This window comes from Rhodococcus sp. 15-725-2-2b (assembly GCF_002259075.1).
Lineage (GTDB): Bacteria > Actinomycetota > Actinomycetes > Mycobacteriales > Mycobacteriaceae > Rhodococcoides.
Genome location: NZ_NPFL01000017.1, coordinates 1 through 57671, shown reverse-complemented (window position 1 = coordinate 57671; position 57671 = coordinate 1). Strand labels below are relative to the sequence as shown.

Below are 57671 nucleotides of genomic sequence, written 5' to 3'. Positions count from 1 at the left end.
TGACGACAAGACGCCTGCCCTTTACGGCACTCACGAACGCTGCGTCGTTGAATCGGCGTTCGCGCGCTGCGTCGGCCGCCGCAGGCAGCACGCCTGTCGTGTCGCGATGGCTGGTGACCGGCAGGTAGATAGGAACCGAGCCGGGAAGCCGTAGGGCGTCCGCCACACGGAGGTCAGGGTCGATCCTCTTCATCTTGGCGTAGATGCATTGATTGACGTCGCCGAGCAGGATCCGGCGCGACGTCGGCGCGATGGCCTGCATGAACTGCCACTCTTCGTTGCTGGTGTCCTGAAACTCGTCGCAGATCACCAAGGCATAGCGACGGCGGTAGTAGTCGGATACCGCGTCATTATTGAGGATGTCGAGTGCCATCGGGATTAGTTCCGCGTAGCGCAGACTGTCGGGAACGGAGCCCTGCACTCGGTGTTCTGCCTCCGACTGGATCCGTATCGGCGGAGGATGGCCGTATGCCGGGCCCCAGTCGTTCACGATGCGCCAAGCGAAACCGTGGAAGGTGACCATGTCCATGCGGTTGAGCAACGGCCCCACCACGAGCCCTGCGCGCTCGACGACCTGAGCCACTGCGGTCCGCGAGAAGGAGATGAGGAGCACCCGGGCCCGGGACGGCAACGGCGTCGCTACTTTCTCGGTCAACATTCTGTGGCGCTGCGCGTCGTGCGACGCGTCGTTTGAACGGATGAAATCCGCGGCCGCCGCAGCCGCCGTCGTCGTCTTGCCTGTGCCGGCTCCCCCGAGCACGACGGTTACCGTGGCCACCGACTTGATTACGTCGATCTGCGTTCCGACTGGGGTGAAAGTCACTTCGCTGCTCATGCCACCGTCGCGGTGGGGGTCAACAAATCGATACGGCGAGGACCGGCGTACGCGGCGGACGCTACAAGGCCTACGGTCGCGAGAGCTTCCTCGATGACAGGGGGCAGCGCGCCCGCACTTTCGACGACGGCGTCCAGGAACTGCTCATGTAAGCCTTTTTTGTGCAGGACTGTCGATACAACGCCAGGCACATCGTCATCAGACGTGCCCACGGACGGATCGGGGATTCCATACGCAGGCAGCACCCCTGAGGCGGCACGGAGGTGGACGACATTGACGCCCGACTGCAACGCCTGCTCGATCGCGGTCTTGAGAGGAAGCCGGACCACCGCGTCACACGCGGCCTCGATGTCTGCCAGCACCGTCGCCGAAGTCTTGTCCGGATCGCGATCGATGAGCGCGATGACGCGAAACCCGAGTAAACGCGCAAGATTCGCTACGCGCGGGATCTGACCGGTTCCGCCGCCGGAGCCGTTGTCCGCCGATATAAGGCGCACGCCCATCGCCGCGAGAGGCGAGCGGGCGGTTCCCGGGTAGCGGTCAGCCGCGCTGAAGGTTGTCAGGTCGTGTGGGCCCTCCACGATCGCAACTACCGGCGCCGTGAGAGCGGGTAGCAGCTGAGTGTGCACTAGGCGCCGCACCGCAATTTCCTTCCGGTCGCTCGGCACCGCAAGCTGGTGGTGGCTTCGAATGCCTCGGAGGCGCGCGAGCCGCACCAGCTCGGCAGGAGCGAACGCTCGTGCCACCTCAGGCCGCCGCGTGGACACCCACACCTGCGCGGCGGCGGCGCGCAACGACGCGGCCAAATGTTCGGAGGTGGCCGCGTCCAGTCCATCGCCGAAGTCGTCGCCGAGCACAATTGGGCGGTCAGTAGTGGTGGCGAGCAGCAGCGCCTCGGCCGCAGCCAAGACCGCCGACGTCGTTGATCCGTGGTTTGACAGGCCTAGCAAGCCCGCGTCGTCGAGTTCCAGCGCTGGTTGCACGGTGCGCAGCAAGGCTGACAATGAGCCGTCCTCCGGTTGAAACCGCACAGCGTCGGCCGTAATCGGCGTCCCAGTTAGATGGTGAGAGAGTTCCCCGACCTTCAATACGTCGTCTACGGTCGCCGAGATGGTGGGGTGCCGCGCGAGTGCTGCTGTCGCGGTGGCTACCGACTTCTCAAGCGTTCGGAACGCTTCGGACGCCCCTTCGGCGTTCCTTTCGATAACAAGCCGTCGCAGCGCACCTTCAGCTCTCAATTGAAGCGGGCGCTGCATTGACAGGACGATGACAGGAAGGACCCGCCGGGTCGCAACAGGGACCTTCGCGTACTGCGCTACTGCGGGGTTGCTACGTGCCGGAAAGTACACAACGTGCTCAAGAGAGTCGGCTTTCGGATCGTAGGTGACCCGATAGCTGAGCCGCACCCCAAGCTTTGCGTCGAACGCCGCGTTTCCGGTGTTGTCGATCTGGTCGCCGTCGAGCGGTTCAAGGAACCCATCGCACAACTGTTCTAGCTCTGGATCGAGGTCCACCAGGGTCACCTCGACTTCGGCGTAGGGAGCCAGGGTTGGTTCATCCACACTAGTCCCGCCGGCCGGTCCAGCTGCCAGCACGTCGACGGGCTGATTCTCGGGTGGCGGGGTCGGCGCACTAGAGCCGTCCGTCGTGCACGCGTCTTCGGCGGGCTGGTCCTCGCACGGCGAGTTCGGTGCACCAGAGTCATCCAACGTGGATGCGTCACTTACATTCGTCGAGGTGCCATTCCTATGCCGTCGGATGTCGGTGAGCGACGGCTGCACGCGGATGTACGCGGGATCTAGAAGTCTCGCTAGTGCGGCGATCACATCGGTACGGCCCGATCGAGGCACGCCTGCAAGCACCACATGTTTCTCGGGTCGAAGATCCAGCTCTGCCCAACCGCGGAAGTCTTTCAGCCGCAGGCGCGAGACGCGCACATTGCCCTCCTGGTCTGCCGTGTCGACGCAAGTGCTCTTTGACCCCCACGCCGATAAGACGGTAACAACCCCGAGCAAGCCGTGGTGGTGGACGTGCGTTTTTCTTTAACTACAGAAGTGTGCAGTGTAGGCAGCAACGTGCCCAACGCAGCTACGCGTTGGGGTGAATTTTTACCTATCACAGAGTTGGGATGACACGCCCCAGGCGGACTTCAAAGTCGAACGCGACCTCCGTACGATCTGCGCCACGCTCGCGGTCTCGGACATCAGTAACTCTAAGCAGTAGAAATCCGCCTTGGGATCTCACGGCAGCAATGTTTCCGACTGCAACTTTACGCGAGTAGTGGCTCCAATCATACGCACCTGGATCATCAATCTCATTGAATTCCTTTGCGAATCGCATATCAGCAACGTAACTGGTGTGATCGAGGGCGTACACGCTGTCATGACCGCATCGCGTCAACCTAAATCTAAATTTTAGATTCCCGTGTTCGACGCTGAAGCTGCCGTCTCCAATTGAATAGTCGAACGAAGCGCTACCGCGCTGACCAATAGCGATCTTGTACTGATCGATGAAACTGCTGTTGTCTTTTGCAATCTGCTCACGGAAGTCCTCGTCGAAATCCTTCATCGAGATTTCCGCATCGCGTAACATTTTCCAACCCTCACGATAAATCTTTGGGTTCGGATCGTAGATCCCTACGTAGACTGCACTCACGCCATGATTAATCAGGTGAGTCGCGCATGGCTTCTTCGGGTCGTTGCGACGTGAGCACGGTTCCAACGTGGTGTAGACGGTTGACCCGCTCAAGTCAACGCCCTCTCCGCTGAGCCGCTCGAGCAAACCGTACTCGGCGTGGCGACCCTCGCCGGTCTCACCTCGAAACGATTCACCCAGCACCCGACCGTCTCGGACTACCACAACACCTACTGCGGGCTTGTTGCCGGCTTCTGACTTGCTCTGCTTGCCCATCTCAACGGCTCGTCGCATAAACTTTCGCCGTTCAAGATGCTCGTCCACCCGGATACTCCTCAAATCGTTGGACGTTCAGCTTACCGACGAAGCCGATACGATGCCCCCTCACAACTGCTGTTCCGAACCACTTGAGGGCCATCGTCGGCCGCATGTACAGGTGCTACACGTGACGTGATGCGGTTGATCTTCATGGCAGCGCCGGCGATCGACCTTTGTAAGTGCGGCCGATCACTCCGGTTCACGTTCGTTCCGTCGTGCGATCAGGATCTCCCCGGGAAGTTGATAGAAACTAAGTCGCCGACGCGTTCAAGCGCCGCCTTCGCCGAGGACGATATGACGAGAGATGCCTGCTCGCTAAGAGTGAATACACCACCTTTCTGATGCCGTCTCCGGAATTTCTTCCACTTCTTCCAGATAGAAGCGTCGGCGACCATTACAACATCGACAAATGTCACCCACCCGGGCTCCTTCAGCGCATCCGTCAAAGCGCCGACGACGTCTTCCGATACGCCGGTCGAGGGCTTCTTCGCCGAAAGTCCGAATTCCTGCCGTGTGTAGAAGTCATTGATTTCTTCGCAGGAGTAACCAATGAGAATTCTCGTGTTGACGTCCGCGGAGTCCAATATGCTCAAGCGTGAGAGCAGGTATGCGCCGACGGCGTCAGCCTCAGTCGACGAAGAAGCCTGCGCCGCGTACATGCCTGCTCGAATGCGAGCGTAGTGGTGGAACGCCGCGGGATTGTCGAGCAAATCCACCACCATCAAAAGGTCGGTGAGTGAGACGACCCAGGTCGGGCGTCTGGTGCCACCCGCGACAGCAAGACCACTGAAGGAGAACGGATCGATCCGTTCGAAGGTCACGATGATCGCTGTGCCGCCCGAGAGCTCCTCTGGAAGTAGCTGGACCGGCTGCCCGTTCTCCGTTGGCGCGAACGATCGACCTCCCTCATCCAGGATGTAGGTAAGGGCGCGGTCAGTCTGCTCGAGCGCTTTACCAAGGATGGTCTTGATCTTTGCGTCTACCCGGCGCGGAGCCCCGCGCCGTCCAGGTTCGGTCAGTGCAATAGCCTTGGCCTCCACCACCAGCGGCCACTCTGTACAGACGAGGGCATCGATCTCGCCGTGAGTACCGGCGGCCAGGTCGTAGTGTCGCCCTGAGTGGACGTTGGCAGCACCAAATATTTTCTCCAGCGCGCCAGCAACCATGCGCTCATGCCCGTCCTGTCGATGTTTATAGTACTTCGCCGGGTCGTAGCCGTCACGCTTCGGTTCCACAGCAAGCCGGTGGTGGATGACGGCCGAGAGCGCCCACGGATCTGGAACGAGGTAGGTGCCCTCGTCGATCGCTATACAGGGGTGGGTGCGTGCTTGGTTTAAGTCACTGGGCGAACGGAACTCAGGTTGACAACCGTACTTCGTCGAGAAGAAGTCCAGCATGGCGGCAACCTGCTCCACAGCGATACCAGTTTTCTCCGCCACATCGGCTGGATTCCAAAGTGTAATCGCGTCGAACGCTGTACGGATCGCTTCTCCCGCCTCAACTTTCGAACCGCCGCCGTTCAAAGCGTCAGCGACAGTGTTGAGCCCGTCCGAGAATGTTTGGTTCGCAGATCGGGCGACACGTCGCGTACAACGAATGACGTCAGCTGGGTCGAAACCGAGCCCGTTCAAATAATAGTCGCGGTGTCGCCCAGACACTTCGGCGTCCACATGTTCGAGGTGCGCCGCATAACCGGGCATCCGATCAGCTTGATAATCCAACCGCATCTGATGAAGTAGGAATCCACGCTCTTCTTCGCCGTCGGCGGCGTCCTCAATGGCCTTCGAGGCCATGCGAACTTCATCGGCTTCGAAGATGTCACTGATCAGTTGAGTCACGCGGCGCGTGACCTCAGTGGGAGTGCCCTCTTCCCCTGCGGGATCTATGGATAGCGCAACGCCGACTAAGTACTCGATCTTCGCAGCCCACGTAGACGTGGTGTCACCGTCAGCGACACTCTGGCTGCTGTAAATAACGGTCATTGCTGGTACCACTACCGAATTGATGAGCTGGGTGAGATTTCGACCGGCCATGAGTGCGCGGAGCTCGTCAATCATCGCAGTCATGTCACCTGATTGTTCTTGCAAGGCGCCCAGTAGCTCGTTCAACAGAGCTTCACGTTTAGGCCCAGGAGGGATCGAAGACCGTATCACCTCGGCCCCCGACGTAGGAGTCGTGGACTCGAATAACGCGTCGAGATCGGAGGGGCGGTGTTCTGGGAATCCTCCGAGTCGAGTCATGTTCTGATCGTAAATGAGTCATACGACAAGCACATTGGGATACCTGCAGCCCGGAGCCCACTTCCCGGGCCAGAATCGCTGCGCGCGGTTGGCAGGTACATGCTGTGGGCGTACATGCCACAATGCCGTCGAACCTCATCGACGGGTCTTGGGTGATTTGGCCCTCCAATCGCACACTGAACAGATTCGGCTGCCACAGTTTTCGTCGTCGGCGTTCTTGTTGATGCGCCTTACCGAAACTAGTGGCGCCCGCGTATCATCATCCGCTTGTGCTGGCGACGGGCGGACTCCAGTTGTGGTGCGAATATTTCAATGCCTGCTCGTCCGACGGAGGAGACCGACGGATCGGGCGACTGTGCGTAATCTTTCATCTGCTCGAGATGACCGGCGATACGTTCGTGGCGTTCGCCCCAGTGAGTGCCAAGCTCTATCAAGGTGGCTATCTGACCGGGGTCCACTCCCCGCGGGACTAGAATTCGGGCCAGGTCGTGGATTGGTATTGCTGGCCCAATGCTGTTGGCCGAGTGTAGAACGAACTCGGTGTCTACGACGTGCGTGTCAAGGAGGTGAGCTACCCATTTGCTGTCCCCACCGTTCAATGCCCAGAACACTCTGCGTCGAGCTGAGTCAACAGGACACGCTTCGAGGATCCTGGTCTTGGCGTCGATGTCCAGCTTGTAACCGGAATGATCGAAAGCGTCTAGAACGTGAAAAATGTCGCTCGTAGAGGACCTTCTCATCGCACCGATGAACACCTCCTCATACACATGAGGAGTCCTGACGAGCAGCTTGTCAAAGAACTCGTGATCCCCGTACAGATGGAATTTCATCGGCAGTTCGAGTTGCGCTATTGCCGAAACCCACAACGGCTCGAGCCCTGGAGTTAGAAACGCGCCTTGATCGTCGCTGGCAGCGAGCAATGCTGCTGCGGTGGCTGCTCGGAGATCCTTCCTGTCGGACGTTAGAAGTCTCCTGATCGCACTTTCCGCGTGTTCGTTCCTACGGACTACCAGTTCGAGCTCAGCGATGTCCTGCGGGGTGACTCTCGGTTCGACGAGGTTGAAGTAGCGATCGACATGCCGCTCTGACAAGGCAGTATTCACCAGAGCGCCGCGGACGGCAGGCTCGTCCAACAACTCGATGAAGAGGTCGTCTTCGAGTGCGTAATCATCGAGTACACGACTGAGCACAGGGTGCGCTTCGCGTAAAAGCCCGTGGGTTCGTGCGGCCTCTAGCCAGGGCACTAACCGGACGTCAGAGCGAGCGATCGCCGCGAATACCGTGTACGAACGGTTCGCGACACCCCAGTCGGTTCCGTCGAACTCGGGCTTGAGTAGTGCCAATCGCTCGCACAAGACTTTTGGGTCTTGGACAAGGTACGCGGCGACGTGCGTACGAGCTTCCTCTTCTATGTGTTCGCGCCACTGCCTCCAGTTCGATCCGGGTGGCCGTGCCTCGAACAGGAACGCGAGCAGTGGGTCCGTCTCGGGGTAGTCCTTACCCAACGGCTCAGCAAGGGCGCGTACTTGAGCGCGAAGGCCGGGGTAGTCAGCGCTTGCGTCCACGACGTAATCCGCAATGGAGATCGCTACTTTGGTTGCAGTAGATGCTTCTTCTGCGGAGACGCGAGCGCCGGGATGCGATTCGAGCCCGCGCGCGACACGCGACCACTCGCTGGCCAGGTCGACGAGCGACTTGAGGTCAGAGCGCGTGAGGTTGCTCGGTTCGGCTCCGAATGGCTCCCATACTCGGTCCATGAGCGTCGACATCGCGTGTGCAGGCAAAGTCGCACTGACCATTCGAGCTACATTGAGGTCTTCGGCGCTCATCCAACTCGCATCCAACGTCGGACGAAGCAACTGGCGTAGAGCCGATACCGCGACCGAGGTGCGTTCAGACACTCTGCCGTCGTCTTCTGTCCATCTCTGGATCCGCAACCACATCTCTGCGAGTAGACCTATCTGAATGGTGCCCTCGGGACCGAATCCACGCACATTGTCGACGACGCTCGTCCAGAAGGACTTCGGATCTCCACCTGACTGGCGAATCTGACAGGCGACATCGGCGGCCACAACCGCGACCTCGAATACGTGCAGATGCGCTATCGCCGCGCCTAGTGACCTGGTCACTACGTCGAGGGCGGCGCTTGTGACGTATGCCGAATCGCCCACACTAGCGCGCCAGTTCGCAACGGCCCGATCCACGACTAGTTTTGCTTCCGCCGGGCCAAGGTGCAAGAACTGTTGCAGCAAAGGTTCACGTGCGCCAGCGACCTCGACATCGTCGATAACCAGGTCGAAGAGTCTGTGCGCGGTCAGGTTTGCGTTGGGTGCCTCCGCTACCGCGCACCTTGCGACCGCGTGGGCGATCTCGAGTCGTTTGTGGGGCCATGATTCGAAGAGTTCGCTCACTGGAATCACGGGGGTGATGCCAGAGAAGAAATACTCCACGGTAATGGGAACAGCGAGTATTTCCGGGGCAACCTTGTAAACGTTCTCGTACTCGCCTCCTGAGCCAAAGTGGTGGTCCACGTCCAGCAACCCTCCGACAGCGACTTCGTTGATTGCCTGTGTCACTACTGCCCTCGAGTGCCCCAGCTGTCCGGCAAGCTCTGAAATTTCCGAGTCCCGCAGTGTGCCGAGTAGAGCGATCAGCGCGAGAATGTCACGGGCCGCGGTTCGTAGACCCGCGCGCTCCAGGTAGGTGAGGACGCGGGCATGAAGCGCAGTACCTCTGTACACGTCCGGCAACCCGACGTCTGTGCGTGTCAGATCCGCGAGGTAGACAGCCCATCCCGGACGACCTTGCGCTTGGTCCAAGATCCGCGCCAGTTCGATCTCGCCTTCGATTCCACGGTTGCGAACGATCCTCGCGATGTCCGGTCGAACCAACGGCTCGACTTCGAACTCCACCCGATCCGGAAGCGCCGCACCGACCTCATCTCGTTCGTGAGGCCAGCAGACGCCGATTAGCGCGAAGGCGAGCTGCTCCTGCCTGCGGATCACGGTGAGCTGCTCGAGCACAGCCAACCTCCGCCTGGCATCGTCGACCACTACGTAGGACGGCTGCGTCTCCAGTATGTCTGCCATCAGTTGCTCGTCGTTGGGTATGCCTTCGACGAAGTACAGTTCGTCTATATTGCTCAGCAGAGCGGACTTTCCCACTCCTGGCAGACCCCACACGACAATGTCACTCGTCAGCGATTGAAGCTGTTCCAGCACACCATCCCGTCCGATGAGGCTCGGCGCAGACGCGCCAAACGTGATCGACGCGGGTACTCGGGAAAGGGAGAATGGACCACCACGCAGGCGGAGTAGTTTCTTCCGCCACTCACCGTTTGCGAGAAGTCTGTCGGCGAAGAAGCTCCGATCCACGATCGCGTGCAAGCGGTATCCGAGGTCCTCCGCGAGTTCGTAGAGTTTGCGACGTTTCGACTCGTTGAGCTCTGCCAAACTGACAGATACCAGCCACTCCCCGGGAAGACCATGCTCGGTGAGTGAATTCATCGCGGTCCGAAGGTTAGACCTAGCGCCATTCTCTGTTCGTGATGACGTGATTGCCATCCGTACCGGGTCCACACCAGGCGACTGGATTAGATCAGCGTCACGACCAGAATCGGATCCCCCACGCACCGGAACCATGTTCGGGTACGTCACACTCAACAGGCTAGTAGCGCATTCCTCGAAGACAGTGGCATTGATCCGCACAGACGTGTCTGCCAAAGATGAGGCGATGCGCTCGTACAGGTTCACAGACACTTCCTTATATTCGACGTTCATGACTGTGCATTGGTCACACCAGCGACGACAGCAGACCCCGCCCGCCTACTCCGTACCTACTGCACGATGCAGTCGCTTGAGCCGTCAACCAGCTGCGCCAAGTATTGCACCCTGAGCAGTGCGTCGGGCTTTAGTCAACGAACTCACGCGAACACAACCGACCATAGCCATCAAATACGTTGCACTGATGAGTAACTCGTATCCAAGCCACCACACAACGCACACGTGTGGCACAGGCCGGGCAGTAGTCATGGTTCGCATCCGGTAGTGCAACGTCAAGGTTGGTCGCTCGTAGCGTTTCAAGTGCAACGCGGTATGAAAAGATGATCGGGTGCGCATCAGCAAAGACGAGGAGATCGCCGAACTGCCTGCCACGACAGCCCGTACCTTGGCACGCTGGTACCGGATTCCCCACGTCATCGGGGTCGCTGCCGAGGTCTTAGGCATCACCGACGCAGAAGCCATGTCCGCCCTCCACGCCCTGGCCGCTGCCGGCTATCTTGAACGATCCGGCGCGACCACCGACGGAGAGGACTTCTGGGTCACTACAACTCAAGGCAACGCCCTGGCGCAGGCTTCTTTCTCCCGACCAATCACCCGCGGGACAGCGGACAAATACGTGAACGAAATCGTGGACCGCGCCGGTCAATACAACGCCGACCCGACCAAGCTGCTAACTGTGAATCGGCTTTACGTATTCGGCAGCTATCTTGACCCGGGTCGCACCCACGTCGGTGACGTGGATGTCGCCATCGACATGCTTCGCCGCAACGACGTCGATTGGCCTTCACAGGCACGCGAGTACGTTATTCGGAGCGGAAAATCCTTCGAGAGCTTCTACGAGGAATTACATTGGCCGACAACGGAGCTGGTCCGCCATCTCCGCGCAAGACGCCCCGCGATCAGTATCACGAACGACGAGATGGGGTCGCTCATCAAAGATTTTCGCTTAATTTATGACGTGTCTGCCGATCCGACAGCCATTCAGCCATCACCGAGTGCCGGAAAACACGTCATGTGAGTCGGCAGCCGCCTACGTTTCGGCCGAAAGTAACCACCACAGATTTTCTCTGCACGATAGACTCGCTCCGTGCCAGACAAGGACGGCTACGTTCTCATAGATGAACTACCCGACGACGACGCCCGTGTGAAAGAAGTGTTCGCACGGTTCGGCCTCACTGCTTACAAGGCTCAAGTGTTCGACCATGGGCTCGTCAATCTTGTGGCCTTTGCGCGAGGATCGGAGATTATTCACAGGGCAACCGAAATCGACGCTCTGTTCGTCGAGCTGTTCCGCAAGACAACCGGCGCGCTTGTCAACACCATCTCCAAAGAGAACCGTCTGGGTCCCGCCGACCTGGAGACCTGTCGCCGCGCGGTGTCGGAGAGGAATCGACTAATCCATCATTTCTTTCGTGATCACGCCGAAGACTTCATAAGCGCCGCTGGGCAGCAAATAATGATCAACGATCTCGCAGATATCGCGCTATTACTTGACGCTGCCGAAACGGCCTGCAGTCGCGTAACGCTCGAAGTGGGCAAGGCGCGTGGGTTGACCGCGGAGCTCGTCAACCAAGAGTTCAATCGCCTTATGGAGCGCGCTGCGGACTAAACCCATTACGTACTTCTTAACGGAACTAACGGAGATCTGCGGCCCGGTCCTCGCTATACCGTCGCGACACTCGGGGGGGTCGAGCCACAGGTGAAGGCCGTCGGCTGCGGGCTTGAGCAGAGCGTTGTCGACATCTTCGTCGACGGCAGTCGTCTCGATGTCCTCGGCGACGCAGTCTGTGTTTGTACGCGGGAGACGTCAGCTGTGCTTCGACACCGCTTCTGACAGCGTGCACGAGCCTCACCCAGGATTCGCGTCCGACAGACGCCCAAGCAATCCTCAGCACGCATCCGGGTGACGCCGGCAATCACCTCCCCGCCAGTGCTCGGAGTCCCTCGATCAGAGGGGCACTCACAGCCGGCACACATCTGAAGCATGCCGCCAGGCTCAGACCGGATGATCCATCGGTGAGCCTGACGACTGGCACATGCGGCCAGCTTGTCCAACAGATCCGGTAAGAACCACCGCCGTTCAGGTGAGGCCGCGTTTCCAAAAAGATGAGTAAGTGATGAGTTGGGGGGGACGGCGATCCCCTGAGCCAATCCCGCTGTCCGGAGATCGGATTCAGCGCCAGCTCAGAGGCAGTTCTTAAGTCGTTAGACATGCACTTGACTCCCGGTAAAAGCGATTGAGGTTCAAGTCCTCGAAACTCCCTACGCCGCTTGAGAACCCGCAGGTCACAGAGTTGGCCATTATTGCGAAGCTTGCAGGTCCCCATAAGTATCCGGACAACAAAAAGTGCCCCTGACCAGCATAAATGCTATTCAGGGGCACTTGGTGTGCGCCATCAGGGATTCGTACCCCGGACCCGCTGTATCTGGCTCGGACATCCGGTTTGTCCGTTGGGACGCCCCCGATGGTCGTGGCTGGGCGCGCGAGCTCTGGGCAACGTTGGGACGGCGATCTGGGTTCTGACTCGGGAGCGAGATGGCGTAGCCGTCTCCAAGGCTGACCTGTTCAGCGCGTTTCTGGTTCTTGCCGCGGTCGTCGATGCGAGAGTTGCGCGCTTGATCTCGGGTTCGACAGTCGATTCGTCATCGGATTCGGGCCCCGGCGATGCAATCCACGAGCACCACAGCCACCGCCGCCTAACGGGTCGCGGTGATGCCACCGTCCACCGGGATCGTCGCCCCGTGCAGGTAGGCCGCCTCGTCCGACACCACCCAGGCGATGGCCGACGCTATCTCCTCGGGTGTACCCGGCCGGCCGGCCGGTATGCCGGCGGTCATCGTCGCAATGACGTCACCGTCCGAATCGTTGATCGGAGTGCGGGTGGCGCCGGGCGCGACGGTGTTCACTCGAACCCCCCGTGGTCCGAACTCGGCTGCCCAGCTTCGAGCGAGCTGAGCTTCGGCCGCCTTGGTGGCGGAGTACAGGCCGACGAATGCGTGGCCGACCGTGGCCATCCACGACCCGACGACAACGATTGCCCCGCTCCCCCGTTCGGCCATCGCCGGGGCAAGTGCGGCGGTGAGAACATGCGGTGCCCGGATGTTGACGGCAAGTGCCGCGTCCAGATCGTCATCGGTGAGGGAGACGGTGTCGACGGCCGGGCAGATCGCCGCGTTGTGCACCAGGATGTCGACCCTCCCGCCGAGAGCGCTGGTCCACTGCTCTGCGAGGTGGCGCAGGTCGGTCGGTTGAGCGGTGAGGTCGCCGCTGACGAACACGGCGGATCCGCCGTCGCGTTCGATCTCAGCGACCAGATGTGCGCCGCGCTCGGCGTCGCGCCCGGTGATCACGACGCGAGCTCCGCGGGCCGCGAGTGTGCGGGCGGTGGCTGCGCCTATTCCGCTCGTCGAACCGGTGACGACGGCGGTGCGGTTGGACAAATGCAATAGGTTGCTCATGACCACCATTTCACCGTCCAGCCCGGTATCGCACCAGGGCGAGCGCTGCCTGGTCACGGCGTGACCAGGCGCACCCAGTGTAATCTCCGTACTCTGAGCAGCGTGCCAGCAGACAGATCCGCACTCGGAGCATTCCTCCGCTCACGACGCGACGCACTCACCCCGGCGACGGCGGGGATTGCGCCGTTCCCTGGACCGAGGCGAGTTCCGGGCCTCCGCAAGGAGGAGCTCGCGGTGCTCGCCGGACTGAGCACCGATCACTACAGTCGACTCGAGCAGGGCCGCCAGCACACGGTCACCGACGACATCGTCCATGCCCTGAGCCGGGCATTGCGCCTCGACGAGATCGAGGATGCGCACCTGCGGAACCTTGCCGCTCCGATCCGCCGGGGACGGCCCAGTACGTGGGAGTACGCGCAGCGTCCCGATCCCGGTCTGATGCGGGTGCTGACCACCTTGGATCACGTTCCCGCGCTTGTCCTCGGGCGCCGATCGGAGATCCTGGCGTGCAACATGCTGGCGCGGGCAGTCCTCGGCGAGGAGATCGCTGGGGGCGCGGTGTTGGTGCGCTGGCTCTTCCTGGACCCGCGTGCGCGCGAGCGCATCGTCAACTGGTCCGATTACGCGTCGGCCGCAGTGGGGGCGATGCGCTACGAGGTCGGTCGCCATGTCGCCGACGCTCGATTGATCGCTCTGGTCGACGAATTGCGTTCGGAAAGTGTGGACTTCGCCCGCTGGTGGGACGATCATGGTGTAGCGGATCGCACGTCCGTCGACAAGAAGATCGCTCACCCCGTGGTCGGCCGACTCGCATTCGGCATCGAATCCCTTGTGTCGCCGCACGACCCGGAGCAACGCTTGATCATCTATACCGTCGAGCCCGAGTCGTCTACTGCTCGAGCACTCCCTATGTTGGCGTCGTGGGGGCCGGCATCTGCCGAGTCAACGGGCTGACGCGTGGACGATCAATCGATCTACCCTCTTGGTCGGTCTTCGACTTCCGCAGTCGGATGTGCAATCCGTGGTGCCGGTGCACGGTGACGTCACCGCACACCATCTCGGACAGTTCGCTTCGGCGGTAGGCACCGGCGAACCCGAAGAGCAGGATAGCCGAGTCGCGGCATTCGAGGACTTCGTCTGCCCACCCGCGGCACCGCGCCCGAGCGGTCCCGACGAGGAATTTGATGTCGTCGACCAGTAACGGGTCAGCGGCGACGCCGATCGGGTGCGCCGGCATCCTCACGTGACCATTCGACTCGCACCAGTTGTGGCGCGTCTCCACGCGGCCGCGTACGTCTTACGGGTTCCCTCGGAGCGGGAGGACTGCACGGCGGCCGCGATCCGGTTCGCGACAGCGGCCGGGATCTCTTGCTCCGCAGCGACCGACCTGACAGTCTCTGGGATGCCCACGACCGTGCCCCGCAGCCAACATCTGTGTCAACGAACTCCGCCGCCTGTCCTCGAATATGGCACGGACTCGAAGGCGACTTCTAAAACTTGCGTGACACTGAACGAGGCATACCTTGTCGGCCTCAGGCGAGCCTGAACGAATGTGGACTGCCGTGGTGTGTGGTGGACCAACAAATGACTGGCCGTGGATGTTTCTGTACTCACGAAGGATCTGGCTCTTGGTGGAGACGCAACCACAGCCCAGGGAGGCAGCGGCCTGGCCATTACCCACCCACCGTTGACCCGTTATCGCGTCAGTCCCCGAGTGGTCCTGATTTTTCGCCGTTGTCTGGTAGCGCGGCGTACACCTCATCGGTAACAGGTTCGAGCCACTCATTGCTGACGTTCTCGCCAGGCGTTATGAAGGCGAGGTGGGAAAACCACGAGCCTGCCTTTGCGCCGTGCCAGTGCTTCGTGCCTGCCGGCACCCGGACCACCGATCCAGGCGCCAAGCTGACTGGATCTTGGTGCTCGGCTTGGTACCAGCCACTGCCTGCCGTACACAGCAGAATCTGGTCGCCTCCGCCCGCAGATCCGTGGTGTATGTGCCAGTTGTTGCGGCAACCAGGCTCGAAACTGACGTTGCTGACGGGGACGCTGCCATCGGACAACGGAGCTAGGTAGCTCTGGCCGGAGAAATACTGCGCATAGGCCTCGTTGGGCTCCCCGAGCGGGAAAATTTGATCGAATTCGCTAGCGGTCATGTCGTCTCTTTCAGCTCGTTCTCAACAGACTGTGGGCCGGCTCGATTTTGATCGCGTTTGTCTGACGCATCGCCAGTCGACTACGAAGCCCTCGACCCGAATGGCGTGTCGATCGAGGCTCGCCTGCGCCGGTCGATCAGTAGTTACACCTAGCCGTTGACCAAGGCAATGTGCTCGGCGTCGTACCGGTCCCCGCGCACTCCAACGGACTTTGCCAGCAGGTTCAGGCCGTTCAGCTCGTCAGCGGACAACCCGACCTCGGTGGCCGCCGCGTTCTCGCGGATACGTGCGGTACGGCGGGTCCCCGGGATCGGAACGATCCATGGTTGCTGCGCCAGCAGCCAGGCCAGGGCGATCTGACCTGGTGACACGCGCTTTGTATCGGCAAGGCCTCGCACGTGGTCGACGAGCGACTGGTTGGCAGCAAGGTTCTCCGCCTCGAACCGCGGGACGCGGTGGCGGATGTCGCCGTCGGCGAAACTTGTGGACGCATCGACAGCGCCGGTCAGGAATCCCTTGCCGAGCGGACTGAAGGGGACGAAACCGATTCCGAGCTCGGCCAGAGTGGGTAGCACCTGCGGTTCGGGATCCCGAGTCCACAGCGAATACTCGCTCTGAACCGCAGTAACCGGATGAACCTTGTGCGCGCGGCGAATCGTCGTAGCCGAAGCCTCGGAGAGCCCGAAGTGCCGGACCTTGCCCTCGCGGACCAATTCACCGACGGTGCCGGCGACATCCTCGATCGGGACATTCGGATCTACACGGTGCTGATACAGCAGGTCGATGACGTCCGTACGAAGCCGCGTCAGTGACGCCTCGGCCACACGCCGGATCTGCTCGGGACGACTGTTCAATCCGGCGACCCGGCCGTTCTCGATATCCCAGCCGAACTTCGTTGCTATCACCACCTGCTCGCGGATAGGTTCGAGAGCCTCGCCAACAAGCTCTTCGTTGACGTAAGGGCCGTAGACCTCGGCGCTATCGAAGAACGTCACTCCTTCATCGGCTGCCGAACGCAACACTGTGATCATGTCGTCGCGGCTGCCGGGGTTCGGGCCGTAGCTCTGCGACATGCCCATCGCCCCGAATCCGATCGCGGATACCTCGAGATCACGCCCAAGTGTTCTGGTGTGCATCCTCATCCTTTCGTTTCAGTGGTGCCGTCGAGTCTGGAGGCGGAAACCTCACGGCGCGCGTAATCCCCGAACATCGATCGCCCACCTTCTACTTGCTCGGCTTGATCGGTCACGCCAGACTTCCTCTTCCGGAGAAGCTAATCGGGTCAGCCCTTCCGAGGGAGTCACTACTGTTGAGCGCACCAGCAGGGCACCACTCGGTGCCGAATGTCTCGCGGCCTGATGTCAGAGCGCTGCGTACAGCGCCTTCTCGAAGTCGCCGTACATTTTCCACGCATCGTCGCGTGCGATGAACGGCAGTGAATTGGTGTAGATAGAGGCACAGATTCCGGTGGTGCGGTCGATGAAGAAGTGCGTGTTGAACAAGCCTGCCCATGCTCCGGTTCCTGCGCGGCGACCGCCGGGCACGTCGTGAGTGTTCAGCATCAAACCGTAGCCCCACTTGTTTCCGGGACCGGCGTACATCGTGTCTGTCGTCGCTGGGTCTGCGGTCGGGATCTCGGCGGGAAAGTCTAGTTCGCCGATCTGATTGCGGAACGCCGCATCGACCGTTTCGGGTGCCAAGATCCGGACGCCGTCGAGTTCACCGCCGCGCAGCAGTGCCCGTTCGAACCGGATGTAGTCCTGCGGTGTCGAATACAAGCCATGCCCGCCCGCGTACCAGTCGGGTTCCTGGTTGAGAATCTCACCCGCCGACGTCCACGCTCCGTCCTCACCCTTCACGTGAACGGTCACTGCATTAGCCGTTCTCTCGGAGTCCAGAACAAACATGGTGTCGTCCATACCCAGAGGTCCCGTGACACCGTCCTTGATCACGCTGTCGAGGCCCGTGCCTGCCACCGACTCCACCACTCTGCCGAGCCAATCGGTGTTGATGCCGTAGACGAACTCGGTGCCCGGATCGGTTACAAGAGGTGCCTGAAAAGCCTCCGCTTTCCCTGGAACGACGTTCGGTACGCCCGTAACTGCCTCGAACCTGACCAGTTGGTCGTTCCAGAACCAGTAGCCGAGGCCAGATGTGTGCGTCACGAGCTGCTTCACCGTTGCCTTGCTCGCCGGCTCGCGCAGGATCGGGTTGTCGCCGTCGAACCCGTCGAGAACCTTGACGTCCGCGAACTCGGGCACGTAGTCCTCCACCGGTGCATCGAGGTCGAGATCGCCGCGTTCGACTTGTTGCAGCGCGACGGTGGTCGCCACCATCTTGGTCATCGACATGATCCGAAATTGCGTCCGCGTCGTCACGGGATCGGTCGACTCCCCCGCTATTCGCGTGCCTGCGGCGCCTTCGTAGAACACCCCGTCGGCATCGGCGGCAATCGCGGCGACATGGGGTACCGCTTGTCGACCGACGGACTCGCTCAATACCCGGTCGATTCCGGTGCCGTCGAAGCTTCTGGTCATGTCAATGGTCCTTTCGGAAAGGCCTTGTAGCCGTTCGGTATGTCTCACATCACACTCGTCCGTGAAGAGTCTCGAGAGAACCGACAACGCGACGCAATTCGGCCTGCGTCACCCGCCGAACGGCGGGTCGCCGGAGTCGAACACGCCAATCGGCCGCACCGCCCGACGATCGTGCGTACCGTTACGGGTCGGTGTTGCGATGGGAGGTCCAGGTGCAGAACGCATCCCGAGTCGTGCGTCCACCGTTCGACGCTGAGCTGAAGGCGGGTCTGGCCGTGGTCGGCGGAATGTTCCCACCAACCATCACCCCCGACCTCATCGACTTCATGAGAACGTCCTACGCCTCGCCCCCATTAGGAGAGTTGTTGGGCGACAGAGGAATTGACGTTTTCGACGTCGCGGTACCGGGGTACCGTGGTGATCCGATCACCGTGTCGGTACTGCGCCACGACCCGCCGGATCGACCGGCCCCTGTGGTCCTCTACGCGCATTCGGGCGGACTGATGTTCGGCGACCGCTTCAGCGGGATCGACCTCGTGCTCGACTGGGTGGACCGACTCGGAGTCACACTGGTGACCGTCGACTACCGGCTGGCACCGGAGTTTCCCGACCCGTACGGCCGAGAGGACATGTACGCAGCACTCGAATGGGTCGCTCAAAACGCGACGTTGTTGAATCTCAGACCTGATCGCATCATGGTCGCCGGAGCAAGCGCCGGTGGCGGGCTTGCAGCGGGCTTGGCTTTGGCAGCGCGTGATCGAGGAGGTCCGCCTCTCTGTGGCCAGGTTTTGGACTACCCGATGCTCGACGACCGGTGCCTTACCCCCTCTACCGGCCAGTTCGACGGGGTAGGCGTCTGGGACCGGATCAGCAACGTCACCGGATGGGATGCCCTGCTCGGAAGCGCTCGGGGTACCGACGACGTCAGCATCTACGCCTCACCCGCGCGTGCCATCGACCTCGGCGGCTTGCCACCTACATTTATCGACGTCGGTGCCGCAGAGATTTTTCGCGACGAGGCAATCGCCTATGCCAGTGACATATGGAAGGCCGGAGGCGACGCCGAACTTCACGTCTGGGGCGGCGCGTTCCACGCATGCGACATATTCGCCCCCCACACCACCGTCGGGCGGAGCATGATCCAGACTCGCAACGCCTGGGTGGAGAAGATTCTTGCCGACTGACCACGAGTGGAGCACACCGTCGGCTCATACGACAGGGGTGACCTGATGCAGGAATTGTTGGGTCGCATCGCGCGACTGGACCCCACAGCGAGCTTGGGACTCCGAATCATCGCCTGCTTCGACGAACTCGTCGTCGGCAACGTCAATACACGCGCTTTGCTCGCGTCGGCCGCATCGCTGTCCGGATGCGTTGTCGGATTCGGTCGGACGGAACCGGACCGGATTGAACGGATAGCACCCGACGGTAACAATGCCCCGGGCCCGGCACCGGAACGGCGGACGGATCTGACGACGGTCGTCATCGACGATCTGTGCGTGTGGCTCGAACGCGAGGGTCCCCATCGGCCGAACGACGCCATTGTTCTCGAACGCCTGGCTCTCGCGGTCAAAATTCGACACGGTCACGGGCGTCGCGAACTCGACAACCGACGTCACTTCGGATTGCTGGTCGATCAGACGGTGAGCGAGGAACAGCGACGCCTGTCGTCCGCGGCCCTCGGCCTGTCAACCGACTGTGGGTATCGCGTAGTGACAGCTCCTTTGTTCGCTGTGTGGAAGGTGCGTCCATCGGGCCCCGAGGACGTCGTGCCAACCCAGTTCGGGCCACTCCACGCCATCATCGCTCCCGAGCGCGTCACGGCCATCGACGCGAGCCCATGCGGCATCGGCGTCGCGACTACACCTAAGGATCTGCATCATTCGTTCCGCACTTCCATTGTCGCTCTGAGACTCTGCGACGATCCTCAGGCCGGACCGGTCGACGCAGCCGACTTCGGCGGACTCGCCGATCTGCTGGCCGACACCCCCGGTACAACTCGACAACCGGACGTCGAGAAACTGGCAACAGTTCTGCACCATACGTGGGGATCGACGACGGTCCGCGCGATCGTGCAGTCAGGATCGCTCCGCGAGGCGGCGCGTGAGGCGGGTGTGCACCACAGCACGATGCAGACGAGGGTCCTGACCATAACGGAGCTTCTGGGCTTCGACCCGTTCGTCGGATTCGGTCGTACGCGGCTGGGTACGGCGTACCTGGTGTGGCGACTGAACAATTCGCGAGTACTCGAGATGCCACCGCCGTGAGGTGGCGTCAATCGAGCAGTCGAGCCGTCGCGTCCAGCTTTCGTGAAGGTCTACGATTCAGGAGATCCACTAAGCCAGAACGGCGATGGAGTCGGGCCGTTCCAGGCTGATGAAGTGTCCTGCTGCAGGAACGTTCACGAACTCAGCACTGGGCAGCAGTGCCTGGTTGGCGCGTCGATCGGAGGGGCGGGACCAGTCATCTTTGCCGTAGACGATGTGCACGTCGGCCTTCACCTCGATATAGCATGACCGAGCGGCAATCAAGCTCGGGAGATTGGCGTACACCCCGCGTGCAACTGTCGAGTAGTGCGGGCGACGCCCCACGGCGAGCAATTCTTCGAGGTACTCATCCGTGAGTGCGGACTTGTCGACCAGGCCGCCGTGCAAAATTGCCCGCATCACCGGCTTGGGCTCGACTCCGGCAAGTAGGGGGCCGACACCCGGCATCAGGACTCCGCCGAGGACGAATCGTGCAAGGAGGCTGGACCTGGCCAGTCCACCGGCGAAATCGTAGGGGTTGACTGCAATCACCTTGCGAACCCGTCCAGGCTGGTTCGCCGCTGTTGTCAGCGCAAGAACTGCGCCCATCGATTCGCCGATGATCGTGACGTCTCGTAGATCCATCTCGGTGAGGAAGTTCTCGACCCCGCGTCGCATCTGGGGTTCGTCGTAGGACGCACCGGGGACGATATCCGAATAGCCCATCCCTGGCAGGTCCAACGCGTAGATCGTATGGTGCGGAAGAAGTAGTGGAATCAGTCGATGAAAATGTTCGGCCTGCGTTCTCACCGTGTGCAGTAACAGGATCGGCGACCCGGAACCACCCGTGATGTACCGCAGCTTGCCGACCGGTGCATCGAGAGCGGCCGGGGTGTGAAAATGGCTCATAGTACCGTCGATTTTCATGCTGAATCCTTCGCTCTACCTGCGGAAGTGGTCGGCGTCGATTGTTCTCGGGGCCTGGCAGGGAGGAACAGGAAAGCGATGGCGGCACCGATGAGAGTGACCCCTGCTGCGACGTACGCTCCCACTGAGAGACCGTCGAGGAAGGCGGTGGCAGCGGCATCGGACACCGCCTGCGCACCAGCCGAATTGCCTCCCGCCGCTAGTCGCTCACTCGCAATATCGGCTGCTCCTACGGACTCTTCCACCAGAGACCTCACGTTCTCAGGTAACTGTTGCGTCGCGGCAGAGTCGGCCATGGTGGATGCATAGAGGGAGGAATACACGCTGCCGATGACGGCCACTCCGAGGGTGCCGCCGATTTCACGTGTTGCATCGTTCATGGCCGATCCGATACCCGCTTTGTTCAGCGGTACCGCGCCCATGATGGCTTCGGTCGCGGGCGCTGACGTGAGGCCGAGCCCCAGGCCGAGCGGAATCATCTGGCCGGCGATCTCGAGGTAACTCGTCGACGTGCTCAACGTCGCGATCCACACGAAAGCTGTGGTGAACAACAACAGACCGGTCGTCACGACCAACTTGTTCCCGATTCGTACTGCCAGGAGCGTGCCGACCACCGAACCGATTGCGATGGCTGTTGCGACGGGAATGAACTTGAGGCCGGTTTCCAAAGGACCGTAATCACGTACGAGTTGAAAGTACTGGGTGATGAGAAAGATGAAGCCGAAGAGAGCGAAGTAAGCGAACGTCACCGAGACGCTGGCGGCGGTGAACCGCATATTGGTGAATAGTGTGACGTCGATCATCGGTTCGTCGCGGCCCCGCTCCCACAACACCAGTGTACCGAAAAGGATTGCTGCCAGCCCGAATCCGATGATCGTCGTCCAGCTGCCCCAACCGTGTTCAGGTGCCTCGATGACCGTGTAGACAAGGCTGCCGACCGCGAGCACGGACAGGGCGAGTCCGCCGAAGTCGATCCGTGGCGTTGCTGGATCCTTCGAGGTCTCGACGACGGCGAGCGTTGCGGCGATAGAAATCGCGGCGGCAGCCGACAGGGCCAGGAATACGCTTCCCCACCAGTATGATTCGAGCAGGAGGCCACCCAGAATGGGACCGCACGCAACTCCTACGCCGGTAGTAGCGCCCCACACGCCGATTGCTTTCGCCTTTGCCGCGCGATCGGTGAAGACATTGGACAAGATCGACAGCGTCGTCGGATAGACGAATGCGGCACCGAGCCCCATGACTGCTTGCCACGACACCAGCTGCCCGGTACTGCTCGCAAACGAGGCACCCACTGCACCGCCGGCGAATACGGCCAGACCCAGAAGAAGCGCGCCCTTACGTCCGTAGCGATCACTGAGGCTGCCGAAGGCCAGCACGAAAGTAGCGAACAGCAGGTTGTACGCATCGACGATCCATTGCAGGTCCCGATTGCTGGCCTCGAGTTCGACGGCAAGCGTCGGCAACGTCACGTTGATCGCGGTGGTGGCGAGGCTGATGGACAACGTGGCCAAGCACAGAGCGGCCAGGATCAGAACGTGCGACTTCTGTGGTCGCATCTCAGGTGAGGTCACCACTTTATTATTTCCAGTTGATGCTCTGTTTTGTCAAGCGTAGAGTTTCGAGCATGAAGACTTACGGGGAGTTCTGCGCGTTGTCACGTGCGTTGGACGTGGTCGGCGATCGCTGGACTATGCTGATCATTCGCCAGCTTCTGATTACGCCGAGCAGATACAACGACATTCAGAAATCGCTGCCGGGCATAGCAACGAACCTCCTCGCGCAACGGCTGCGGACCCTGGAGGAACAAGGCGTCGTCACTTCGACCGAACGACCCGCGCCCATCTCGGCACGGGTGTACGAGCTCACCGAATGGGGTCACGGCTTGCAGACTGCACTGGTGGGCCTCGCGCGCTGGGGCGCGCCGTTGCTCGCCTCAGGCATCGACGGCGACCACAGTCAGGGTCGATGGTTGGTGTTCGCGATCATGGCTCTGTATCCCGATCGAACCGAAAAAGATCTTGCCGGGCTCCCCAGCCTGACTGCAGCAATTGTCGCCGACGGAGATGTCCTGTTGCTCTCGTCCGGAACGGATGGTGTTACAACAACGTTGGCGAACACGACCGATACAGCAGAGGTGACAATCGAGGGAACCGCCGATGAAGTCCTGCGCACCCTCTCCGGCGAGTTGACCGACAAGCCGAAGGCATCGATCGACGGGAGTGAAGGTGCGTTGCAACGACTCTCGCAAGTAGTCCGCCACGCCAACACGTACGGCCTCGACCTCGAATCCCTGAAAGGACACAGCATGGCGTCAAACTCAGGGTAAGGCACGTTCACCGCTGGAGCCGACGGGCTGTCGGGCTGCCTACTGAGCGGTATATCCAGCATCGACGGGAAGGGCCACTCCGGTGACGTAACTGGATGCGTCACTGCTGAGCCACAAGACAGCCGCCGCGATTTCCTCGGGTCGCCCCAATCGCCCCAACGGCACTCCTGCTGCCGCAGCGTCAGGATCCAACTCCCTACCCGCGATCATTTTCTCGACCATCGGCGTGCTGATCGTGCCTGGACACACCGCATTGACTCGCACTCCATGACGTCCATATTGCAGCGCAACGCTTTTGGTGGCACCGATCACGCCGTGCTTGGTTGCGTGATAGGTGGCCCGCCCCTCTCCGCCGACCAGACCACCCAACGACGAACAGTTCACGATGACACCAGACCCCTGTGTTCGCATCTGCACCAGCTCGTGTTTCATCGTTGCCCAGACGCCACGCAAGTTGACGGAGACGATCTTGTCGAAAGCCTCTGCCGTCTCATCGGCGGAATCGATCGGAGGCAACATGATTCCGGCATTGTTGAACGCCATATCCAGGCTGCCGAATTTCTCGACGGTTGCACGGACTGCAGCCTCGACCTGATCCTCGTCGGACACGTCGCACCGCACCGCCAATGCTTCGAATCCTCGAGACGTGAGATCGTCCGAGAGTTGCCGGGCGGCGTCCCCGTCGAGGTCGACAACGGCGACACGGGCACCGGCTTCGGCGAAGGCGCGGACGGTGGCCGCGCCCATGCCTGCACTGCCACCGGTGACGAAGGCAGTCTTACCGGTAAAATCGTAGGTAACGGTCATGAGAATGTGCTCCAATCTTGCTTGTAGCGACGTCGAATCAGTTGCTCGACAGCTGAATTCTGGTGTGCTGCGCCAGAGCGGCGAGTAGGTCGGTCTGAAACTGCTCGTCGTGCACTGCTCGGTGGGGCACCGCGGTGCGCTGATGGTGCCAGTACTTACCCGAATCGAACGCCCGCGAATCGTCTGTGGTTGCGAGCCATGACTGAGTGACATGGCTCAGAGCAAGGTCGTCAGTGGCACCAGTGCCGCCCATCTTGGTCGGCACCCAACCAGGATCGACCGCGTGCGAGATCGACTCGGGGCGAAACCTGGCCACCGCAGCCATGAGCGCCGTTACGAACAGCTTGCTATCCGAGTACGAGACGGTCTTTCGAGACCCGGACCAGTCTGCGCCAGTGAGGTCTGTGTGCCCGCCGCGGTGCATGCTGCTACTGAGATAGATCAGCCGCCCCGGACCCTGGATTGCAGCAGTAAGTACGTATGGCGCAACAACATTGACTGGTAGTAACGAAGGCCCGTCTATGATTCCGGCATTGTGGACTACCGCGTCGATAGCCCCTATTCCATTGGCCTGCTCGGCAATCTGCTCCACCTCCTCAGGAAGCGCAAGGTCGCCGACAACGCTCGACGCGCCACGGGAAATCAAGTCCTCGACGGCAGTGAGACGCTGCTGCGTGCGAGCATGCACGACGACCTCGTGACCGTCGTCGAGCAACGACACGGCGGTGGCGCGGCCGATGCCGTCGGTCGACCCGGTGATCAACACTCGCGACACAGTTCCCTCCAGATGATTGTCACAACGAGACCGACCATCGCGCGGCCTATGTCATGGACGGTAGCGGGTCCAGGACGCCCGAGGGAGGCCCTGCGAGTACGTCCACCAGCTTTGCGTCCGACCCGCGCGGAAGTGGTGATGTCGCTGCGCACAGGCCGGGTGGCCACGACAACGAGAACAGGGACTGCTGCAGGAGCAGTGACGATAGTCGGCTAGCCAAGTCGGCGGGCCGAGCTGGCGGAGTTATCGTGCTTCCCAGCGCAGCCAGTCTACGGGTGTCCGGACGGTGCGAGCAGTTCGAGAACCCTCTGCTGCTCCGGTTCGAATCCACCTTTCCCTTAGCAGCCCATCCTGAAATTCTCCCGACTGCAACACTTTCGATCGAGACAAGCAATAACCGTTTTAGGAGTCCCCTATCGAGCTGCCAGACTGCCCGGAATGGTGGCATGTAAATTGGCGACTAACACCACCATTGAGCCGGAACCAGACGCAGGGTGCGGCTGCATCTCATCTACGAGATGGTGCCGTGCCAAGAAGACCTTCGGATTGTTCGTGGGTCGCGCATTTTCCAGACTCCCGTGGAGGGAGACCGAGCGAAAAACGAGCCATCATTACGATGGTCTCGCACCAACCAGGAAGTAGAAAAAGAGATGACGGACATGAGCACATCGAAGAATCGACGGATCGTCGTAGGCACAGATCCCCAGGGTCGGTCGGTGGTCCTCTCGGACGCGCGAGACATGGCCGAATCCCATCCAGGGAAGGTGGCGATCGAAGAGGTCTGGTGGCAGCCACAGATTCCATTTCGTCCAGAGCAAGGACTGGCAAGCCGCGCAGGCGAAGTGGAAATTGAACCACCTTCGAGCGGAGCAGTAGTCCGCCTACTGTCTGTTCCGCCTCTGTCCGACGGCCAGGAGTGGGTACTCGATCTTCACTTCGACGATGCCCTTCACGTGATCACGCTGACCTCCGGGGCGCTCGACATAGTCCTCGAAACTGAAGAAGTGAGCCTTGAAGTGGGTGACAGCATCGTGCTACCTGGCAGTATGCACGATCTGCGCAACCTCGGACAGGTCCCAGCAACCTTCGTCTACACATCCTTCCCACTCTCTCGCTGAGAGTTCCTGCAGCTCATCAGCCCGCCCTCACCAGACCCTAAGAGTCGTCCGGCGAGGGCGGGATCGAGGCAAAGATGCACCCTGTTCGTCTTAAGCAGCGGGGCGCTGTTTTTAGTTGAACACCTCGAAGCGCGCCTGGTGCCGTTGCGTCTAACTGCTGTTTGTGTCGACAGTGGATCGATCGGACGAAGAGATCCTCCCGGTTAATCCAGTCGACTGCACAGATGTTCGTAAGTCGGTGTTCTTGGTTTCCGGCGTCATGGCTATGCCGGCTGCACCGAGGGTGAGGATCAACAACATCGCGTAGAACGCAGGGGCAACTGGACTGTCGAAAGAGCCGACGAGGGCGGTGGCGACGAGCGGTGTGGTCCCTCCGAAAATGGCCGCGGATAGGTTGAACGAGAACCCATGACCGGTGCCGCGCACTGCAGTCGGGAATAGTTCTACGGCCGTGACAAAGTAACCGGCGGCGAAGATGGCGACTCCGATCGCAAGAAGGCTCTGTCCGACGAGTGCACCCAACAGCGTTCCGGACGCGGCGAGCGAGAACGCCGGGTACGCGGTCACCGCCAACCACGACGCGCCACCGATGAGCAGTGGCTTTCGACCGATACGGTCACCCAGCGAGCCGAAGAACACTGCGATTACTGCCAAGACCAGGATGGCCGCGGCATTGGAGAACAAAGCCGGCTTTTCACCGAGACCGCCTGTCTTCACGACGAACGTAAACATGTACCCGACCAGAAGATAGGCTCCTACGGCCTGTGGAACTTGCAGAAGTATCACTCGCAGCATCGATTTTCTCGAAGCAGCTACCTCCCGGATCGTGCTCCGCGCGTCACCTTGATTGGCAACTGCGGCAGTGTATTCCTCCGGATCGTCGAGCGTTCGGCGTATCCAGAACCCTGCCACTGCGATGAGACCACCGAAAATGAACGGCACTCTCCAGCCCCAATCCAAATAGGCCTCGCTGCCCAGGGCTGCTTGGACGCCAAGGACGAACACTGCGGCGAGCGAAGTCGGGACGTAGATGAAGCACACGGCGAAACCGATCCAACGTCCGCGTTTGCCGTCCGGTGCGGATTCCACGATGAAACTGTAGCCGCCTGACGATTCGCCTCCCATCGAAAGTCCTTGCAGGAGCCTGCACAGAACGAGGAGCACGGGCGCAGCGATGCCGATTGTCTCGTACGTGGGAAGCAACCCCGTGACGACCGTTCCTCCGCCCATCAGCAGAATCGTCAACGACAATATTTTGAGGCGGCCGACCCTGTCCGCCATGAAGCCGAACAAAACGCCCCCGACGGGTCGCGCGAAGAAGGCCAATGCATAGATTGCAAAGGTTCCGAGCAAGGCGGCGGTAGGATTCTCCCGCGAGAAGAAGTGCAGCGCGAGCGCCGGTGCGGCAAGAGCATAGATCGAGTAGTCGAAGACCTCGCAGACATTGCCGATGCATCCTCCGATGAGGCGGCGACGTGGATTTACTGTGTTCATTATCGGCCCTCTTGCGGGATAGCGGATTCGGCACCGACTCGTTCGACATCTGAATCCAGCGGGTCGAACACGAACACACCCTTCCCGGCGTTCTGCTTGTCGAATTCTTCGTAGGCTTGGGCGGCCTCACTCAGATGCCAACGGTGACTGAACAATTCGTCAATCGGCACTTTCTCGCGCGCAATGAATTCGGCGCACTGTCGCTGTTGAACGATGGACATCGTCCACGACGTCATGACTGTAACCTGTGTTCGATAGAAATCGGTCACCCGGAATCGTGCCTCACCCGCACCCAAACCGATCAGACAAATCTTTCCCCACGGACGCAGAGAATTCAATCCAGCGGAGATTGCAGAGGAGTTTCCGGAGGTTTCCAGTACGAGCGGCGCTCCCGCACCGTCGGTCAAGTTCCGAATCATGTCCGACGCACTGCTCGTTGTCGGATCGACGGTGGCTACGGCGCCGAACCGCTCGGCATGAACCCGGCGGGCCGGTTCTGGGTCGACGGCGATGACACGAGCACCCCTCGCTGTCGCAAGCATCGTCGCCGACAACCCCACTGGACCTTGTCCGAAGACCACCAAGGTCGATCCCCCAACGTCGCCGAGGCGCTCCAGGCCACCCCATGCCGTGCCGGTGCCACATCCGATGGCCGCCCCCGCCTCGAAGCTCAATGAGTCGTCGAGAGGCACCAAGGTCGCTGCCGGAACTACGATGTATGGAGCGTGCCCACCGTGCTCCTGAGTTCCGAACGCCCTGAACGGAGCTTGCGTGCACATCTGCGGCCACCCGGATCTGCAGCTGTCGCACGTCGTGCACCCGATGTAGTGGTGCACCATGACGCGGTCGCCCGGCGCAGCAAGCCGGTCTCCTACTCCGGTCCCGACACTGTGGACGACACCGGCAGGCTCATGGCCCGCAATCGCTTGTCCGTCCGTGTCGTCCCCGTCTGGCGAGGCGCGGTATACGTGAAGATCGCTTCCGCACATTCCGGACGCTCGTACGGCGACGACTACTTCGCCCGGTCCGGGCTCCGGAACGGGAAAGTCGCGAATTTCCACCCTGCGGTTGCCTGTAAAAATGACGCCTCTCATGGCTTTCTTCCCTCTGTCGTTTCGGCAGCACAGGCATTCCGCGACTCGGATTGCGTTCCGGCGCAGATGCTTTCGATCCCTACTGGTCTGCGTCGAGTCGACGGCAACCGTAGCTCCGATATCGAAAGTGTGCTCTACGACACTAAGACGGTTCAGGTTAATAAGTCAACGATTGACTAAAAGATTCTCTAACTTCGAGCGGGAATCGACGTCGATTTGCCGCAGGCTATATCTGTTATTCAATTTCTCGTCGTATGCGAATCCGGGGACGGTTCGAGATGGAAGCCAACGACTGGAGAACGAATCGCCGGCACGCTCTGGCAGGTCACCACAGACTGTGGCGTTCGGATTCGTGTCGGCCTCGTTTCGTCCGCCGGCAGATGTAGCGGACAATACGAGTCCATGACAGGCTCTCCCGCTCTCTCCTCCGATGTCGGCCGACACAACATGTCTCTGGTGATGGCCGCCGCCGCCGAGAACGCACCGTGTGCGCGTATGGAATTGCGTGAGCGGACCGGCTTGGTCAGCGGGACTGTAACCACCATGGTGGAGGACTTGATTGCGCGGGGATTGCTGGTCGAGTCCGGCAACGTCCAAGGACGACGAGGGCGACCGCGAAGGCTGTTGACGCTCGCACCGGATCGTGTGCGCACGGTTGCAGTGCAGCTCTTTCCCGAATCAGTGTCCGGCGAGGTCCGCGACATGGCGGGTCAAGTTCTGTGGTCCGGACGCAGAGCCCATACCATCGAGCCAGGCGATGCAACTGGTTTCGTTACCGCGCTTGCGGACATGTTCGATTCCGCGATCGAACGTGCGAACCATGCCACCAACGCGTGGATCGCGAACCCCGTTGCTGTTCTGCCGGCGATCGTTGCACACGACTCGAACATCGTGGCCGCCCTTCCATTGGGCCTACGCGCACTCGACATTCGATCACCTCTCGAAAAGGCGCTTGCGCAACCTCGGACCGTCGAAGTCATCAACGAGGGGCGGCTGAGCGCACTGGCCGAATACACCGCGAGCCAGAGTGATGCGCGGCCTCATGCGATGGCGTACGTCAGCGCACAGCGCGAGGGCGTAGGCGGTGCCTTGGTCATCGAAGGCGACATTTTCGGTGGGTCGCATGGACTAGCAGGACTCGTCGGACATGTGGGCGTCGATATGGCAGGCCCGCAGTGCAGTTGCGGGGCAAGAGGATGCCTCGGGTTGTATCTCAGCCTGAACGCGCTTCTGGAACACGCAGGCCTCGACAGTTCGCGATCTGTCACCGACCTGATCGAACTACTGAAAGCCGACAATGCCGATGCGCATGCGGCATTGCACCGTGGAGGCAAGGCGCTCGCATCTGCCGTCGGAACAATGAGCAACTACACCGATGTCGACGTCATAGTACTCGGCGGCGTACTCCCCGCCTTGCTCCCATGGCTGGAGCCGTACGTCAACGACCTCATCCGCTCACGATCCGAAAGGGTGCCACACTTCAACCCCCAAATCACCTTGGCCACTCACGGACTGGAGTCTCCACTGATCGGTGCCTGGCATCACGCGCGCAGAACCGTGCTGGACAACCCAACCGTCGTTCCGTACCTGCCGTGAAGGGCCGGGGTAGACAATCCTGATACCAGGCAAGCGTGCACAAGGTTGCACGCAGTGCAGCCGTCGTACTTTCCGCCGCGGCAGCCCACCCGCGACGACACACGAGACGGACGCTGACCGGTCCCGGTGCCATCGAGGTCAAAGCGGCATTGTCGGACGACCTGATGTTCGAGAACGGTTTGACCGAGATCGTCGAAATAGCCTGTAGGCGTTGCCTGTTCGGCTATTTGACACCGCCATGACCGACCTTCGGCTAGCGCTCCAGTGCCGTCAGCGTGTCCCTGGCGCGGTGGTGCTCACGCGCACATCCGCCTCGGCTTCAAGAGCACACGCGATGCGGACCACCCGACCTCCGTATGCAGTGATAGTCCGAGCGAACGCACCCCGTCGGACAACGGGACATCGAGCGACGCCTCTTCGAATCGCATGTAGGCAACAACTCGCTGAATGTCACTCATGATTCTCGCGTTGTCATCTTTGGCCAAAACCCGCTCGTGCCAGGACTGACTGGTTCTTGACTGTATTTTTCTGCGGTGTCCCCGGACCGACTGTGGTCAGCCAGGCGATGATGCCGTTGTGTGTCTGCAGTTACTGAGCAGATCCCGCATGCAAGTCGGGCTTTCTGTCCGCTGCACCGTCAGACGCAGAATCAGCAACGGACCGGGAGACTGCGGTGGCGAGAGCAACGTCCTTGGTCTCCGGCGTGTACCGCAAGACAATCATGCCTACGACTCCCGCGACGACGACCATTGCAGCAGGAGCAGATGGATTCACCGCGTCTATCAGGCTGCCAGCAATTATCGGCGTGAAGCCCCCGAACACTACTGTGCCCATTCCGTAGGACAACCCGTGCCCTGAATACCTGCTCGAAGTCCGGAAGAGTTCGAGCATCGTCACGATCGACCCGGAAACGAACAGGGACGTAGCAGACGCGAGTAGCAGGCTGCCACAGAACGCACCCCAAAACGTGGCGGTATTGACCAAGAACATCGCAGGGAACGCAATAGCCGTCATGTAAGCCGCGCCTGTCCACATCAACGGCTTTCGGCCGACGCGATCTGCCACGCGCCCCAAGACGGGAACCAGAACCGCAATGGATGCTCCTGCGAGCGTGTTGGCCAGCAAGGCGGTGTTCGGATTCATGCCGAGGTTTGAGACCATATGAGTGTAGAGGTAGGTGATCCCGAGGTAGTAGGCGATCAGCGTGGGCGCAAGGAGCAGGAACACCCGCAGCAGGGCGGGCCATTCCTCGACGACTGCAGTCTTGAGCGGGTTCTTGCTCGCAGCTACGCGTTCCTTCTTAGCCTTGACGAACTCCTGAGGATCACTGAGCTTTAGGCGGATCCAAAGTCCACCACACGCCAGTAGTGCACCGAGGAAGAACGGTAGACGCCAACCCCAATCGGTGTACGCGTCGTCGCCAATAGCACCACGCAGACCGATGATCCCGAAGCCGAGCACCAGGCTTGGCAGAATCGTCACGGCATAGATTATGGCGATCCACGATGCGCGCTTGTCCGACGGAGCTGATTCCAATACGAAACTCAGCGCCCCGGAATGCTCGCCACCAGTAGAGAATCCTTGGATCAAACGGAAGAACAGGAGAAGGATAGGGGCAGCAATTCCGATACTGGCGTAAGTCGGTAATAATCCGATCGCTCCCGTGGCTACGCCCATCAACAAAATCACCGATGCCATGACGCGGATACGACCGTATTTATCGCCGAGGTATCCGAACACGACTCCGCCCAATGGGCGAGCAATGAAGCCGACGGCGAAGATCGCGAGCGTACCGAGCACTGCCGCAGAGGGATTGGACTTTGGAAAGAACAACAGCGCGAGAGTCGGTGCCGTCACCGCGTAGGTGACGAAGTCGAACCATTCCACGAAAGTTCCGACTGCTCCGCCAAAAAGACGACGTCGGGCCGTGGATTCTTCGGTGAAAGCGACTGCGGGCGTTGAATTCTGAGTCATGCGAATTCCTCGGTTCAGAGAATTGCCGGGCAACTGCCGCAGCAGTGGAATCGAATCGTTGGACACTCGATGCCATCAACACTAGCGTTGCCAAGAGTGACAGGCAACACACCCGTTGATTACAATCTGGTTGCGGCCACCTCGCGAAGGGCCCTCTTGTTCATCTTCGTGGCCGACCTCGGCCACTCTTCGGCGCTCAGAAAGTACACCTGCCGTGGGACTTTGAAGCTCGCAATCTGTCCCCTGCAGAAGGCAATGATGTCGTCGGCACCCGCAGTGGCACCTTCGCGCAACTCGACGAAAGCGACGGGCACCTCGTCGAGTCGACGGTCGCGCTTGGCGACGACCTGCGCAAGTACGACATCCGGGTGCGTACACAGATAGGACTCGACCTCGATGGCAGGGACGTTCTCACCACCCACCTTGATCATGTCCTTCAGCCGGCCCTCGTAGCGAAGATGACCACTATTCAACGTGCGGAACAGATCTCCGGTGCGCAGCCAGCCCTCGTCGTCGATTGCGGCGGCAGTCTGCTCCGGGTCTCGGTAGTAGCGGGTCATCATCGCGTAACCCTTCACGTAGAGCTCACCCAGCTCGCTGACCGGCGCATTATCCAATGTCACCGGGTCTACGATCTTGACCTCTACCCCGTGTACGGGCACCCCGGAGGTGGTCGCCCTCAATTCGATGTCGTCTGCGGGTGCGGACAACGAAAAGTGGCCTGCCATCTCCGACATTCCAGATCCGTTGACGAGCAACGCTTTCGGGAATCTCGATTGGACAAAGCGCATCTCGTCGGCACTGCCGACCGTAATCAACGACGTGGCATCCTCCAGGTCGTCTTCCCGGAAGCCCTCCGCGTCCATCAAAGTATCGAAAGCCGACTGGAACATCGGCCACAACGAGGTCGGACGCCACTTGCGCACCATGGTCAGTGCGCGTCCACCATCGAGATACACATCGGTCAGATACGTCGATCCCATTGCTACACAGGCGATCAGGCCCTGCAATGCTGCGATATGAAACAGCGGTGCCGGTGACCAGAAGACCCTCATCTCCCGCGGCTCCGGAAATGGGACAGCCTGAGCCGTGCGTCCGATGGGCCCTCGTGTCACGGCCTCATGCGACAACACGCAACCCTTGGGTGAAGCAGTGGTTCCCGAGGTGTAGATGATCACGGCGTCGTCCCGCAGTCGCACCCGCTGCCTTCGCACCTCGATGTCGACCTCCGTCACCGATTGCGCAAGTTCGTCCACCGCCGATGCACCGACGATTCCGGGGCCCCCGTCACCCTTCAACATGATAATCCTCCGAAGGTGTGGTGCTTCGGGTAGTTCCAGGCTCAGCGAGTCGGTCGTCGCCACTCCCGGGAAAGCTGCAGTCAGTTCCGCGCGGAAGTCCGTGCGGGGTGCGAGTGCGTCCGTGGTGAGCACGACCGAAATTTCGGAATGGGCGATGATGTAACTCAATTCGCGACTGCGGAGACGCGGGTTGAGCGGCACGAGCACTGCGCCTGCGAGCGCCGTACCGAACGCGGCCTCGACGAATTCGCGTGAGTTGGGCGCAAGCACGCCAACCTTGTCACCGGCCGTCAGTCCGAGCGCGACGAGCAGGCGGCCGATACGAACTGCGCCCGCCGTCATCTCGCGGTACGACAGAGTCTCGTCCGGCAATACGAGCGCGGGATGGTCGGGAAAACGTTCGCCGGAACGGATGAGCACATCGCCGAGCGGCATGCATTCGCTGAACACGGACTGGTTGTACATGGACCTGATCCTTGCATTCGTAGATCGTCTCGAGTCGGTTCTTTCGGAGACGGGGCTTCACGAGCCGAATCCGAATACTAGGCCGGTCACCGGCGGCCGTCAACGCTTCCGTTAACGATCGATCGCCTTCCGAAAAGAGGTTTCAACACAAGTGTTGACGGGTCGTTAACGATCATGTTGACTGGAGAAGAAATCTCGATACGGAGGAACGATGACCAATACGACGACCAAGGTGCATCACAACGCCGAATCGCACGGCGCACCTGCGCTGACAGAAGACGAGGTTCGCGAGGCGGTCGAAGGGGCCTCGGTGCCAGTGCTGCTGATGGTCCTCTATCAGGTGACCGGAGACGAGTCCTGGATCGGACCGCGGTTCGCTCCCAGCCATTTTCGGGGAGTATCACCTCGCCCGACCGGCGATATCGCCGAGGCCGATCAACGCGTCGTCCGCGACGCAGCCGTCGACGCGATCGCATCGTTGCTCGCCCACCGGCGCCCGGTGCTGGATCTGAGCGACGTTCGCGACATGGAAAAGGCCGCGAGCTTTTTCCTCGGTGAACCGATCGACCGGCGATACGCAGCGATTCTGACCGAGGAGCTACGTCGACGCTCCGCCGACAGCGACGAGCAGGACGACGTACCGGACGTCACCCCTCCTGCGGGTACGCGCGCCATCGTCATCGGAATGGGGATTTCCGGGCTCGCCGCCATTCACCTACTGCAGCAACTCGGTATCGAGTTCACCGTGTTCGAGCGGGGTGCCGATGCCGGCGGCGTGTGGCACCAGAACCGATACCCCGGCGCGGGTGTCGACACACCGAGCCACCTCTACTCGTTTTCTTTCGATTATCGAGACTGGGATCGACATTTCGAGCTTCGGGACGAGCTCTACGAATACTTCAACGGAGTGCTCGACTCGTTGGATGCCCGCACCGAGGTCTCGTTCGAGACCGAGGTCGTGAGCGCCGTGTACGACGACGACAGCGCACTGTGGACCGTCACCACCCGAAACCGGGAAGGTGAACTGGACACCCATGTCGCGAACATGGTCATCAGTGGGGTCGGCTCGCTGAACCAGCCGAAACTACCGTCGATCGCGGGGCGCGAGGAGTTCGAGGGACTTCAATTTCACTCGAACAGATGGCCGGATGGCCTCGATCTCACCGGCAAACGTGTCGCGATCGTCGGGGCAGGCGCGAGCAGCCAGCAGATCTCACCTTCGATCGCTCCGATCGTCGAGCACCTGGACATCGTGCAGCGCTCACCGCAGTGGGTTGCGCCCTTCGAGCAGTTCCGCGAGGAAGTACCTACTGCCGAACGCACACTCCTGCAGCATCTTCCGCTATACAGGGCGTGGAACTGGATCGGGCTCTTCTATCAGCACGGTGACAAGATCATCGATGCGCTTCGGGTGGATCCGTCGTGGCCGCACCCCGAACGGTCGGTGAACCGGAGAAACGACCGACAGCGTGAATTCCTGACGAAGTACATCGAGTCCGCCTTGGAAGGACGACCCGATCTGATCGAAAAAGCCGTCCCTGATTACCCGCCCTTCGGCAAGCGAATGCTCCTCGACAACGGGTGGTATCGGACTCTCAAGCGCGAGAACGTCGATCTGTTCACGAGCGGAGTTTCGGATGTGACGCGGACCGGACTCACATTGTCCACCGGTGAACGACTCGACGTCGATGTCATCATCTGGGCCACGGGATTCGAGGCTGCACGGTTCTTGAGTTCGCTCGAGGTACGCGGCGAGGAAGGGCTCGATCTCAGCGAGGCCTGGGACGACGACGACCCTCGCGCCTACCTCGGCGTTTCCATTCCGCATTTTCCTAATTTTTTCATGCTCGGTGGACCGCATTCGCTACCGGGCAGCGGCAGCTTCATGTACTTCATGGAGCTTCAAGCTCGTTATCTTCGTGACCTTCTCGCCGAAATGTTCCGCAAGAACATCACTGCTATCAGCGCCACCGAAGACTCGACGAACCAATACAACGAACTCGTCGACACTATGCACTCCAAGACGGTGTGGACCCATCCGGGATTCGCGACTTACTACCGCAATTCCAAAGGCCGAGTCATTTTCGTCATGCCCTTCCTGAACGTCGAATACTGGGAGATGGTCAGACGCCCCGATCTGAGCGATTTCGACATCCTCGAAGTCGCAGCGGTCCAGCAGGCACGTTAGCGCAGTCACCGTCGCATCTGATATTCCCGACCACCAGCACCATAGAAAGGCGGCAATCATGCCCGACACACTTCATTTGAAGACACCCGCAGTAGTCGACACCGCGACCGCCGGTGACCCCTCGGTCGCGGACACCGTGTCCACGGTCATCGCCGACATCCGCGACCGCGGCGACGCTGCGGTCCGCGCTTATTCCGAGAAATTCGACAAGTGGAGCCCGGAAAGTTTCAGACTGAGCGCGGAGAAGATCGACGAGATCATCTCGACAGTTCCTGCCGAGGTCATCGCCGACATCGAGACCGTTCAGCGTAACGTCCGAGTTTTCGCTCAGCATCAACGCGACTCCCTGCACGACTTCGAGGTCGAGAGTTCGCCGGGTGTCCATCTCGGACAACGCAATCTTCCGGTGTCCGCAGCCGGAGCCTATGCACCGGGCGGTAGATACCCGTTGGTTGCATCTGCGCACATGACCACGGTGACGGCAAAGGTCGCAGGCGTTCCGCACGTCACGGCGTGCACCCCACCGATCCGAGGCGAAATCCCCGCAGCAACCGTTGCCGCGTTCCATCTCGCAGGTGCGGACGACATCTACTTACTCGGTGGCGTGCAAGCTGTTGCGGCAATGGCACTCGGCACCGAAAGCATTCGGAAAGTGGACATGCTCGCCGGTCCGGGCAACGCCTTCGTCGCCGAGGCCAAGCGGCAACTGTTCGGCCAGGTAGGAATCGACTTGTTCGCCGGGCCGACCGAGGTGTTGATCGTCGCCGACTCGAATGCGGACCCGTTCATCGTCGCAGTGGACCTTCTCAGCCAGGCCGAGCACGGCCCGGATTCGCCTGCCGTTCTGATCACGGACTCCGAGGCCCTAGCTCGCACCGTGATCGAGCACATCGACGCGATCCTGCCGGACATGCCTACGCGCGACTTCGCAGGTGTCGCATGGCGAGACCACGGACAGGTGATCGTCACCGCCGACATCGAAGCCGCGTACGCCCTCGCGGACACGTTCGCGTCCGAGCATGTGCAGATCTTGACCGACACGCCCCGTCGAGCACTCGAATCCATGAGTAACTACGGTGCACTTTTCCTCGGCGAGAAGACATGTGTTTCCTACGGAGACAAAGTGATCGGGACCAATCACACCTTGCCCACACGCGGTGCAGCGCGTTACACGGGAGGGCTGTGGGTAGGAAAATACCTGAAGACCGTCACCTATCAGGAGATCACCTCGGAGTCCGCGAGCGCCGAACTCGGAACCCTCTGCGGCAGAGCTGCGCGGGTGGAGTACTTCGAGGGCCACGCCCGTTCAGGTGATGTGCGAGCAGCGAAGTACGGCGGCGCACCGTTGCCATGGGCTCCGGCCACGCTCTCGGTCCGACCGCGGTAAACACTGTGCTCACGTTCTCACTTTCAGGAAAGACTGCTCTGGTCACCGGAGCGAACAGGGGTCTGGGAAAGGCCATCTCAGCAGCACTCACCGAACTCGGTGCGACGGTGTACGGGACATCGAGAACCGAGGCCGGTATTCGGCAGATCGAATCCGACCTCGGCACCGAAGGTTTCGTTCTCGACCTGGAGGACGTGCACTCGATTACGCCCTTCGTCGAGCGTTTCGGTGTACGCATGCGCGGCACCTCCCTCGACATTCTGGTCAACAACGCCGGGGTCAATCACCCCGCACGGGCACTCGACGTGACGATCGAGCAGTGGAATTCCGTCGTCGACACCAATCTGCGAGGTACGTTCTTCCTCACCCGAGCCGTTGCGCAGCAATGGGTATCGGCCGGTACCCCCGGTGCCATCGTCAACATCGGGTCTCAGGCAGGCACGGTAGGAATCGAGGAACGCGCGGTGTACTGCGCGACCAAGGGCGGCCTCGATCAACTCACCAAGGTTCTCGCAATCGAGTGGGCGGCACACGGCATCCGAGTCAACACCGTCGCCCCCACTTTCGTGAGAACCGAATTCACCGCCGACACCCTGTCGCGACCCGGGTGGGGCGACAAATTGCTCGCTCGAATCCCGTTGGGCCGCTTCGGGGAACCCGAGGACATCGTCGGTGCCGTCGCCTTTCTGGCCGGGGACGCATCCGGTCTGATAACCGGCCATACACTGCTGGTCGACGGAGGCTACACCGCATGGTGAAAGGTGAGGAACGCATGAACATGACCGAGGCATCGTTGAACAGCGAATCCGTCGTCGTCATCACCGGTGCCGCGACCGGGATCGGGCGAGCGATGACGCTGTCGTTCGTCGCTCGTGGCGCTCGAGTAATCGTCGCCGACATCGACGAAGCGGCCGCCGCCGGGCTCGTCGCCGAAGTGTCCGAGCTCGGCGGAACCGCCTTCGCGGCACGAGTCGACGTCAGCAATGCAGAGTCGGTCGAGCTTCTCGCCGATTCGGTCTTCTCTCGGCACGGTCGTGTCGATGTTCTGTGCAACAACGCCGGAGTGTCGATGCGACCCCATCGCGCATCCTGGAGCGCCTCGATCAGAGACTTTGCGTGGGCGATGGAGGTGAACTATTTCGGCGTCGTGCACGGGATAGTCAGCTTCGTACCGAGAATGCGCGAGCAGTCCGGCCACAAACACCTGGTCAACACTTCGTCGGTGACTGCGCTCGACATCGCTCCTGGGCACGCGCCATACGCGGCCTCCAAAGCAGCAGTCACCGCACTGTCCGACGCGTTGCGTTACGAACTCGAGGACCATGGCGACGACTTCGGCGTCACCGTGTTGTACCCAGGACTCGTCCCCACCTCGATCGCGACCAGTGAGCGCCTCCGGCCCGACAACGATCGATCAGCGGTTCGCAACATCGTGGCCTACGAGCCCGAACGAGCTGCGACGCTCACGTACAACCTTCCCGTAGCAGCAGAGACCCTTGGCGAGCTCGCCGTCGAGGCCGTGTTGTCCGGCCAGAACGCGGTGCTCACCCACGGCTACCCCGATGCCGAGATCGAGGCGCGCTTGAAAGACCTCCGAGACGGAGCGACGGACCGGACGCTTCAGCAGCCCACTCTCCACCTCAGCAAGGAAGACCACCGATGATCTCCACCCGATTCACGCGAGAGTTCGATATCGAACATCCGATAGTGTGCGGCGGGATGACCGGAGCGGGACGAGCTGTCTTGATCGCCGCCGTCGCCAATGCCGGTGCGCTGGGCTTCCTTTCGGCCCTAACGCAACCGACGCCCGCTGCCCTCGACGAGGAAATTCGACGAACGAAGGCCTTGACGGATCGGCCGTTCGGCGTAAATCTGACAATTCTCCCCACGATCGCGCCCGTTCCTTACGACGAGTATCGCCAGGTCATCATCGACAACGGGATCAAAATCGTCGAAACAGCCGGCTCGAGCCCGAAGGACCATCTACCGTCACTGAAGTCCGCCGGTATCAAAGTAATTCACAAGACCGTCGCCGTCCGGCACTCTATTTCCGCGCAGAAGCTCGGCGTCGACGCGTTGTCCGTGGACGGGTTTGAGTGTGCAGGTCACCCCGGCGAGGACGACGTATCCAGTCTCGTCCTCATTCCGGCCGTCGCGGCACGCACAGATCTACCGATCATCGCTTCGGGCGGATTCGCCACCGGCGCAGGCCTCGTCGCGGCTCTAGCGCTCGGCGCGGATGCAATCAATATGGGAACCCGCTTCGTCGCGACTGCGGAGGCTCCTGTGCATCGCAACGTCAAAGATCGGATCGTGGCCAATACCGAACGCGATACCAATCTGATCTTTCGAAAATTCCGCAATACCGCGCGAGTTGCCAAGAACGCAGTATCGGATGAGATTCTCGACATCGAAAAGCGAGAAGGAACGACATTCGAGGACATCGCAGCGCTGGCGTCGGGTGCTCGGGGTCGACAGAACGTTCTTACCGAAGGCCGGATGGATGACGGACTGTGGTGGGTCGGACAAAGCCAGGCGTTGGTCACCGACATTCTGACCTGCGCGGATGTCGTGACGCAGATCATCGACGACGCCGAGAAACTGATCGCCGGTCGCTTGGTGGGGCTCGTCTCTTCCTAGCGTGGAGTAGGCCGATGCACCCGCCCTACTCCACGCCGATGAAGCTCGGAGATTCGGCACCAAGCCTCAGTGCGTGATCGATAGCTGCACGTCCTGCCCCCATCCTGACAGCATTTCGTAGATGCATCCGCATCCCTGGTAGGTATCTGTGCGCTGTCGCTGCGTCCGACGCCATGCTGATGAGTTCTTTCGTGATGTTCGGAACCAACTGTGCCCGGAACGGAAGTCCGCAGTAGGCGATGAATCCTTCGAATGCTTCGGGAGACATTCGGAGCAGGGACTCCAAGAAGCCTGGAATCTCCTCCCGCATGGTCGTCCAGTACTTCGTGCCGCCGATGTGCCTGTCCCACAGCTGTTGTCGATGCTCGTCCAGGGGCGGCCAACCACCCTCGGGGCACGCCGCCGATGCCAGGGCACGAGAACTCTCGAAGAAAGCATGTACTCCGACACTGGATTGCAGCGTGACGATCTCGTGCAGCTGGTCGAATGTCGCTCCCGCCGCAACTGCACGTTCCGCCCATTGCCTGCTTCCGAGGGTGTCGAGGGCCGAGGAGGTGGTGCGTAGTGCGAATTGGATCAGCGCAACCTGGATTTCGGTCAGATCGTCACCGTCGGGAACCTCTTCCAACAGGCGAGCCGCTTGCGTGTCGATCTGTTGCTGACTGACTGTCACGACTCTCCTCATCGGTCGAAAAACGTTGCCGAGCGGAGCTTATCGACACCGTCGACATGTTGGCAACACAGGTGTTGACGGCGCGATACCGGCTGCCTAGTGTGACGAATACGGAAGCGGCGTTTCGACTGGACGCGTCTCGAATCAAGGAGCCACATGCCCGAACATCCAGCAATGCCCGACTACGTCAACATACGGGTCGAACACGATTCACCTGTGTCCTGGATCGTGCTGAACCGACCGGACAAGGCCAATGCACTGTCCAACGAACTGCTCGACGAGTTCTCCGACGCACTTGCGCGGCTGAAACATACGGGCGAACCGGTGATCGCCATCCGGGGAGAGGGTAAAGGCTTCAGCGCCGGATACGACCTTGGACAAGTCGCGCCGACCACGGCCGCGGACCCCGTGGCCGACCGCACCCGATTGCAGAGGAACATCGATCGGTATCTCGCCATCTGGGACCACCCCAAGCCAGTTATCGCAGCAATTCACGGCTACTGCGTCGCCGGAGCAACGCAGCTGGCCACCTTCACCGATATCACCATCGTGACCGAGAACGCGAAAATCGCGGAAGTCACCATTCCGATCGGGGCCGGTTACGTCTCGCCCGTCTGGGCAACTCTCGTCGGACCGAAACGGGCCAAGGAATTTGCGTTCGTTCCGGGCAACAGCATCGATGGACGCACCGCAGTCGAGTGGGGCTGGGCGAATCACGCCGTCCCGGAAAGCGAACTGATAGCACGCGTGGCCTCGCTCGCACGAAGAATCGCTCAAGTGCCGCCCAGCCTGTTGACCATCAAGAAGGTTTCGATCAATCGCGCGATGGAGGCGATGGGAACCCGTAATGCGCTGGGAGCCATAGCCGATGCGGACGCATTGGCCCACATGACCCCGGAGGTGGCAGCACTACGTGCCCGCATCGCCGAAGAAGGCCTGAAGTCGGTGATCGAATCGTTTCGCGTCGCACCGACTTCCGATCTCTCAGCACCGACCCGATCTATTCCTCTCACAGGCAACGGCACCGTTGACGAGCTGTCAACATGACCGTAGACTGACATGAACCATGGATCCGGATCGACACCTGAGAATGGATGGAGCGTCATGACTTCGGTCAACGAAGACAACATTATTGAAGTCGTACAGCGTCTTGTCGACGAAAGGGATATCGAACGAGTTCTTTTCCAGTATGCGTTTCATCTCGACGCAGCCGACCCCCAGTCGATGCTCCCCCTCTTCGTCGAGGACCTGTACGTTGCTTACGGCCCCTCTCATGGTGCCACCGGCGCAGAAAACTACCTCGATGTGCTTTCGAACGACAAAACTGGAATCGCCGCATTCTTCGCAGGCACGAGTCATCACGTCAGCAACATCGTGATCGACTTCGTGAACAAGGACACTGCGAAAGTGCGGTCGGTTCTCTACGCGTGGCACAAGTACTACCGAGATCGTCCGGACGGGATCGTGTACGCCCAGTACCACGACGAATTCACCCGGACCGACGAGGGCTGGAAGATCTCACGTCGCGAACAGAAGACTGCCGGAACCGAGAATTACCACGCGAAGGCCCACGCGCTCGTCCCGACGCCACGCACACAGAAGACGAGCTGACCGTGTCCGACGAACTTCTCTACGAGGTCCGGGACCACGTCGCCTACCTCACCTTGAACCGTCCAAAGGTCCTCAACGCAATCTCGGCCGAAGTCGACGAGCAGTTGGCAAGTAGATGGGACGAGATCGAGGACGACCCCAATATCTGGGCTGCCGTGCTCGGAGCAACCGGCGAACGAGCCTTTTGCGCAGGTGCCGACATCAGCGGCGGTACCGCTGCGAGCCCATCACGGCGTGCGCTCGGAGGCGGCCTTACCGGCGTGGGAGGACCGCTTCGAGTACTGAACAAGCCCCTGATTGCGACGGTCCAAGGCTACGTCCTCGGCGGCGGGTTCGAGCTTGCCATGTGCGCCGACATCATCGTCGCTGCAGACAACACCCAGTTCGGCCTTCCGGAGGTCAAAGCCGGAATAATCGGCGAATCCGGCGTTGTTCATCGAGCAATTCGCCATCTCCCGCATCGCATCGCCATGGCATTGATCTTGACCGGCGACCGTATGGGGGCGCACGACGCCTTGACTCACGGTCTGGTCAACGAAGTGGTCCCGTTCGAGGAACTGGATGCGGCCGGGGTGAGATGGGCGGAGAAGCTCACCACCGCGTCGCCGTTGGCTCAACAGGCGGCCAAACACGCCGTCCTCTCCCGCGCCTCGTACCCGTTGGAAGTGGCACTGTCGACCAAATTCGAACTGATCGAGGCCTACGCCGCATCGTCCGACGTCCTTGAGGGCCGGAAAGCGTTCGAGGAGAAGCGCAAGCCACAGTGGGCAGGGAAATGACGCCATGATCCCCTCGCAAGCACGGCGCGAGCGAGGCCGGTCAACAGTGGCCTCTCGTAGCGGAATTCCTCGAACCTATACTGGCTGAACCATCCGAGAAGCGACGGTCACGAAGGCGAGGCAAGACTGTGGCGAAGTCACCAGTCAGCGGAATTGCAAAACGGCGTAAGAGCGCGCTGACCGAAAATTCGGCCGACTATTCTGCAAAGCGAGCTGGGCTCCTCAGGGTCGCCGCAGAAGTGTTTCGCGAAAAAGGGTATGCCGCCGCATCATTGAACGACGTTGCGGCGGCATACGGCACCGACCGAGCTTCGCTGTACTACTATGTCGGCAGCAAAGAAGAACTGTTCCAGGAATGCATCACGAGCACCGTGGTGACCAACTTGTCACGAGCTGACGAGATCGTGGCCAAGAAGCTACGACCGCGGGAGACGCTGGAAGCTCTCATTGCGATGCTGCTTGCATCTCAGGTGGAGCACTACCCCTACATGTACGTCTATATGCAGGAAGACTGGGGTCGCGTGTCATCGCTCGACTCCAAGTGGGCCCAGGAGATGGTGGACAACACCCACAAGATCGAGAAATATTTCTTGGATGCCATCGCCCTTGGCGTTGCAGACGGGACGTTCCGGCCCGATCTGTCGAACACGTTGATAGCAAACAGTATTTTCGGCATGACCCAGTGGACACATCGGTGGTTCGTGCCCGGCCAGAGCCGCTACTCGGCAGAGGATCTCTCACGCGTGTTCTCGGCGATATTCTTCGACGGAATCATGGCGGAAGGCACAGCCGAGGACTGACGAAGCAGGGAGTGCGCGACAGTCCGTTCACCCGAGGTCAGGTACGTCTGCGGCCGTACCCGAGAAACTCGGCTTCCGTTTTTCCAGGAATGCGGCAACGCCTTCCTTTCCGTCACCCACCGAGGCGTGCCACATCGCCAAACTGTCCCGTCGATGCGCTTCGAGGGGATGCGCCGACCCCGAACCGGAATAGATCAGTCGACGAGACAGTGCAATGGCTGAAGACGAACGCCCGACGACGAACTTTCGGGCCAGCTCGATTGCCGAAGGGAGCAATTCCTCGGGTGGATGCACCGATCTGAGGAGCCGACCCGCCAATGCCTGTTCGGCGTCGAGAATATCCGCCGAGTAAATCCACTCGAGGGCTGTTTGCAGGCCGACAATTCTCGGCAGGAAGTAGGAAGACGTGGCCTCGGGAACAATGCCGAGCCGGCCGAACACGAAGCCGATCTTTGCATCGGTGGACGCCATGCGAATGTCCATCGCAAGAGTCATAGTCGCTCCGATACCGACGGCGGCACCGTTGATCGCAGCAATGACGGGCTTGTCGCAGGAATGGATGGCCAGTGCGACTTTCCCGCCGGTGTCCCGAACCCCGGACTGAAACGGCTCTTCGGTCAGCCGCTCGCGCATATCCGACACCGTTGGACTCAGCGACTCATCCAACCCGAAGACATTTCCTTCTACAGCCAGGTCCATGCCCGCACAGAACGCGCGACCAGCACCGGTCACCACGACCGCGCGCACCGTTGGGTCGATGCGCACCTGCTGGAATGCGCGTTCCAAATCATCGGCCATCGTCACCGAGAATGCATTGAGATATTCAGGTCGAGACAGGGTAAGAATAAGAATACCGACTTCGTCGACAGACCAATCGAGCGTCTGGAATTGCATTGTTCTCCTCAGTTGCCGGTCACCTCATAGAGCCAATTCGGCAGGTGCGCGACATTGTCGATGCATTCATACCCCGTACCTGTCGGCTGATTGCACACCGGCTCTCGCTCGCCGGGCAACGCGAAAATTCCTCCACGGCAGCGACAGTCATCGTCGCACCCCCGCGTACGCCTGTCAACAGTACTGTTGCCGGGAGTCAACAACTCACCCTTGATCACATGCTTGCGCCCGCTTGGCCGATAGCCGGTATCTATAAGTGTGATTCAAGATCGGTAATGGACGCAGGGACCTCAGAGCGAATTACCAGTTGTGCATCGATGTGACACATGCAACACTATCGATGTTGCTGAGTAGGCAATAAGCAGCATTCGATGTGTCCCCCAGACAGCCGTCGCGGCATGCGTTTCTGGACTGTTTCACACGCGGAGACATTCCATGCTCTGCACGGCACCTGCCGTCTCCACCATTTTTTCGTCTCCGGTGTTTCTCTCCGGACCCATTTTACGAAAGAAGCCTCTGTGAAAATCAAATGGATCGCGCCTATCGTCGGCCTACTTCTGTTGACCACCGCGTGCGACTCCCAGGCAGCGTCCCAGGACCGGACCTCGACGCAGGAGTTGACGTCCTTTCAAACGGTCGTCGACGATGCGATGGCACCGGTGACCGACTGGGCAGGCCCGACCGAAACACCGACACCACCGACCGACATCTCGATAGCAGTAGTGGTCTGTTCCGGGTCCGTGTCGGGGTGTGTGCGGCAGGCAGACGGGGTCACACAAGCCGGTGAAGCCCTGGGGTGGACAGTTACTCGATTCGACGGCAAGGGCGATCCGGTCGGACAAAACCAAGCGATGACCCAAGCTATCAATAGTGGCGTAGACGCCATCATCCTCGCCGCGACAGATCCCGTTCCGCTTAGTGGCGCAATCGAACTCGCTGCCTCTCGGGGAATTCCGGTCGGAGCCGCAGGTCTCGGCATTGCCGCAACCGATGGCGTGTTGTTCGACGTCGCTCCGGACTACACGTTGTGGGGTGACCAGCTCGGATCGTGGATTGTGACGGACTCAGGTGGTACGGCGAACTTCTTGCCGACCGTCGACCGAGAGTTTCCGAGTTCACCGGCGATCGCTGATGCGATGGTCTCGGCGGTAGATCGCTGTGACGAGTGCGTAGTCCAAGACACGCAACAGTTTGTCGTGACCGACATCGGGAACGGCCTCGGCCAGCGAATTGCCAGCGCACTGCAGGCAGAGCCGAGCATCGACTACGTCAGCGGAGCATTCGATTCGGCAGCAGCCGACATGGTTCCTGCAATGGGTAACTCGGGCCTGTCCGATCGTGTCACACTCGTGTCTTGCGTCGGCGCACCGCAAAACCTCGAGTTCATTCGCGACGGCAACATCCAGGCCGCCGATGTCGTTCAGGACGACGTCTTCCTCGGTTACGGTGCTGTGGATCAGATGATTCGGGTCCTGTCGGGTCAACCCCTCTGGGAGACACCCGGTGTCACCGACGATCGTTTGCGATACAGCCAGGGCGCGCCCTCTCGCCTTCTGACGATCGACAACGTCAATGAGATCACCGACCAATACTGGGTCGCCGAGAACGGTTACGTCGACCGCTACCTCGAGCTGTGGGGTGTCACGCCGTGACCAGCCCCGTGCGATTGGCCGTACGAAACCTCACTGTCTCCTATGGTCAATACGAGGTAGTGCACGGCATCGATTTCGATGTGGAGCGCGGTTCGATCGTGTCTCTGCTCGGCGCAAATGGATCGGGTAAATCCACTACGGTCAAGGCACTGACCGGCGTCAATCCGCTGCATTCGAAGTCGCAGATCACGTTCAACGACAGCCCGATTCGCGCGAAAGACCTCACACCGGTCGCCGCACGGAAAATCGGTATCAGGGTTGTCCATCAAGAGTCACCACTCATCGCAAACATGACGGTCGCCGAGATGACCGCGCTGCACACGGGGTTTCCCCTGGTCGGCGCAACGTTTGTGCAGAAGAGGACATTGGCGCGGAAGACGGAGGACATACTCCGCGAGTTCGACGTCGCGGTCCATCCGAACACGCTGTGCGCGGACTTGACGGCCGGCGAACGGGCACTGGTTTCACTGGTGATTTCGATGGCCGGAATCTCCCCCGAACGCGCACTATTGGTACTGGACGAAACGACCGCTCCGTTGTCCACTCGCGAGGCAGCGCGGCTGCTCGACCGAGTCAGAGGCGTCGCAGACCGGGGATTGTCAGTATTGATGGTCACCCATCGCCTGCCCGAAGTACGGGAATACAGCGACCGAACAATCGTGCTCCGGGACGGCCGCGTTGTCAGCAACATCGGTGCCGACGAATTCTCAGAGGACGCCGTGATCCACGCGATGGTCGGCGGCGCCGCCCACAGCGCCTCCTCACACAACCACGACCGTAGTCGCGGTCTTACCGATCGTCCCGCACTCGTCGTGGAGAAACTGTCCGGCAACGTCAGCCGCGAGCTGTCCTTGACAGTGGGCGCCGGAGAAATCTTGGGTGTGACGGGGCGATCGGGCGAAGGAGCCTCCGAGCTGTTGCGTCTCATAGGCGGGATCGAGTCCACACAGGCGGGAACAACCAAGATCGACGGCAATTGCGCGCCGATTTCCGGTGCACGGGAAGCCATCAAAGCCGGGATTTTCTACCTTTCTCTCGATCGACTCAACGAGGGCGGGATCGCGTTGATGCCGGTGCACGACAACGTCGTTCTCCCCCGCGTGGAAAGATACGGTGCCAATCGACGCCGAGCGGCGTCCGATGTCGACCGGATGATTCGCGAACTCGACATCCGTCCGGCCGACGCGACCGTTCCGTACGCCAGCCTGAGCGGCGGCAACCAACAAAAGGTGCTCCTCGCCAGGTGGCTCCTTCTGGAGCCACAGATATTGCTTCTCGACGACCCCGCAGTGGGCGTCGATCCGAATACTCGCGAGATCATTTTCGATACCTTGCGAGAACTCGCCGCCCGCGGGACCACCGTCATCATCCGGTCGAGTGAGCCGGAACATCTCGTTCGCCTGTGCGACCGCGTCATCGTTGTCAACGGCGGGCGCATCGTCGAAGAACTCACTGATCTCAATCTGGAGGACATCAGTCGTGCAACCTACGCATAGTGACAACGCCGTGGCGGAGAAATCCGATGGCGCGGCCGTTCACACCCCCGGCTCGTCGTCGTTGCGAACCTGGAGAATCTCGACGCTGTTTCAGAACCACAGCATCTTGGCCCTGATCATCGGACTCACAGTGTTGTTCTCGATCCTTCTTCCCAGGACCTTCCCCACCACTGCCAATCTGCAAGGGCTCGCATTGGGCCAGGCCGTGAGTGCTCTTCTGGCCCTGTCGGTTCTGCTGGTTCTCGTCGTCGGCGAATTCGATCTGTCGGTCGGATACACGTTGGGATTGTCAGCGGTGCTCACGGCAAAGCTGGCAGGTGAGTCCGGACTCCCGGTGCCGTTGACCGTGACGATCGCGTTGCTCGCCGGTGCATTCGTCGGATTGGCTTCCGGATTGCTGGTAGCTCGCTTGCGCGTCGTCTCGCTCATTGCGACGCTGGGCGTCGGGTTGGCTGTCAGCGGAGTCACCGTGGGAGTCAGTGGGGGAATGACACTCTCACAGAACATTCCCTCGGTCTTCCGAACCTTCGTGCAGACCGAGATCCTCGGAGTTGGTTCTGCAGTGTGGATTGTCGCGCTTATCGCACTGGTTATGTACTTAATTCTGACGAAGACACCATTTGGCAGCAAGGTTTACGCGGTTGGCGGTTCCGAGCAGGTTGCTCGCATGGTCGGTATCCGCGTTCGACTCATCAAGTGCGTGATGTTCGGTGCAGCAGGTGCATTGGCAGCCCTCGCCGGAATAATGCAGCTCGGATTGGCAGGCGCGGCGAACCCCAGCTTCGGAGCGAACCTTCTCCTACCTGCCTTCGCTGCAACCTTTCTGGGTGCCACCACCGTTCGTCCCGGATTCTTCAATGTCGCTGGAACGATGCTGGCCGTCGTTCTTCTCGCCGTCGGATTTTCCGGACTGAGCCTGCTCGGGGCGCCGTTCTGGTTCCAACCGGTATTCCAAGGCGCAGCATTGGTAATCGGTGTTGTTCTTTCACAGTCGATTTCGAAGTCCGGACGCAAGTCTCGAGCCAAACAGCCTGCATAGGCGCAGACCGACACAGAACGGGTCCCCACCGGTCGTGCCCGGGAGACCCCTCGCGCAGGTGTAGTCCAGCATCCGGCCCGAACGAAAGAGACCGCTATGAAAGTCGGCACACTCGACATCGTGCCCATCATCGATGGCACCGCACACGAACCGATCGGTAACGCCGTCACCCATCCCGACGGTAAAATCTGGGATTGCGTCGAGCATCCCACCGATGAGAGCGGTCGCATCCGTCTGGACATCGGCTCGTTCCTGATTCGAATCAGAGACCGTGTCGTCCTGATCGACGCCGGCGGTGGAGTTCATTCCGGCGCGGACACCACAACCGGAAGCATGCTCGACAATCTTCGGGACGCTGGAGTCGATCCGTCCGACGTGACGGACGTCTGTTTCACGCACATGCACTGGGATCACATCGGATGGTCGACCGTCAACGGCCGAATCACATTCCCGAACGCGACCTTCCGCTTGCACCAGGACGATTGGACGTACTTCATGACCGGTGCTACCTCGGACCACCGGATACGCGAACTCATCGCACCCATCGAAGATCACGTCGAACCGTTCTCCGTCGAACACGAGATCCTTCCCGGCCTGATTGCCAGGCCGGCACCGGGGCATACACCGGGCAGTACCATCTACATCATTCATGACGGCAAGGAACGTGCCCTTCTCCTCGGCGACACCCTCCACACCGTCGGCGAACTCACCGAGCCCGAATGGATCGGCATGTGGGATGTCGACCCCGTCGCAGCGGGAATCATGCGCAACCGCATCGCCGACGAGCTCGCCGCCACCGGAGACCCATTCGCTCCTGCACATTTTCCTGAACTCGCATTCGGCCGCCTGGCCACCCTCGACGGACTCCGTCGATTCACCTGGGTGCAATGAGCGGCACCGGACTAACGAGTGTCAGAACGGAAGATCGAAGAACTCGTGTCTGAGTGAGCGTGTTGGGTGCGGCCGGAATTACGGCTCGGCAGCAATCTACCCGATTCCTCTGTGAGGTCGCGGGACGTCGAGCTGAAACGGGACCCCACATTTTCTGGTCCTTCGCCGGGAGCTCAACATCAGCCGGTGGCCGGGGTGCCCTGTCAGGGTATTCCACCCAGCATGCCGATCGTCCTACGGTGGAAAGCGAAGCCGGCATCAGCGAGCGGGTTTGTCGTCGCGGGCGCGTTCGCGAACACGAAATGGCAAGTCGGCAGGCTCAACCGTCCGCAGAGCCTCACCAAACGAGGCGATGCGACGGATCACCCTTGACGAGACTTTCGGAGGAACTATGCGTACCGTCCGGTTCGGATCGACGGATACCCAGGTGTCCAACATCGTGGCTGGCATGATGCGGATTGCTGGTAGTACCGATGAGGAGATCCGGCAGCTGTACGGGACAGCTCGCGAGGCAGGGATCGACTTCTTCGACCACGCTGACCTCTATGGGTTCAACCACCCCGGCGGTGGTCCACACCTGTGCGAGCGCCGGTTCGCCGAGGCTTTACAGCTGAGCCCGTCGGAGCGGGAGCAGATCACTGTGCAAACCAAGACCAGCATCGTCGCCGATCCGTGGGGTTACGACCAGTCATACGAGCACATCGTGACCTCGGCGGAGAAATCCCTGAAGGCATTGGGCACCGATTACCTCGACGTGTTGCTGTTGCACCGTCCCGACGCACTGGTTGAGCCAGAGGAGGTTGCCCGTGCGTTCGATCACCTGGAATCCACCGGGAAGGTTCGCGCGTTCGGGGTCTCCAACCACACACCACGGCAAATCGACCTGCTCGAGACTGCGGTCACGCAGCCACTCGTCGCAAACCAGGTGCAGCTGTCTTTGACGCACTCCACCATCATTGCTCAGGGACTGTCTGCGAATATGGCCGGACAACCGGACTCTGTGACCCGCGACGGCGGCGGTATCGTCGACTACTGCCGGATCAAGAAGATCACCCTTCAGGCGTGGTCACCCTTTCAAAAGGGCTTTCAAGATGGCGTGTTCTTCGGCTCCGAGGACTACCTCAAGTTGAACGCCGAACTCGACCGGCTCGCTGAGAAGTACGGTGTCACCCCGATTGCGATCGCGACCGCCTGGATCACCCGACATCCCGCCGGGATCCAGGTCGTCCTTGGAACGACCACGCCGCGACGGGTGTCCGACGCTGCGGCGGGGTCGGACATCGCACTGACTCGCGGAGAGTGGTACGGACTGATTCAGGCTGCCGGCCACAACGTGCCCTGACCACCCCGCGCAAAGCTCGAGGCCGAGCAGCCATCGCTATCTGGGGTCATCTCACTGAAATGCAGCGGGTCGGCCGGTCTACCTTGAAACACGAAAGGTCAATCATGTCAGTAACTTTCGACTTCACCAACAAGAATGTCTTCATCACCGGGGCCGGCAGCGGCATCGGTCGAGCCACAGCGGAAGCCTTTGCGGCCGCGGGTGCCGACGTCGCCGTCAGCGACACTACAGAAAAGCCTCTACAGGAGACCGCTGAGCTCGTCGAAGCGCACGGCCGGCGCGTGCACATCGCCATCTGCGATGTCACCGACAGCAAGAGTGTCGAGGACGCGGTGAAGTCCGCTGTCGACGCTCTGGGTCCAATCGACATCGGGGTGAACAATGCCGGCATCGAGCAGCCACCCAAACCCCTTGCCGAGATCAGCGATGAGGAATGGGACCGTCTCATCGCGGTCGACCTGCGTGGGGTGTTCGTCTCCATGAAGCACGAAATTCTCGCCATGACAGGCCGCGGCGGCTCGATCGTCAACATCTCCTCAGGTGCCGGAGTCATCGGCATCAAAGGCCAGTCCGCCTACGCAGCTGCGAAGCACGGCATCCTCGGTATGACGAAGTCGGCGGCCCTCGACTACGCCGCCCAGAACATCCAGATCAACGCGATCTGCCCCGGAATCATCGAGACTCCGATGATGGGCCGGTTCTCCGGTGACACACCGGAGGGGCGGGCGCGGGTCATCGCCCAAGAGCCGATCGGGCGCATGGGAACCCCCGAAGAGATCGCCTCAGCCGTCCTGTGGTTGTGCTCAGATCTCGGAGGTTTCACAATCGGCCATTCCCTGGTCGTGGACGGTGGCCAGACCATCGGCATCAGCTAGCACCAGAATCCGCCGGACGGCGCAAGTGTGACCTGGTTCGTGGTGTGGCGTGCCGATCACGCACCGAACCCGCAAAATCGTAGGAAGTGAACCCATGAAGAACGTCGTCATCATCGGAGCGAACGGCCGTTCTGCACGAGAGATCATCTCTCGCCTGGCCCAGCAGGAAGACGTTGCCCTCACGCTGTTCCTGCGCCGTCATCATCGACTCGACGGCGTCGCGACGGAGACCATGACGCTGGTCGAAGGTGACGCACACGACCGGGACTCGCTTCGTGCGGCGCTGACGGACCAGGACATCGTGATCGTCGCCCTCGGAGGCGAAGACCTGGACATCACCACGGCCGCAGTGGTGGACGCTGCGGAGGAGGTCGGCGTTCGCCGAATTGTCACAATCAATGCCGGAGGCATCTACGACGAGCTGCCGGAGCCCTTCAACACCTGGGACTACCAACGCGCAGGGGCCACCCGACCCAGGAACCGGCAGTCCGCAGATGTCGTCGAGCAGTCATCGTTGGAATACACCATCCTGCGGCCGGTCTGGCTTACGGACGAGGCGGTGACAGATGTTGAACTCACACGGAAAGGCGAGACCTACAAAGGCACCGAGACCTCGCGCGCGAGCCTCGGAAAGTTCATCGCGGACCTCGTCGCTGACCCCAACTCGTACATCGGTGAGAATTTGGGGATAACGCAGCCGGGCACGGACGGGGACACACCGACGGCTTACCGCTGACCTCGATTGCTGGGCTCCGATCGTCCCAGCGAAGCGGACAGAACGGTGGTCGTTGCGTTCAGGTTCATCGCGCGGATTTCGGGTCGAAAACCCTGAGCAGTCGAGTCACTTCCTTCCCGGACGGACGCACGGGTGCCCTGATGTTGGGTGTATCAGGAGGGCGTCCCATACGTCCCAATTGTCACCTAGTGTCGATCCAGGCCCTGTCGAGATCGACACATGGGTCGCCGACATCGCACTTACGAGCGGGTTCAGCACGAACGGGAGCAACACAATGCCGCACGACAGATTGTTCGGCGCATCAGGTCGGGCAGCCGCCCCAAGCGCGATGAGAAGAAAAGCTGGACACTCCATTCTGGCTGCAGACAGCGAACCATTGGGCACCGCGCAATCGAGACTCAGGACGCTCTCGATCGTTGCAGGAACGGGCACCCGATGAGAACTACGCATCCCGTTGCCCTCTGCGCCACGGCGTCCGTCATCGCCGTCACTCTGTCGTCGTGCGCATCGCAGGCCATCGACGGCGAGACGGTGCCTCCAAGGTCCACAGCGTCGATCGAGGTACCCATGTCGTCGAACTCCGGTGAGGCCTCGGTCGTGACCGATGGCTTGGATGCACCATGGGCGATAGCCATTTTCGAGACCAGCATGCTGGTCAGCGAACGCGACACCGGACAGATCATCGAACTCGGCGCTGACGGCAACCGAACCACTATGGGGACAGTGGATGTGGCCCCTGCGGGCGAAGCCGGGCTTCTGGGGCTCGCGGTCCGCGAGGGTGCCCTCTACACCTATTCGACCGCCGCAGATGGAAATCGCATCGATCGATTCGACGTCCTCGGCGCACCAGGCTCTCTCACCTTGGGTGAACGAACCGCTGTGCTCGACGGCATCCCGGCGGCCAGCTATCACGACGGTGGCCGGTTGGCTTTCGGGCCGGACGGCATGTTGTACGCCACAACTGGGGACGCCGGACAACGCGACCGGGCCCAAGACCTTTCCTCGCTCGCTGGCAAGATCCTGAGAATCACCCCCGAAGGGGCTGTGCCACCGGACAATCCGTTCCCGGACTCATTCGTGTACAGCTATGGTCACCGCAACCCTCAAGGCATTGCATGGGACGCAGATGGCGCAATGTACTCGAGCGAGTTCGGTGCAAACACGTGGGACGAACTGAACCTCATCGAGCCCGGAAGCAACTACGGCTGGCCACTGATCGAGGGCATCGGGAATACCGACGGCTTTGTCGACCCGATCCACCAGTGGGCCACGAGTGAGGCCAGCCCGAGTGGCATCGCTGTCGATGGTTCCACGGTGTTCATTGCGAATCTCAGAGGCGAGCGCCTGACCGAAGTGAACCTCGACGACCCCGACTTGTCCGTCGATCGACTTGTCGGTACATACGGACGCCTGAGAGACGTCACCGTCGCCCCCGACGGGTCCCTGTTGATACTGACCAACAACACCGACGGGCGCGGTGACCGCGAGATCGGTGACGACAGGTTGCTCCGGTGGAGCATCCAATGACGTGAAGGTGCGCATCGGTACGTGAGCATCGGGCTGGCCGGGTGTCGAGAAGTGCCTCGATCCGCAAACTTCGACAAAGGACCAACATGGACAACGACAATCCCCGCGGTCCACTGCGCGGGCCCGACCCACAGATGCCCACTGTTGTGCTTTTCGTCGCTCTGATAGTTGTACTAGGAGTGCTGACCTATCTAGACGCGCGCGGTAGGTGAAACGACCGTTCAGCTCGATATTCCGGACTACGGCGTTGAGTCAAGGCTCATCAGAGGTCCGTGAATGCAATCGATGTCACTGAACGCTTGCGTCGAGATTTATGTCACTCAGGTGCTGGTCGAAGCACGCAGCCGCATAGGCATGTTGGTGAATTTTACCTCCGCCGGCAACCGAGAGACCAACGAGATTGCAACTCACTTTCGGTCAAAACCATTCAGTACGAATAACTTTGACTCTCGCGTTCACGAATTTTCCCGGCGTGCCCGAGCTTCGGATACATCTGAGACAAACTGCGCCGTGCGCCTTCTGCTCGTTTGTCGCAGGTGGGGTTCCCTGTCTGTGCCTTCCAAGGCTATGTCGTAGCAAATACTGTCGAAGACGGAGCAGTTCAGGACGAATCCCGGTTCAGTTGGCAAGTCGGTATTGCCATATAGGGCCGAAATCGATCTCGCCCGCGCCTGTTCCCAACTAGTCATCAATACGACCCCACCCGAGAGAATTCAGCTGTGTCTACTTCCACCATTGAACGAAAGTCCTTGCCCTTCCTCGTCTACATCCTCGCAATGGGTACGTTTCTCATGGGCACGTCGGAATTCGTCGTTGCCGGAATCCTGCCCGATATCGCCTCGGACCTCGCCATCGGCATCTCGGAGGCCGGACTGTTGGTCACTGCGTTCGCGATCGGCATGATCGCCACCCCGTTGATCGCAGTGGCGGCACTCGAGATTCCCGAACGGACGACTCTTCTCCTCGCACTCGCCGTCTACTCCGCCGGACACATCGTCGTTGTACTCACCGATGACCTCTCGCTCGTCCTCGTGGCCCGGTTCGTGACCGCGCTCGCAACGGGTGCGTTCTGGTCTATCGCAGCATCTGTCGCGTCCCGCGTTGCGGGACCGGACGCCAGCGCGCGCGCCATCGGTCTGGTCCTCAGTGGCGGCATTCTCGCGACGGTAATCGGGGTGCCCCTCGGCTCTGTTGTCGGCCAGCTCGTAGGCTGGCGCGGTCCGTTCTGGATCCTCGCGGTACTTGCCGTGCTCGCATCGGTGCCCATTGCCCGCTTCGTTCCTGGTGGTCGTCCGTCGTCTACGGTCATCCCTCTGCGCTCACAACTCGCATCGATCGCCACTGGACGCTTCTGGGTGGTCATGGCAGCGTGCGTTCTGATCTCGACCGCCGTCATGTCGACCTACTCGTTCATCGCCCCCCTACTCACCGAACGCTCCGGCTTGTCCGAGGACCTTCTACCCGTCGGTCTCGCGATCTTCGGTGTCGGTGCCGTCACCGGCACTCTCAACAGCGGCCGCTTCGCAGACCGGGCTCCTTACGCCACCGCTTTGACCGGTGGCATCATCGTCGTGACAGCACTCGGCTTGCTGAGTATCTTCTCGTCGTTCGCGGCACCATCGATCGCCCTTCTCGCAGTTGCAGGAATGGCCGGACTCGGCACGAACCCCGTGCTCATGTCGATTGCCGTCCGATTTGCAGAGGGAGCGCCGACTCTGGCCACCTCACTGTGCACGTCGATGTTCAACCTCGGCACCGCCGTCGGCACATGGGTGACATCTCAGGCGATCAGTGGATACGGACCCGCCGCGATCCCCGTCGCGGGTGCGCTGTTCGCGATACTGCTCCTGGTTCCTCTGGCCACGCTCGTAGTCATGGACAGGGCACGTCGGAGCGACGTTGGCGCGTCGGCACCCAAGCAGTCTGTCGCCGACCACGACGTGGCGGTGTGCTGACCGATCGGGTCATGAACGCATCGCGGTGCGGCGGTAGTTCGGACCCGTAAGCACACCGGCGACGATCCAGGGGGATGGCCTTACCCATCGGTCGAGTGGCACGAGATTCAGCACGGAAGACTTTGGGGCTGAGCACTGCAAGGCACTGGTCTTCATCACAGCGGCGTCTTGCTTCGCCACTCTTTCAAAAGTGTGAGTCCACCTGCCACCACGATCCAGACAGTGAGTATCGACCAGCCCACCCAGTGGTGCTCACCGCCGAAATAACTGACGTCGCTGATCGAACCGATTGCAGCCCCGGGCGGGAGTGCCTGACCGAAAACCCGTGCGAGGTCCGGCAGCAAGTCGAGGCCGACAGTTGCGCCACTGGTGGAGTTCCCGACCGTGATCAGCAGCACCGTCGCGATCGGGACTCCGACCGCCCCGAACCACGCACCCAGCGCCGTCGTGGCCAATGCCGTCGCCGCCGACAGCAGCGCAAGCGTGATGGCCAACGACACACTGTGACCGGGTATTGCCCCCAGGACCGGGCCGGCCAGGACTGCCGCCATCACCCCGACCAACGCCGCAAAAGCGGTGACCGTGAGGAGTCGATGGTGCAGGTGCAGCCGAGCAGCCGTCAAGATCAACATCTGCGCGAGAACGAACGACGCCAGAGTCACACCGAAGGCCACGTAGAACCCGGCAATTCCCCGACTGTCGTACCTGACGAGTGGGATGACGTCTTCGGTGACGACCTGCATTCCGGTTGCCCTGCCGTATACGCCCACCAACTGTTCCACAGCACCGACCGTCGAAGGACCATTCGCACCGGCCACATCGAGATCGATTGCTGTCGGTGACGCCGACGAGACCATCGCGACAACATCGCCCCTATCGAGAAGGGCTGTACCGCTTGCTATATCGGGAACCGACTGCACGCTCACCGCACTGCCGAGAGCCTCCGCCAGCCCATCAGCGAGCTCGGTCCCCACGACCGCGATCGGTATGTCGTGTGGCACTGGTTCGCGTTGCAGACCTACGTACATACCGATGAATGCCACGGCGATGAGGCTGGCGATGATCAGCGGCTGCAACCAGGCACGAACGGGCGGGCGGGCGG

47 protein-coding genes (1 of these 47 running past the window's edge) are annotated in these 57671 nt (G+C 60.8%); 27 read left to right on the top strand and 20 right to left on the bottom strand.

The genetic code is table 11. The annotated features are described in order from the left end of the window. The 5 genes from CH306_RS18375 to CH306_RS18355 all read right to left on the bottom strand — a co-directional run. On the bottom strand, positions 1-835 hold the 5' end (the start) of the coding sequence (locus CH306_RS18375) for a UvrD-helicase domain-containing protein (RefSeq protein ID WP_217901415.1). It extends 839 nt beyond the left edge of the window; the window shows 835 of its 1674 coding nt (coding positions 1-835); it begins with the start codon at positions 833-835; its stop codon lies off the left edge, out of view. Next, on the bottom strand, positions 832-2397 hold the full coding sequence (locus CH306_RS18370) for a hypothetical protein (RefSeq protein WP_217901416.1): 1566 nt from the start codon (positions 2395-2397) through the stop codon (positions 832-834). Before CH306_RS18370 ends, CH306_RS18375 begins: the two co-directional genes overlap by 4 nt. A gap of 553 nt (positions 2398-2950) precedes the next feature. Next, on the bottom strand, positions 2951-3793 hold the full coding sequence (locus tag CH306_RS18365) for a hypothetical protein (RefSeq protein ID WP_094631410.1): 843 nt from the start codon (positions 3791-3793) through the stop codon (positions 2951-2953). Positions 3794-4008: 215 nt separating this feature from the next. Beyond that, positions 4009-5853: a hypothetical protein gene (locus CH306_RS18360; protein ID WP_254924331.1), complete on the bottom strand. Its 1845-nt coding sequence runs from the start codon at positions 5851-5853 to the stop codon at positions 4009-4011. Between the two features lie 413 nt (positions 5854-6266). After that, positions 6267-9806, bottom strand: coding sequence for a hypothetical protein (locus tag CH306_RS18355; RefSeq protein ID WP_143546497.1), 3540 nt, complete (start codon positions 9804-9806; stop codon positions 6267-6269). Positions 9807-10137: 331 nt separating this feature from the next. Here CH306_RS18355 and CH306_RS18350 point away from each other — a divergent pair, with 331 nt between their 5' ends. After that, positions 10138-10827, top strand: coding sequence for a hypothetical protein (locus CH306_RS18350; protein ID WP_094647450.1), 690 nt, complete (start codon positions 10138-10140; stop codon positions 10825-10827). Between the two features lie 69 nt (positions 10828-10896). Then, positions 10897-11418 carry a hypothetical protein gene (locus CH306_RS18345; RefSeq protein ID WP_094631414.1) on the top strand — a complete coding sequence of 174 codons (522 nt, stop codon included), beginning with the start codon at positions 10897-10899 and terminating at the stop codon, positions 11416-11418. A 1088-nt stretch (positions 11419-12506) separates the two neighbouring features. Here CH306_RS18345 and CH306_RS18340 read toward each other — a convergent pair. Further along, positions 12507-13268, bottom strand: coding sequence for an SDR family NAD(P)-dependent oxidoreductase (locus CH306_RS18340; RefSeq protein WP_217901417.1), 762 nt, complete (start codon positions 13266-13268; stop codon positions 12507-12509). Positions 13269-13370: 102 nt separating this feature from the next. Here CH306_RS18340 and CH306_RS18335 point away from each other — a divergent pair, with 102 nt between their 5' ends. Further along, positions 13371-14222, top strand: coding sequence for a helix-turn-helix transcriptional regulator (locus tag CH306_RS18335; RefSeq protein ID WP_094631416.1), 852 nt, complete (start codon positions 13371-13373; stop codon positions 14220-14222). Positions 14223-14971: 749 nt separating this feature from the next. Here the strand turns inward: CH306_RS18335 and CH306_RS18325 are convergent. The 3 genes from CH306_RS18325 to CH306_RS18315 form a co-directional block, all read right to left on the bottom strand. Beyond that, positions 14972-15421, bottom strand: coding sequence for a cupin domain-containing protein (locus tag CH306_RS18325; protein ID WP_094623333.1), 450 nt, complete (start codon positions 15419-15421; stop codon positions 14972-14974). 149 nt (positions 15422-15570) lie between these two features. Beyond that, positions 15571-16557: an aldo/keto reductase gene (locus CH306_RS18320; RefSeq protein ID WP_094623334.1), complete on the bottom strand. Its 987-nt coding sequence runs from the start codon at positions 16555-16557 to the stop codon at positions 15571-15573. A gap of 225 nt (positions 16558-16782) precedes the next feature. Then, a complete protein-coding gene (locus tag CH306_RS18315; RefSeq protein WP_094623335.1) occupies positions 16783-17958 on the bottom strand; it encodes a serine hydrolase domain-containing protein in 1176 nt (391 codons plus the stop codon). Positions 17959-18170: 212 nt separating this feature from the next. On the opposite strand from CH306_RS18315, the gene CH306_RS18310 reads away from it, so the two are divergent. Continuing rightward, entirely contained in the window at positions 18171-19142 is a 972-nt protein-coding gene (locus CH306_RS18310) for an alpha/beta hydrolase (RefSeq protein WP_303396058.1), read from the top strand. A 45-nt stretch (positions 19143-19187) separates the two neighbouring features. Beyond that, entirely contained in the window at positions 19188-20225 is a 1038-nt protein-coding gene (locus tag CH306_RS18305) for a helix-turn-helix domain-containing protein (RefSeq protein ID WP_094623372.1), read from the top strand. Positions 20226-20294: 69 nt separating this feature from the next. Here CH306_RS18305 and CH306_RS18300 read toward each other — a convergent pair whose 3' ends face one another. Together CH306_RS18300 and CH306_RS18295 are read right to left on the bottom strand one after the other, a co-directional pair. After that, positions 20295-21131, bottom strand: coding sequence for an alpha/beta fold hydrolase (locus CH306_RS18300; RefSeq protein ID WP_094623336.1), 837 nt, complete (start codon positions 21129-21131; stop codon positions 20295-20297). Further along, entirely contained in the window at positions 21128-22705 is a 1578-nt protein-coding gene (locus CH306_RS18295; protein WP_254924332.1) for an MFS transporter, read from the bottom strand. Before CH306_RS18295 ends, CH306_RS18300 begins: the two co-directional genes overlap by 4 nt. Before the next feature lie 53 nt (positions 22706-22758). Here CH306_RS18295 and CH306_RS18290 point away from each other — a divergent pair, with 53 nt between their 5' ends. Beyond that, positions 22759-23460 (top strand): winged helix-turn-helix transcriptional regulator, encoded by a 702-nt coding sequence (locus CH306_RS18290; protein WP_080738059.1) that lies wholly within the window; start codon positions 22759-22761, stop codon positions 23458-23460. Between the two features lie 39 nt (positions 23461-23499). Here CH306_RS18290 and CH306_RS18285 read toward each other — a convergent pair whose 3' ends face one another. Together CH306_RS18285 and CH306_RS18280 are read right to left on the bottom strand one after the other, a co-directional pair. Next, complete coding sequence (locus CH306_RS18285) at positions 23500-24267, bottom strand: SDR family NAD(P)-dependent oxidoreductase (protein WP_037183773.1); 768 nt, start codon at positions 24265-24267, stop codon at positions 23500-23502. A 37-nt stretch (positions 24268-24304) separates the two neighbouring features. Then, entirely contained in the window at positions 24305-25033 is a 729-nt protein-coding gene (locus tag CH306_RS18280; RefSeq protein WP_254924335.1) for an SDR family NAD(P)-dependent oxidoreductase, read from the bottom strand. A gap of 749 nt (positions 25034-25782) precedes the next feature. Here CH306_RS18280 and CH306_RS18275 point away from each other — a divergent pair. Next, complete coding sequence (locus CH306_RS18275) at positions 25783-26160, top strand: cupin domain-containing protein (RefSeq protein WP_143545398.1); 378 nt, start codon at positions 25783-25785, stop codon at positions 26158-26160. Positions 26161-26310: 150 nt separating this feature from the next. Here the strand turns inward: CH306_RS18275 and CH306_RS18270 are convergent, their stop codons facing one another. Then, positions 26311-27654, bottom strand: coding sequence for an MFS transporter (locus tag CH306_RS18270; protein WP_094631418.1), 1344 nt, complete (start codon positions 27652-27654; stop codon positions 26311-26313). After that, positions 27654-28748, bottom strand: a complete 1095-nt coding sequence (locus CH306_RS18265; protein WP_094623341.1) for a zinc-dependent alcohol dehydrogenase family protein — start codon at positions 28746-28748, stop codon at positions 27654-27656. Before CH306_RS18265 ends, CH306_RS18270 begins: the two co-directional genes overlap by 1 nt. 402 nt (positions 28749-29150) lie before the next feature. Between CH306_RS18265 and CH306_RS18260 the strand changes: the two genes are divergently transcribed. Then, positions 29151-30344: an ROK family protein gene (locus tag CH306_RS18260; protein ID WP_094631419.1), complete on the top strand. Its 1194-nt coding sequence runs from the start codon at positions 29151-29153 to the stop codon at positions 30342-30344. A gap of 35 nt (positions 30345-30379) precedes the next feature. Further along, on the top strand, positions 30380-30586 hold the full coding sequence (locus CH306_RS18255; RefSeq protein ID WP_094631420.1) for a hypothetical protein: 207 nt from the start codon (positions 30380-30382) through the stop codon (positions 30584-30586). A gap of 346 nt (positions 30587-30932) precedes the next feature. On the opposite strand, the gene CH306_RS18250 is transcribed toward CH306_RS18255, so the two are convergent. Both CH306_RS18250 and CH306_RS18245 read right to left on the bottom strand, forming a co-directional pair. After that, a complete protein-coding gene (locus CH306_RS18250; RefSeq protein ID WP_094631421.1) occupies positions 30933-32318 on the bottom strand; it encodes an MFS transporter in 1386 nt (461 codons plus the stop codon). 119 nt (positions 32319-32437) lie between these two features. Further along, a complete protein-coding gene (locus CH306_RS18245; protein ID WP_094623344.1) occupies positions 32438-34084 on the bottom strand; it encodes a class I adenylate-forming enzyme family protein in 1647 nt (548 codons plus the stop codon). A 211-nt stretch (positions 34085-34295) separates the two neighbouring features. On the opposite strand from CH306_RS18245, the gene CH306_RS18240 reads away from it, so the two are divergent. Genes CH306_RS18240 through CH306_RS18220 form a run of 5 tightly spaced genes read left to right on the top strand, consistent with a single transcriptional unit; the run spans position 34296 to position 40299 of the window. Beyond that, a complete protein-coding gene (locus tag CH306_RS18240) occupies positions 34296-36272 on the top strand; it encodes a flavin-containing monooxygenase (protein ID WP_094631422.1) in 1977 nt (658 codons plus the stop codon). Positions 36273-36330: 58 nt separating this feature from the next. Then, positions 36331-37659 carry a histidinol dehydrogenase gene (gene hisD / locus CH306_RS18235; RefSeq protein ID WP_094623346.1) on the top strand — a complete coding sequence of 443 codons (1329 nt, stop codon included), beginning with the start codon at positions 36331-36333 and terminating at the stop codon, positions 37657-37659. A gap of 5 nt (positions 37660-37664) precedes the next feature. Then, a complete protein-coding gene (locus tag CH306_RS18230; protein WP_094623373.1) occupies positions 37665-38417 on the top strand; it encodes an SDR family NAD(P)-dependent oxidoreductase in 753 nt (250 codons plus the stop codon). A 14-nt stretch (positions 38418-38431) separates the two neighbouring features. Next, positions 38432-39322, top strand: a complete 891-nt coding sequence (locus CH306_RS18225; RefSeq protein WP_179281803.1) for an SDR family NAD(P)-dependent oxidoreductase — start codon at positions 38432-38434, stop codon at positions 39320-39322. Then, positions 39319-40299: an NAD(P)H-dependent flavin oxidoreductase gene (locus CH306_RS18220; protein ID WP_094623348.1), complete on the top strand. Its 981-nt coding sequence runs from the start codon at positions 39319-39321 to the stop codon at positions 40297-40299. Before CH306_RS18225 ends, CH306_RS18220 begins: the two co-directional genes overlap by 4 nt. A gap of 25 nt (positions 40300-40324) precedes the next feature. On the opposite strand, the gene CH306_RS18215 is transcribed toward CH306_RS18220, so the two are convergent. After that, positions 40325-40972 carry a carboxymuconolactone decarboxylase family protein gene (locus CH306_RS18215; RefSeq protein ID WP_094623349.1) on the bottom strand — a complete coding sequence of 216 codons (648 nt, stop codon included), beginning with the start codon at positions 40970-40972 and terminating at the stop codon, positions 40325-40327. 156 nt (positions 40973-41128) lie between these two features. Here CH306_RS18215 and CH306_RS18210 point away from each other — a divergent pair, with 156 nt between their 5' ends. From CH306_RS18210 to CH306_RS18195, 4 genes are all read left to right on the top strand, one after another. Then, a complete protein-coding gene (locus CH306_RS18210) occupies positions 41129-42019 on the top strand; it encodes an enoyl-CoA hydratase-related protein (protein ID WP_254924336.1) in 891 nt (296 codons plus the stop codon). 57 nt (positions 42020-42076) lie between these two features. Continuing rightward, positions 42077-42583 carry a nuclear transport factor 2 family protein gene (locus tag CH306_RS18205; RefSeq protein ID WP_094623351.1) on the top strand — a complete coding sequence of 169 codons (507 nt, stop codon included), beginning with the start codon at positions 42077-42079 and terminating at the stop codon, positions 42581-42583. A gap of 2 nt (positions 42584-42585) precedes the next feature. Continuing rightward, entirely contained in the window at positions 42586-43362 is a 777-nt protein-coding gene (locus tag CH306_RS18200; protein ID WP_094623352.1) for an enoyl-CoA hydratase-related protein, read from the top strand. A 128-nt stretch (positions 43363-43490) separates the two neighbouring features. After that, positions 43491-44162 carry a TetR/AcrR family transcriptional regulator gene (locus CH306_RS18195; protein ID WP_176459258.1) on the top strand — a complete coding sequence of 224 codons (672 nt, stop codon included), beginning with the start codon at positions 43491-43493 and terminating at the stop codon, positions 44160-44162. A 27-nt stretch (positions 44163-44189) separates the two neighbouring features. On the opposite strand, the gene CH306_RS18190 is transcribed toward CH306_RS18195, so the two are convergent. Continuing rightward, the gene (locus CH306_RS18190) at positions 44190-45056 is read right to left on the bottom strand and encodes a crotonase/enoyl-CoA hydratase family protein (protein WP_094623354.1); all 867 of its coding nucleotides are present in this window, start codon (positions 45054-45056) and stop codon (positions 44190-44192) included. A gap of 518 nt (positions 45057-45574) precedes the next feature. Between CH306_RS18190 and CH306_RS18185 the strand changes: the two genes are divergently transcribed. From CH306_RS18185 to CH306_RS18145, 9 genes are all read left to right on the top strand, one after another. After that, complete coding sequence (locus CH306_RS18185; RefSeq protein WP_176459259.1) at positions 45575-46708, top strand: sugar ABC transporter substrate-binding protein; 1134 nt, start codon at positions 45575-45577, stop codon at positions 46706-46708. Then, positions 46705-48204 (top strand): ATP-binding cassette domain-containing protein, encoded by a 1500-nt coding sequence (locus tag CH306_RS18180; protein ID WP_141214729.1) that lies wholly within the window; start codon positions 46705-46707, stop codon positions 48202-48204. Before CH306_RS18185 ends, CH306_RS18180 begins: the two co-directional genes overlap by 4 nt. Further along, positions 48188-49243: an ABC transporter permease gene (locus CH306_RS18175; protein WP_176459260.1), complete on the top strand. Its 1056-nt coding sequence runs from the start codon at positions 48188-48190 to the stop codon at positions 49241-49243. Before CH306_RS18180 ends, CH306_RS18175 begins: the two co-directional genes overlap by 17 nt. Before the next feature lie 96 nt (positions 49244-49339). After that, positions 49340-50134 carry an MBL fold metallo-hydrolase gene (locus CH306_RS18170; protein WP_094623358.1) on the top strand — a complete coding sequence of 265 codons (795 nt, stop codon included), beginning with the start codon at positions 49340-49342 and terminating at the stop codon, positions 50132-50134. Between the two features lie 391 nt (positions 50135-50525). Next, positions 50526-51476, top strand: a complete 951-nt coding sequence (locus CH306_RS18165) for an aldo/keto reductase (RefSeq protein ID WP_094631425.1) — start codon at positions 50526-50528, stop codon at positions 51474-51476. 104 nt (positions 51477-51580) lie between these two features. Next, complete coding sequence (locus tag CH306_RS18160) at positions 51581-52351, top strand: SDR family NAD(P)-dependent oxidoreductase (protein WP_094631426.1); 771 nt, start codon at positions 51581-51583, stop codon at positions 52349-52351. A gap of 49 nt (positions 52352-52400) precedes the next feature. Continuing rightward, positions 52401-53087 (top strand): NAD(P)H-binding protein, encoded by a 687-nt coding sequence (locus CH306_RS18155; protein ID WP_254924338.1) that lies wholly within the window; start codon positions 52401-52403, stop codon positions 53085-53087. Between the two features lie 435 nt (positions 53088-53522). Beyond that, complete coding sequence (locus tag CH306_RS18150; RefSeq protein WP_094631428.1) at positions 53523-54614, top strand: PQQ-dependent sugar dehydrogenase; 1092 nt, start codon at positions 53523-53525, stop codon at positions 54612-54614. Positions 54615-55333: 719 nt separating this feature from the next. Beyond that, on the top strand, positions 55334-56569 hold the full coding sequence (locus tag CH306_RS18145) for an MFS transporter (RefSeq protein WP_254924339.1): 1236 nt from the start codon (positions 55334-55336) through the stop codon (positions 56567-56569). Between the two features lie 155 nt (positions 56570-56724). Here the strand turns inward: CH306_RS18145 and CH306_RS29140 are convergent. Further along, on the bottom strand, positions 56725-57671 hold a 947-nt coding region (locus tag CH306_RS29140; RefSeq protein ID WP_179278601.1), incomplete at its 5' end, for a hypothetical protein.

Excerpts from the sequence above, each read along its gene's own strand:
- CH306_RS18360 (WP_254924331.1), bottom strand. The coding sequence starts at position 5,853 with ATGACTGCGATGATTGACGAGCTCCGCGCACTCATGGCCGGTCGAAAT.
- CH306_RS18355 (WP_143546497.1), bottom strand. The coding sequence starts at position 9,806 with ATGAACGTCGAATATAAGGAAGTGTCTGTGAACCTGTACGAGCGCATC.
- CH306_RS18340 (WP_217901417.1), bottom strand. The coding sequence starts at position 13,268 with ATGAGCAACCTATTGCATTTGTCCAACCGCACCGCCGTCGTCACCGGT.
- CH306_RS18325 (WP_094623333.1), bottom strand. The coding sequence starts at position 15,421 with ATGACCGCTAGCGAATTCGATCAAATTTTCCCGCTCGGGGAGCCCAAC.
- CH306_RS18320 (WP_094623334.1), bottom strand. The coding sequence starts at position 16,557 with ATGCACACCAGAACACTTGGGCGTGATCTCGAGGTATCCGCGATCGGA.
- CH306_RS18315 (WP_094623335.1), bottom strand. The coding sequence starts at position 17,958 with ATGACCAGAAGCTTCGACGGCACCGGAATCGACCGGGTATTGAGCGAG.
- CH306_RS18305 (WP_094623372.1), top strand. The coding sequence starts at position 19,188 with ATGCAGGAATTGTTGGGTCGCATCGCGCGACTGGACCCCACAGCGAGC.
- CH306_RS18300 (WP_094623336.1), bottom strand. The coding sequence starts at position 21,131 with ATGAAAATCGACGGTACTATGAGCCATTTTCACACCCCGGCCGCTCTC.
- CH306_RS18290 (WP_080738059.1), top strand. The coding sequence starts at position 22,759 with ATGAAGACTTACGGGGAGTTCTGCGCGTTGTCACGTGCGTTGGACGTG.
- CH306_RS18285 (WP_037183773.1), bottom strand. The coding sequence starts at position 24,267 with ATGACCGTTACCTACGATTTTACCGGTAAGACTGCCTTCGTCACCGGT.
- CH306_RS18275 (WP_143545398.1), top strand. The coding sequence starts at position 25,783 with ATGGCCGAATCCCATCCAGGGAAGGTGGCGATCGAAGAGGTCTGGTGG.
- CH306_RS18270 (WP_094631418.1), bottom strand. The coding sequence starts at position 27,654 with ATGAACACAGTAAATCCACGTCGCCGCCTCATCGGAGGATGCATCGGC.
- CH306_RS18265 (WP_094623341.1), bottom strand. The coding sequence starts at position 28,748 with ATGAGAGGCGTCATTTTTACAGGCAACCGCAGGGTGGAAATTCGCGAC.
- CH306_RS18260 (WP_094631419.1), top strand. The coding sequence starts at position 29,151 with ATGACAGGCTCTCCCGCTCTCTCCTCCGATGTCGGCCGACACAACATG.
- CH306_RS18250 (WP_094631421.1), bottom strand. The coding sequence starts at position 32,318 with ATGACTCAGAATTCAACGCCCGCAGTCGCTTTCACCGAAGAATCCACG.
- CH306_RS18245 (WP_094623344.1), bottom strand. The coding sequence starts at position 34,084 with ATGTACAACCAGTCCGTGTTCAGCGAATGCATGCCGCTCGGCGATGTG.
- CH306_RS18240 (WP_094631422.1), top strand. The coding sequence starts at position 34,296 with ATGACCAATACGACGACCAAGGTGCATCACAACGCCGAATCGCACGGC.
- hisD (WP_094623346.1), top strand. The coding sequence starts at position 36,331 with ATGCCCGACACACTTCATTTGAAGACACCCGCAGTAGTCGACACCGCG.
- CH306_RS18225 (WP_179281803.1), top strand. The coding sequence starts at position 38,432 with ATGAACATGACCGAGGCATCGTTGAACAGCGAATCCGTCGTCGTCATC.
- CH306_RS18220 (WP_094623348.1), top strand. The coding sequence starts at position 39,319 with ATGATCTCCACCCGATTCACGCGAGAGTTCGATATCGAACATCCGATA.
- CH306_RS18210 (WP_254924336.1), top strand. The coding sequence starts at position 41,129 with ATGCCCGAACATCCAGCAATGCCCGACTACGTCAACATACGGGTCGAA.
- CH306_RS18205 (WP_094623351.1), top strand. The coding sequence starts at position 42,077 with ATGACTTCGGTCAACGAAGACAACATTATTGAAGTCGTACAGCGTCTT.
- CH306_RS18190 (WP_094623354.1), bottom strand. The coding sequence starts at position 45,056 with ATGCAATTCCAGACGCTCGATTGGTCTGTCGACGAAGTCGGTATTCTT.
- CH306_RS18170 (WP_094623358.1), top strand. The coding sequence starts at position 49,340 with ATGAAAGTCGGCACACTCGACATCGTGCCCATCATCGATGGCACCGCA.
- CH306_RS18165 (WP_094631425.1), top strand. The coding sequence starts at position 50,526 with ATGCGTACCGTCCGGTTCGGATCGACGGATACCCAGGTGTCCAACATC.
- CH306_RS18160 (WP_094631426.1), top strand. The coding sequence starts at position 51,581 with ATGTCAGTAACTTTCGACTTCACCAACAAGAATGTCTTCATCACCGGG.
- CH306_RS18150 (WP_094631428.1), top strand. The coding sequence starts at position 53,523 with ATGAGAACTACGCATCCCGTTGCCCTCTGCGCCACGGCGTCCGTCATC.